The organism is Edaphobacter sp. HDX4 (assembly GCF_036877565.1).
GTDB lineage: Bacteria > Acidobacteriota > Terriglobia > Terriglobales > Acidobacteriaceae > Edaphobacter.
Window position 1 is genome coordinate 288,135 of record NZ_JAEDXW010000001.1, and the last position, 51,866, is coordinate 340,000.

General features: G+C 55.9%; 42 protein-coding genes, 3 tRNA genes, 3 rRNA genes and 1 pseudogene (2 of these 49 cut by a window edge). 17 read left to right on the forward strand and 32 right to left on the reverse strand.

Features of this window, described 5'->3' with window-relative positions; translation table 11 throughout:
• The 6 genes from polA to JAO29_RS01225 all read right to left on the reverse strand — a co-directional run.
• On the reverse strand, window positions 1-251 hold the start of the coding sequence (polA, locus tag JAO29_RS01200) for a DNA polymerase I (protein ID WP_334266345.1). Its footprint begins 2,758 nt before the window's first position; the window shows 251 of its 3,009 coding nt (coding positions 1-251); the start codon lies at window positions 249-251; its stop codon lies off the left edge, out of view.
• 75 nt (window positions 252-326) lie between these two features.
• On the reverse strand, window positions 327-1,433 hold the full coding sequence (gene queA / locus JAO29_RS01205; protein WP_334266346.1) for a tRNA preQ1(34) S-adenosylmethionine ribosyltransferase-isomerase QueA: 1,107 nt from the start codon (window positions 1,431-1,433) through the stop codon (window positions 327-329).
• Between the two features lie 26 nt (window positions 1,434-1,459).
• On the reverse strand, window positions 1,460-2,101 hold the full coding sequence (locus JAO29_RS01210) for a lysophospholipid acyltransferase family protein (protein ID WP_334266347.1): 642 nt from the start codon (window positions 2,099-2,101) through the stop codon (window positions 1,460-1,462).
• A 33-nt stretch (window positions 2,102-2,134) separates the two neighbouring features.
• Window positions 2,135-3,373 (reverse strand): ABC transporter permease, encoded by a 1,239-nt coding sequence (locus JAO29_RS01215; protein WP_334266348.1) that lies wholly within the window; start codon window positions 3,371-3,373, stop codon window positions 2,135-2,137.
• Window positions 3,366-4,268, reverse strand: coding sequence for an ABC transporter ATP-binding protein (locus JAO29_RS01220; RefSeq protein ID WP_334266349.1), 903 nt, complete (start codon window positions 4,266-4,268; stop codon window positions 3,366-3,368). The genes JAO29_RS01215 and JAO29_RS01220 overlap by 8 nt, the downstream gene beginning before the upstream one ends.
• A 102-nt stretch (window positions 4,269-4,370) precedes the next feature.
• The gene (locus tag JAO29_RS01225; protein ID WP_334266350.1) at window positions 4,371-4,766 is read right to left on the reverse strand and encodes an ester cyclase; all 396 of its coding nucleotides are present in this window, start codon (window positions 4,764-4,766) and stop codon (window positions 4,371-4,373) included.
• A gap of 87 nt (window positions 4,767-4,853) precedes the next feature.
• On the opposite strand from JAO29_RS01225, the gene recG reads away from it, so the two are divergent.
• A complete protein-coding gene (recG, locus tag JAO29_RS01230) occupies window positions 4,854-7,196 on the forward strand; it encodes an ATP-dependent DNA helicase RecG (RefSeq protein ID WP_334266351.1) in 2,343 nt (780 codons plus the stop codon).
• A 54-nt stretch (window positions 7,197-7,250) separates the two neighbouring features.
• On the opposite strand, the gene JAO29_RS01235 is transcribed toward recG, so the two are convergent.
• On the reverse strand, window positions 7,251-8,951 hold the full coding sequence (locus JAO29_RS01235; RefSeq protein ID WP_334266352.1) for an L-lactate permease: 1,701 nt from the start codon (window positions 8,949-8,951) through the stop codon (window positions 7,251-7,253).
• A 159-nt stretch (window positions 8,952-9,110) separates the two neighbouring features.
• On the opposite strand from JAO29_RS01235, the gene JAO29_RS01240 reads away from it, so the two are divergent.
• Window positions 9,111-10,121, forward strand: a complete 1,011-nt coding sequence (locus tag JAO29_RS01240; protein ID WP_334266353.1) for a glycosyltransferase family 2 protein — start codon at window positions 9,111-9,113, stop codon at window positions 10,119-10,121.
• A 27-nt stretch (window positions 10,122-10,148) separates the two neighbouring features.
• Here the strand turns inward: JAO29_RS01240 and JAO29_RS01245 are convergent, their stop codons facing one another.
• The 8 genes from JAO29_RS01245 to JAO29_RS01275 form a co-directional block, all read right to left on the reverse strand.
• Window positions 10,149-11,150: a polysaccharide deacetylase family protein gene (locus tag JAO29_RS01245; RefSeq protein ID WP_334266354.1), complete on the reverse strand. Its 1,002-nt coding sequence runs from the start codon at window positions 11,148-11,150 to the stop codon at window positions 10,149-10,151.
• A gap of 81 nt (window positions 11,151-11,231) precedes the next feature.
• Window positions 11,232-12,470 (reverse strand): carboxylate--amine ligase, encoded by a 1,239-nt coding sequence (locus JAO29_RS01250; protein ID WP_334266355.1) that lies wholly within the window; start codon window positions 12,468-12,470, stop codon window positions 11,232-11,234.
• Between the two features lie 106 nt (window positions 12,471-12,576).
• Entirely contained in the window at window positions 12,577-12,921 is a 345-nt protein-coding gene (locus JAO29_RS01255) for a hypothetical protein (protein ID WP_334266356.1), read from the reverse strand.
• Between the two features lie 519 nt (window positions 12,922-13,440).
• The gene (locus JAO29_RS01260; protein WP_334266357.1) at window positions 13,441-14,889 is read right to left on the reverse strand and encodes a sodium:solute symporter family protein; all 1,449 of its coding nucleotides are present in this window, start codon (window positions 14,887-14,889) and stop codon (window positions 13,441-13,443) included.
• Between the two features lie 17 nt (window positions 14,890-14,906).
• Window positions 14,907-15,125 (reverse strand): DUF3311 domain-containing protein, encoded by a 219-nt coding sequence (locus JAO29_RS23330; protein ID WP_442886289.1) that lies wholly within the window; start codon window positions 15,123-15,125, stop codon window positions 14,907-14,909.
• A 22-nt stretch (window positions 15,126-15,147) separates the two neighbouring features.
• Window positions 15,148-17,340 carry an alpha-amylase family protein gene (locus tag JAO29_RS01265; RefSeq protein ID WP_334266358.1) on the reverse strand — a complete coding sequence of 731 codons (2,193 nt, stop codon included), beginning with the start codon at window positions 17,338-17,340 and terminating at the stop codon, window positions 15,148-15,150.
• 86 nt (window positions 17,341-17,426) lie between these two features.
• Complete coding sequence (locus tag JAO29_RS01270) at window positions 17,427-20,627, reverse strand: TonB-dependent receptor (RefSeq protein WP_334266359.1); 3,201 nt, start codon at window positions 20,625-20,627, stop codon at window positions 17,427-17,429.
• A gap of 72 nt (window positions 20,628-20,699) precedes the next feature.
• Window positions 20,700-21,611 (reverse strand): NAD(P)-dependent oxidoreductase, encoded by a 912-nt coding sequence (locus JAO29_RS01275; protein ID WP_334266360.1) that lies wholly within the window; start codon window positions 21,609-21,611, stop codon window positions 20,700-20,702.
• 202 nt (window positions 21,612-21,813) lie between these two features.
• Here JAO29_RS01275 and JAO29_RS01280 point away from each other — a divergent pair, with 202 nt between their 5' ends.
• Window positions 21,814-22,539 carry a FadR/GntR family transcriptional regulator gene (locus JAO29_RS01280; protein ID WP_334266361.1) on the forward strand — a complete coding sequence of 242 codons (726 nt, stop codon included), beginning with the start codon at window positions 21,814-21,816 and terminating at the stop codon, window positions 22,537-22,539.
• A 13-nt stretch (window positions 22,540-22,552) separates the two neighbouring features.
• On the opposite strand, the gene JAO29_RS01285 is transcribed toward JAO29_RS01280, so the two are convergent.
• Window positions 22,553-23,218 (reverse strand): class II aldolase/adducin family protein, encoded by a 666-nt coding sequence (locus JAO29_RS01285; protein WP_334266362.1) that lies wholly within the window; start codon window positions 23,216-23,218, stop codon window positions 22,553-22,555.
• A 97-nt stretch (window positions 23,219-23,315) separates the two neighbouring features.
• On the opposite strand from JAO29_RS01285, the gene JAO29_RS01290 reads away from it, so the two are divergent.
• Window positions 23,316-24,344, forward strand: a complete 1,029-nt coding sequence (locus JAO29_RS01290; protein ID WP_334266363.1) for a radical SAM protein — start codon at window positions 23,316-23,318, stop codon at window positions 24,342-24,344.
• A gap of 136 nt (window positions 24,345-24,480) precedes the next feature.
• Here the strand turns inward: JAO29_RS01290 and JAO29_RS01295 are convergent.
• The 3 genes and pseudogenes from JAO29_RS01295 to JAO29_RS01305 all read right to left on the reverse strand — a co-directional run bounded on the left by JAO29_RS01295 (window position 24,481) and on the right by JAO29_RS01305 (window position 26,054).
• Window positions 24,481-24,556, reverse strand: a tRNA-Cys gene (locus JAO29_RS01295).
• A 51-nt stretch (window positions 24,557-24,607) separates the two neighbouring features.
• Window positions 24,608-25,263: pseudogene (locus tag JAO29_RS01300) on the reverse strand (peroxiredoxin).
• A gap of 296 nt (window positions 25,264-25,559) precedes the next feature.
• Window positions 25,560-26,054, reverse strand: a complete 495-nt coding sequence (locus JAO29_RS01305) for a hypothetical protein (protein WP_334266364.1) — start codon at window positions 26,052-26,054, stop codon at window positions 25,560-25,562.
• A gap of 211 nt (window positions 26,055-26,265) precedes the next feature.
• Here JAO29_RS01305 and JAO29_RS01310 point away from each other — a divergent pair, with 211 nt between their 5' ends.
• Complete coding sequence (locus tag JAO29_RS01310; protein ID WP_334266365.1) at window positions 26,266-27,246, forward strand: PhzF family phenazine biosynthesis protein; 981 nt, start codon at window positions 26,266-26,268, stop codon at window positions 27,244-27,246.
• Window positions 27,247-27,896: 650 nt separating this feature from the next.
• Window positions 27,897-28,328 carry a response regulator gene (locus tag JAO29_RS01315; protein ID WP_334266366.1) on the forward strand — a complete coding sequence of 144 codons (432 nt, stop codon included), beginning with the start codon at window positions 27,897-27,899 and terminating at the stop codon, window positions 28,326-28,328.
• A 106-nt stretch (window positions 28,329-28,434) separates the two neighbouring features.
• Here the strand turns inward: JAO29_RS01315 and JAO29_RS01320 are convergent, their stop codons facing one another.
• From JAO29_RS01320 to JAO29_RS01340, 5 genes are all read right to left on the reverse strand, one after another.
• The gene (locus tag JAO29_RS01320) at window positions 28,435-29,748 is read right to left on the reverse strand and encodes a glycerate kinase type-2 family protein (protein WP_334266367.1); all 1,314 of its coding nucleotides are present in this window, start codon (window positions 29,746-29,748) and stop codon (window positions 28,435-28,437) included.
• Window positions 29,749-29,750: 2 nt separating this feature from the next.
• Entirely contained in the window at window positions 29,751-30,407 is a 657-nt protein-coding gene (locus tag JAO29_RS01325; protein WP_334266368.1) for a 3-oxoacid CoA-transferase subunit B, read from the reverse strand.
• Window positions 30,404-31,117 carry a CoA transferase subunit A gene (locus tag JAO29_RS01330; RefSeq protein WP_334266369.1) on the reverse strand — a complete coding sequence of 238 codons (714 nt, stop codon included), beginning with the start codon at window positions 31,115-31,117 and terminating at the stop codon, window positions 30,404-30,406. Before JAO29_RS01330 ends, JAO29_RS01325 begins: the two co-directional genes overlap by 4 nt.
• 16 nt (window positions 31,118-31,133) lie before the next feature.
• A complete protein-coding gene (locus tag JAO29_RS01335) occupies window positions 31,134-32,243 on the reverse strand; it encodes an aldose epimerase family protein (RefSeq protein WP_334266370.1) in 1,110 nt (369 codons plus the stop codon).
• A gap of 255 nt (window positions 32,244-32,498) precedes the next feature.
• On the reverse strand, window positions 32,499-33,719 hold the full coding sequence (locus JAO29_RS01340; protein WP_334266371.1) for a patatin-like phospholipase family protein: 1,221 nt from the start codon (window positions 33,717-33,719) through the stop codon (window positions 32,499-32,501).
• Window positions 33,720-34,029: 310 nt separating this feature from the next.
• Here JAO29_RS01340 and JAO29_RS01345 point away from each other — a divergent pair, with 310 nt between their 5' ends.
• Window positions 34,030-35,238: an SGNH/GDSL hydrolase family protein gene (locus tag JAO29_RS01345; RefSeq protein WP_334266372.1), complete on the forward strand. Its 1,209-nt coding sequence runs from the start codon at window positions 34,030-34,032 to the stop codon at window positions 35,236-35,238.
• A 77-nt stretch (window positions 35,239-35,315) separates the two neighbouring features.
• Here JAO29_RS01345 and ndk read toward each other — a convergent pair whose 3' ends face one another.
• Complete coding sequence (gene ndk / locus JAO29_RS01350) at window positions 35,316-35,732, reverse strand: nucleoside-diphosphate kinase (protein ID WP_334266373.1); 417 nt, start codon at window positions 35,730-35,732, stop codon at window positions 35,316-35,318.
• 63 nt (window positions 35,733-35,795) lie between these two features.
• Here ndk and JAO29_RS01355 point away from each other — a divergent pair, with 63 nt between their 5' ends.
• Window positions 35,796-35,993, forward strand: a complete 198-nt coding sequence (locus tag JAO29_RS01355; protein WP_334266374.1) for a hypothetical protein — start codon at window positions 35,796-35,798, stop codon at window positions 35,991-35,993.
• A 185-nt stretch (window positions 35,994-36,178) separates the two neighbouring features.
• Here the strand turns inward: JAO29_RS01355 and sucD are convergent, their stop codons facing one another.
• Window positions 36,179-37,054 (reverse strand): succinate--CoA ligase subunit alpha, encoded by an 876-nt coding sequence (gene sucD / locus JAO29_RS01360; protein ID WP_334266375.1) that lies wholly within the window; start codon window positions 37,052-37,054, stop codon window positions 36,179-36,181.
• Window positions 37,054-38,232 (reverse strand): ADP-forming succinate--CoA ligase subunit beta, encoded by a 1,179-nt coding sequence (sucC, locus tag JAO29_RS01365; RefSeq protein WP_334266376.1) that lies wholly within the window; start codon window positions 38,230-38,232, stop codon window positions 37,054-37,056. The genes sucD and sucC overlap by 1 nt, the downstream gene beginning before the upstream one ends.
• A 197-nt stretch (window positions 38,233-38,429) precedes the next feature.
• Here sucC and JAO29_RS01370 point away from each other — a divergent pair, with 197 nt between their 5' ends.
• The 9 genes from JAO29_RS01370 (at window position 38,430) to JAO29_RS01410 (ending at window position 47,239) form a co-directional block, all read left to right on the forward strand.
• Window positions 38,430-39,344 (forward strand): NADP-dependent oxidoreductase, encoded by a 915-nt coding sequence (locus tag JAO29_RS01370; protein WP_334266377.1) that lies wholly within the window; start codon window positions 38,430-38,432, stop codon window positions 39,342-39,344.
• 99 nt (window positions 39,345-39,443) lie between these two features.
• The gene (gene trpD / locus JAO29_RS01375; protein ID WP_334266378.1) at window positions 39,444-40,487 is read left to right on the forward strand and encodes an anthranilate phosphoribosyltransferase; all 1,044 of its coding nucleotides are present in this window, start codon (window positions 39,444-39,446) and stop codon (window positions 40,485-40,487) included.
• A gap of 38 nt (window positions 40,488-40,525) precedes the next feature.
• Window positions 40,526-40,879 (forward strand): YbjQ family protein, encoded by a 354-nt coding sequence (locus tag JAO29_RS01380; RefSeq protein WP_334266379.1) that lies wholly within the window; start codon window positions 40,526-40,528, stop codon window positions 40,877-40,879.
• 69 nt (window positions 40,880-40,948) lie between these two features.
• Window positions 40,949-41,554: a thymidine kinase gene (locus JAO29_RS01385; protein WP_334266380.1), complete on the forward strand. Its 606-nt coding sequence runs from the start codon at window positions 40,949-40,951 to the stop codon at window positions 41,552-41,554.
• 87 nt (window positions 41,555-41,641) lie between these two features.
• Window positions 41,642-42,166 (forward strand): superoxide dismutase family protein, encoded by a 525-nt coding sequence (locus JAO29_RS01390; protein ID WP_334266381.1) that lies wholly within the window; start codon window positions 41,642-41,644, stop codon window positions 42,164-42,166.
• A 71-nt stretch (window positions 42,167-42,237) separates the two neighbouring features.
• On the forward strand, window positions 42,238-43,044 hold the full coding sequence (locus JAO29_RS01395; RefSeq protein ID WP_334266382.1) for an RNA polymerase sigma factor: 807 nt from the start codon (window positions 42,238-42,240) through the stop codon (window positions 43,042-43,044).
• 24 nt (window positions 43,045-43,068) lie between these two features.
• On the forward strand, window positions 43,069-44,061 hold the full coding sequence (locus tag JAO29_RS01400; protein ID WP_334266383.1) for an anti-sigma factor family protein: 993 nt from the start codon (window positions 43,069-43,071) through the stop codon (window positions 44,059-44,061).
• Complete coding sequence (locus tag JAO29_RS01405; protein WP_334266384.1) at window positions 44,033-45,256, forward strand: B-box zinc finger protein; 1,224 nt, start codon at window positions 44,033-44,035, stop codon at window positions 45,254-45,256. The genes JAO29_RS01400 and JAO29_RS01405 overlap by 29 nt, the downstream gene beginning before the upstream one ends.
• Window positions 45,257-45,262: 6 nt before the next feature.
• Window positions 45,263-47,239, forward strand: a complete 1,977-nt coding sequence (locus tag JAO29_RS01410; protein ID WP_334266385.1) for a DUF4097 family beta strand repeat-containing protein — start codon at window positions 45,263-45,265, stop codon at window positions 47,237-47,239.
• A gap of 554 nt (window positions 47,240-47,793) precedes the next feature.
• Here JAO29_RS01410 and rrf read toward each other — a convergent pair.
• The 5 genes from rrf to JAO29_RS01435 form a co-directional block, all read right to left on the reverse strand.
• Window positions 47,794-47,910: ribosomal RNA gene (rrf, locus tag JAO29_RS01415) — 5S ribosomal RNA — on the reverse strand.
• Window positions 47,911-48,059: 149 nt separating this feature from the next.
• Window positions 48,060-51,010: ribosomal RNA gene (locus JAO29_RS01420) — 23S ribosomal RNA — on the reverse strand.
• Window positions 51,011-51,334: 324 nt separating this feature from the next.
• Window positions 51,335-51,410, reverse strand: a tRNA-Ala gene (locus JAO29_RS01425).
• 34 nt (window positions 51,411-51,444) lie between these two features.
• Window positions 51,445-51,521: transfer RNA gene (locus JAO29_RS01430), tRNA-Ile, on the reverse strand.
• 273 nt (window positions 51,522-51,794) lie between these two features.
• Window positions 51,795-51,866 (reverse strand): 16S ribosomal RNA (locus JAO29_RS01435); it runs 1,428 nt beyond the window's last position.
• Together the 16S, 23S and 5S rRNA genes with 2 tRNA genes alongside form the textbook arrangement of a ribosomal RNA operon.

Below are 51,866 nucleotides of genomic sequence, written 5' to 3' on the forward strand. Positions count from 1 at the left end.
GGAGCGCCCACGTCATAGACAGCAGCGAGGTATTCGGGCTGGAAGTCCTTCCGCAGCTTGTTGATCATATTGACGAAGACGTAGGTGGCTGCTGTCGGAATTCCCGTGCGTGTAGACATGGGCCGCGAGCGCTGCATCGCATGGTAGGCCCGAAAGATGAATGCCATCGAGTCGAGAAGATAGATGGGCGGCTTCGAAGTCTTAGTTGCGGCGATCTTGGTCTCAGCGGGCTTGGAGGGCGTCTTTGCCATAGACTTTTGATGGTAGCGCGTCGACGCCTGAATTGTGTGCGGCCTAGATTTCTCGCAGAAACAGATTGCCGGGACTTACAGGATGAGCATGCAGTCTCCATACGAGAAGAACCGGTAACGCTCGCGGACAGCATGGTTGTAGGCGGCCAGAACCGGATCTCTCCCGGCAAAGGCACTGACCAGCATAAGCAGCGTGGATTCGGGAAGGTGGAAGTTGGTCAGGAGGCCACCGACCACTCGAAACTGATAGCCGGGGTGGATGAAGATGCTGGTCTCGCCGGAATGAGGATGGAGCTGGATTCCGGCGTGAGGCTCGAAGCCATCGGTTGAGGCAATCTGCCCGCAGTGCTCAAGGGTGCGCGTGGTGGTTGTGCCTGCGGCGATGACGCGACGCTTTTCACGAAGCGCGGAGTTGATCGCCTCGGCTGTCTTAGCCGGTAACGTGTAATGCTCCGCGTGAAGACGGATGTCTTCTATCTTGTCGGCTCTCACAGGCTGAAAGGTGCCGAGACCGACGTGCAGGGTTATGGTTTCCACCTGAATGCCACGCAAACGAAGCGCGTCGAGGATCTCCGGAGTGAAGTGGAGGCCAGCGGTGGGAGCGGCTGCGGAGCCTGATTCACGGGAAAAGACCGTCTGGTAGCGATCCCGGTCTTCTGGTGTGTCGTCCCGATGAATGTAGGGAGGCAGAGGCATGTGGCCGATGCGCTCGAGAATGGCACGAAACTCCTGGGTTGGAGCGAAGCGCAGTGTACGCTCACCGAATTCCTCGGCTGTGAGGACTTCTGCCTGAAGCAACGGCGTGGGATCACCAGGCGCGGCAAAAAGAAGCCGTTCGCCGGGCTGAACCTTTCGTCCGGGCCTGACGAGAGCCGTCCAGTCAAATTCGCCGGTCTGCTGCGTCAGCAGGACCTCGATGCGGCCGCTCGGATCGGGAGAACCAGCCTGCGTCTGAGCTCCGCGAGCGCGCGTCGCATAGAGGCGCGCGGGAATGACCCGGCTGTCATTCAGAATTAGCAGGTCGCCGGGATGAAGCAGGTCCGGGAGATTGCGGAAGAAGTTGTCGCGATATTCCCTTAGTCGGCGGTCGAGGACGAGCATTCGACTGGAGCCGCGGATCGCCGGCGGTGTCTGCGCAATAAGCTCCTCAGGAAGATCGAAATGAAAGTCGGATACGCGCACAGTCTTTGATTTTAGCGGTCTGGATTTCAGCGTGCTTTCAATGGGGAGGATTGTGCAATCAGGACGGCGCGGTCGAGGGCAGCCTGGACCTTGTCTTTGTCGGCCGGCGCGGGAGCCGCCCAGCCTACAGAGACTCGCGAGAACGGCTTGGGAATGAGGAAACGGTCCCAGGAACGGAGTGTCCAGGCCCTATGGGGATGAAGATAAATAGCCCCAACGGGAGCGTTCACATTTTGCGCCAGTTGAGTGACTCCAAGCTTCGCGATCTGCGAGGGACCGCGGGGGCCATCTGCGGTGATCGCACAGTAGTTCCCTGCCAGATATGCCCTTTGCAGGCTCCGAAGCCCTACCGCGCCATCCCGTGAGCTCGAACCGCGAACAGCCACGAAGCCGAGCCGCTGAACCGTACGGGCGATCAGCTCCCCATCGAAGCTCTGACTGACAAGGATGTAGATGGGACCATTACGAAAGCGCCACGCACAGGCGAGCAGGCAGCGATGCCAGAGGGCGTAAATCAGAGGTGGGGGGGTATGGTACGCGGGCTCCGCGCCGGGTTCGCTGAGATCCTCAAAACGAAGGGTCACACCCAGCAGGCAGATGATCATGTACGCCAGAGGCGGGATAATTGCCAACATCACGCGCTGTTTGAATGTGTACGCTGCAGCCACTGATTGAGTTTACTTCCTGCACAAAAGACGAGACTAACTGTACTTAAGCCAACGCAGAATCTCGGGAAGATTCGGCCGCTTACCGTACATCAGGATACCGACCCGGTAGATCCGGCTCGCCACCCACAAAACTCCGTAGATCGAGAGAACCATCAGCAGGATGGAGAGCGCGATCTCCCAGGCCGGAGGCGTAGCCAGAGATATGCGCAGATACATAATGAGTGGCGTGCAGAACGGAATCAGGGAGATCACCCGAGCAGTGACACCACTGGGATTGCTGACGACCGGGGCCAGCGCGAACATGCAGGCGGCTAGGGGTGTTACGAGGATCATGTTGAACTGCTGAAGTTCCTGCTCTGAGTTGACCATCGCCCCCAGAGCGGCAGCGATCGAGGAATAGAGCAGATAGCCCAGCAGAAAATAGACAACGAAGAAGATGATCTGCATGGGGCTGAGGGAGACATGAACCTTCTCGCCCGCAATGGCGCTAATCCACGAGCCACTCGTTAGCAGGACGGCGGTAAATAGCCAGACGATCACCTGGGTCAGACCTACCGAACCCACGCCGATCACTTTGCCCGCCATCATCTCTTCGGGCTTGATAGTTGCCAGCAGCACTTCGAAGACGCGCGAAGTCTTCTCTTCGATGATGGAGCGAGCGACGTTCATGCCGTAGAGCAGGATAACCATATACATCAGGAAGAAGAGGACATAGATAGCCACGAAGCTCGACGTGATATCAGCATTCTTGCCGGCCTGAGTGGTATCGATCTTGACGGGTTCCATCAGCGAGTCAACATCGCGCGGCACCATCCCCCGATGAGAAAGACGTTCCCGCATCAGCACGGTGCGCAGAGCGGAGGTGATGGCATCCCTGGTGGCGATATCTCCGGCCGAGCGCGGTGTGTACGAGATGCTGGGACGAGCATCGGGATTATCGGCCGGCGTAATCCAGAGGTAGCCGTCTATCTGTTTGTCGGCCAGCATGGAATCTAGAGTGGACTTGGTGGTGCTGTTGCCGGGAGAGATGACATCGACTGTCATTTGGCTGTTCTTGCCATGCTGGAGTTCGTCCTGAAGATCCGCGGCCAGACGCTGGTCCCGTGAGACGATCGTGATATGCGAGCCAGCCTTGGCCTTACCCGTGCTGACTACGGAGGCGATGATGCCACCGCCCATCAGCAGAGGAATGAGAAGGGTGGAGATAAGAAATGCCCGTGTGCGGACGCGCTCGAGGTATTCGCGCCTGGCAATCAACCAAACATTACGCATCGACGCGACCTCCGACAGTCTCGATAAAGATCTCTTCCAATGTAGGCTCCATAACCTCAAATCGCGTAATGCGCGCTTTGGCTATGGCCTCAGCCAGCATGTCCTGCGCGTCGGCACCATCGCGGAGCTTGATCTCAGCCATGCCGTTGTAGTTCTTCGCGCTCTCTACAGCAGGATGATTCAGAAAAGATGCGTCTCCTTCGAACACCATCGCCACCCGATTCTTAGGGTAGCGGGATTTGATCTCCTGCATCGGCCCGGAGAGTACGGAACGGCCATGATGGATGAGGCAGATGGTGTCACAGAGCTTCTCTACCTGATCCATGCGATGCGTAGAAAAGAGGACGGTGCGCCCCTGCCGGTTGAGATCAAGCAGGATATCCTGCAGCAGCGTTGCATTGACGGGATCGAGCCCGCTGAAGGGCTCATCCATAATGATGAGCTCGGGCTCATGTAACAGCGCAGCGATGAACTGGATCTTCTGCTGCATTCCTTTGGATAGCTCTTCCGTCTTCTTGGGAATCGCTTCCGTGATCTCCATGCGCTCGCACCATGCATGGGCACGCTTGGTGGCCTTGGTGGTTTCGAGTCCGTGCAGTTGTCCAAGGAAGATGAGCTGGTCGATGACCTTCATCTTCTTGTAGAGGCCTCGCTCTTCGGGTAGATAGCCCACGCGATGAAGATTTTTACGATCGAACGGCTGATCAAATAATGTGACCGATCCCGAATCGGGAACCGTCATCCCAATCATCATTCGAATGGAGGAGGTCTTGCCGGAACCGTTCGGTCCAAGTAAGCCGAACATGCTTCCCTGTTCGATTCGGAAGCTGAGATTATCGACAGCAACCTTAGTATCGTAGGTCTTGCAGACCTCTTGAAGAGAAACGATGGCCATGAAGTTCCGAGTGCTGAGGATTTTCGCCAGTGTAGCAGGAGCTTACGATATCTTTTGAAGACCCTCTCAGTGGGATTCTCATGCCATCGCTCTCTTTCCCTGCTATTGGAGCTGGCGATACAGTGCTTCAAGATCGAAGTTATTCCACGCTTCCGCGAGCTTCTCGTTCTCAATCCGAGCGAGACACATCCCGCTAAGCTCTACCTTTCTGCCGGTGGGGGGAATTCCCAGACCATCGCCGGAGTGCACGCCGCTGACGACACAGCGCGCCATGGTCAGATCTCCCTCCGAGAGGCTATGCGTCACTTCGACGTGAATATCCGTAAAGCTGGAGCAAAACTGCCTATGGAAATCTTTGAAGGCCTCTCTCCCACTCACCTGCGATCCATCCACGTGGGCAAGACCATAGGTTTTCGCTTCAGGGAGGGCCATTTCGTCAATCGCATCTTCTCGACGTTTGTTCCACACTTCTTCGAACCACTTTTCAAGGAATGTCATAGAAACCTCCACAAGCTGGCGATGAGTGAAAGGCCCGGAGCCCTGAAGAGGAAAGCGGAGCAATTATAGGCTTGGTAGCATCGAATTGTGCTGGAACTATCGACTCAGATCAAATATGTAAAGCGCGTGGGGGAAAGGGTCGCCCAGGCCCTATCAAAGCGTGGAGTCGATACGGTCGAAGACCTGTTGTACCATCTCCCGTTTCGCTATGAAGACCGCCTGAACCCCCTTCCCATCCGTGAACTCAAGGCTGGCGCGATGGCGTCGGTGATTGGCGAGGTGCGCGGATTTGCCCTGCTGCGAACCCGGTCGATGCCCATTTTCGAGATGACCGTGGGCCAGGGCCTGGATACGGTTAAGTGCATCTGGTTCCATGGCAGCTATTTGAAAGACAGGTTTCAAGCCGGACAGCTGGTCGCGCTGTACGGGAAGCTCGAGAGCTCTCGCTCCACGGCAGGCAAGTTCAAGATGATCCAGCCTCAGTTCGAGATTCTGCCTACGGCGAACTCACCCGAGGCGGACCTTGCTTCCCTGGAGGTGGGCAGGATCGTTCCGGTATACGAGTTCCTCGGCGGGACAACGGCATGGGGCGCAAAGCTTACCTCTCGCTGGCTACGTCGGGTCGTCTGGACCCTCCTGGAGGAGCTTCAGGCGTCAGCCGATTGCGTCCCGGAGACGTTGCCTTTGGCGCTGCTCAACCGCCTTAAACTGCCGGCGCGACTCGATGCTCTCCGGTCCGTACATTTTCCAGGCGCCGGTGTGCCAGCAACTGAGCTGATTGCAGCGGGCACACCAGGGCATCGACGGCTGATCTTCGAAGAGCTGTTTTACCTCGAGCTCGGATTAGAGTTGAAGCGCAAAAGGATGCGGGAGCAGGTCGGATTCGGGTTCGCGACCGGCGAAAATGTTCGCAAGGCAATCAAACAGGTCCTTCCCTTCCATCCGACAACAGCGCAGAAGCGGGTGCTGGCCGAGATTGCAGCAGACATGCGTAGACCTCAACCGATGCGCAGGCTGCTGCAGGGGGATGTAGGTTCAGGCAAAACTATCGTCGCAGTGCAGGCCGCACTGATCGCAATCGAAAACGGTTTCCAGACAGCCCTGATGGCACCCACCGAGATACTCGCAACCCAGCACTATCTTTCTGCTCGCAAGCTTCTTGGGAATGCCATCTCGCCACGCACGGGAAAGCCCTACCGCATCACCTTGCTGACTGGATCACTGGATGAAGCGGCAAAACGCGAGGCAAGAGGGAGAATCTATCGCGGAGAAACAGAGCTGGCGATCGGCACCCATGCCTTGATTGAAGAGAAGGTCGACTTCGATCGGCTGGGTCTTGTGATCGTCGATGAACAGCATCGCTTCGGCGTGCAACAGAGATTTCAGTTGATGAAGAAGCCCGGCGCGGATGGTAAATCAGCAGAACCGGACGTCCTGGTGATGACAGCGACTCCGATTCCACGGACCCTTGCCCTGACGCTCTATGGAGATCTCGAGACAAGTGTGATCGATGAACTCCCGCCAGGACGAACGCCCATCGTCACCCGCAGGACGAGCGAGGAACGGTCGCAGGAAGTCTGGGCTTTTGTCCGGAAGCAAATCGCAGCAGGCAGGCAGGCTTACATTGTTTATCCGGTGATTGAAGGTGCAAAAGATGACCAGCCTGAGTTGGATTTCGCGCATGATGAGCCAACCGATGCTGTAGGGGCAAATCATGGATCCGGTAGTCCAGCAGCGCCGAAGGTCGCGAAGCCTCGCCCGGGCAGAACGACGAAATCTGGCAAGTCCGATAAGAAGGAACAACTGTTTCCGAAGAAGCAATTGCGCGCCGCTACCGAGATGTATGAGGAACTTCGGCAGGGAGCGTTCTCAGGATTAAGGCTCGGGCTTCTGCATGGCCGGCTGAACTCGGACGAAAAAGAGATTGTGATGAGACGTTTCCAGCGTGGGGAGATTGACGTTCTGATTGCCACAACGGTTATCGAAGTCGGCGTGGATGTTCCCCATGCGACAGTTATGGTGATCGAGCATGCGGAGCGCTTCGGGCTGGCCCAGATGCATCAGCTTCGCGGTCGCGTTGGGCGCGGTTCTGCCAAGAGCTACTGCATCCTGATGACTGGCGACAGGGTGAGTGAACAGGCGGAGGCAAGGCTGGACGCCATGGTAAGCACGCAGAACGGATTCGAACTGGCGGAGTTGGATCTGGAACAACGGGGACCTGGGGAATTTTTTGGCACCCGTCAGGCTGGAATGCCTGAATTCCGCGTCGCCAATCTGATCCGGGACCGTAAGCTGCTTGAGCTGGCCAAGATTGAAGCAGCTCAATTTGCAGGAAGTGCCGACCCCTCGATTAGCAAGGAAGAACGTGAGGCAGTATGGGCGAGGCTAAAACAGCAGTGGCAGCGCCGCTACGGTCTGGTCGAGGCATAACAAGCTGGCGTCACTTCACTGCGGGTCGCTCCTGCTATCACGCTGATTCAGAGCTCAGCGCAGCACCAGGTTTGTGATGGCTGGCACTGAGGTATAGAGCAGAACCAGCAAACCTGCCAGGCAAGCAAGCGCCAGACTGTGAAGAATCACAAAACGCAGCAGCGTTCCCTCTTTTCCATAGTGATCGGTCGCAGTCGTCGCGACAACAATGCTCTGAGGAGCGATCATCTTACCCATTACTCCCCCGGCGGAGTTAGCGGCAGCCATCAGGTAGGCTGAGATGCCGAGTTGCTGGGCTGTCAGCTTCTGCAGGCTGCCGAATAGGACATTCGACGAGGTGTCCGATCCAGTTGACGCAGTGCCAATCCAGCCGATGAGGGTCCCAAAGAAGGGGTAGAGATGGCCTGTTCGCGCGAACGCCAGGCCCAGTGTGGCGTCCATTCCGGCATAGCGGGTCACGAAGCCGAGCGCCATGAGAGCAGCGATGGTGATGAAGGTGAAGCGCATGGAAACGAAGGTCTCACCACACGTACGCACAATCACCGACGGACGAATTCCCATGGCAAAGCCCGCGACGATGGCGGCGATGAAGATTCCGGTTCCGGTGGCCGAAAGCCAGTTGAAATTGAACACCGCAGATTCGGCCACCGGCGCGGGAACCGCAGGTGGCATGCGCCAGACTACCTGGTGCAACCCGGTGACTGGAATACGGATGCTGCTGACGGAATCCAGCCATTGGGACCATTTCGGAAGTCCCCACAGGACGATGAAGAGGGAGAGGATAGCCCACGGCATAATTGCCTGCCGCAGAAATCCATCCTGCCGTTTAATCGACGTTCGCGCAGTTGGGGAGATGACCTGCAGCGTTGGACTGAGAGAACGCCTCGGCTTCCAGACACGCAAAAGAACGAGAAGGGCAATGATGGTAAAGCTGGAGGAGAAGATGTCAACCAGCCACGGACCATGCAGGGTTGCAACCAGCAGAAGCGTCAGGCTGTAGACTCCGCCCGCAACCAGAATGGCGGGCCATATCTCAAGCATCGCTGCCCAGCCGGCATAGGCGCAGATAAGCCAGAACGGAACAAGAATGCAGAAGGGCGCGATCATGCGAGCGGCTACCCGCGACAGCAGCAGGGTGTCCAGACCGGTGATCCCGTGAAGAGCGACCATGGGGATCCCTAAGCCACCAAACGCAACTGGCGCAGTGTTTGCCAGCAGTGACAGTCCTGCGGCCTGCAGGGGTGGGAAGCCGAGACCGATCAGGATGGTCGCACATATCGCGACGGGAGTTCCGAAACCCGCCGACCCCTCAAAAAAAGCTCCAAAAGCGAATGCGATAAGCAACAGCTGCAGCCGACTATCCTGGGTGACACCAACGAGGCTCTGTTGCAGAAGGGTGAAACTTCCCGAACGGTGGGTAAGCTGGTAAAGGAACAGGACGGGAAAGACGATCCAGGCGATTGGAAAGAGTCCGTATGCCGCTCCATATCCCGTCGCGAGCAGGCTCATCTTGATCGGCAGGTGAAACATGCCGACCGCGATCAAAAATGCGGTGAATAAACCTGCCAGTGCCGCCAAGTGCCCTTTGATACGAAACACCCCCATGGTCAGCAGCAAAACACACAGGGGCACCGCCGCCCATACCGCGGATAGAAGCCAATGGTGAGCAGGATCATAGCTTTGCGTCCATCTAGCCAATGGTTCAGTAAGGATGCACACCAGTGCTGTGCCAGAAGTGAAGGCTTGAATGGACATAAGATTCGGGACGTGCTCCCCACTAAAAAGAGTGACGACCAGTATGGTCTAGCCATCAGACAGCTGTAAACAACTGAATGCGTGTCTAATAGTCATTAGAGTGCACCGGAGGCGATCCCTTCAGCATCTCACCGAGACAAGATGGAGAACTCAACATTGTTGCAGAACCGTTCTCACGAGAGCGCACCCCGAGTTGTGGTCGTACTGCTCAACTGGGAGAGTGCTGACGAAACAGCGGCGGCGGTTGCCTCCGTGCAGGCGATGGATTACTCGAATTTCAGCATCCTTGTTGTCGATAACGGCTCGCGTGACGACTCCGTGGCTCGCCTCCGTCCGCTGACGGAAAAGGGGGTCGAGCTCATCCTTTCTCCGATCAATACGGGCTACACCGGAGGATGCAATCTGGGAATGAGACGGGCACTGGAGCTAGGGGCCCAGTATGTGTGGCTTCTGAACAACGATGCCGTCGTCGATCCCGGCACACTCTCGTCCATTGTTGCGCTGGCTGAGACAGACTCTACTATCGGATTGGTGACGCCACAGATCGCCGCCCTGAACGAGGACAGGTTGACGTTTGCAGGCGGAGTGGTTTCTATGAAGGAGCGTCTCTATAACGAGACCCATGATCCGGCTGTGGCCGAAGAATGGAACGCTCGCTATCCGGACTGTGGGCTTGTGATTGGTACAGCAATGCTGGTTCGAGCCGAGCTCATTAGGCGCATCGGAGTACTGGACACACGGTTCTTCGCGTACTTCGAAGATATTGACTACTCAGTCCGCAGCACGCAAGCGGGTTTTCGTAACGTGGTTGATCGGAATTCTGTCGTACACCACCTGGAGAAGAACAGAAACACGAAACCGTTCGAGATCAAGCCGCACTACTGGTATTACACGGCTCGGAATGAGAGCCGTTTCTGGAGGAAACACCTGGGATTGAGCAGAAGCATGCGGCAGACCTGGTACAGCTTCAACGGTTTCCTGCGCCATCACAATCGTCTTCGAAGCAGACCTGAGAGTGCGCACGCGATCCTGGCCGGACTATGGGACGGCTGGATGAATCGCGGAGGCCCTTATCATCGCGGCGTCAAAATGCCGGCGATCCCCGCAGCTCTTGTGGCGTTCTATAGCCATCGCAAGGCATTGCAGCCGCGACCGGCCGAGTCTTTGTGAGGTTTCGCCGAGTTCTTCTGAGTAGTCTTAGTACGGAAGCTTACCGAAGCGGGACAGAAGAACAGTCTCTGCACGAAATAAAAGAGGATCGCGGTTGGTGGCCATTCTCAACAGGTTCATCGGCTGCATATGATCCGGATTGTTGATTCCTCCGTAGAAAGAAAAGCACATCTTGTATCCGAGGGACTGGGCAATCGTCTCCGTCTTGTCGTCGAAGGCGCCGCGAATGCCAACCGGATACGCGAGGGTCTGGACCGGTGCTCCGATCCCCGCCTCGATATTTTTCCTTGATTCGGTGAGCTCCCAGGTCTGTCTCTCCGGCGGCATCTGCCCAAGAATGCCGTGCGTCTGGGTGTGCGACCCGATCGCCATCCCCGCAGCTTTCATCTCTCGAGCTTCCTTCCAATCGATGAAGCGCCGTCCAGTGGCCGGAACGGTGCATCCTGCCTGCTCCCGCAACTCATTCATGAGGCGCTCGCTATCGTGATTATCTGGGCGCTTGTAGTGACGAAGCACTTTGCGAATCGCCTCTTCGCGGTCTCCGTCAAGCCGGATCGTTGTGGGAACCGGCGTCTCGAAGACCAGTTCAGCCTTCGACGAGTTGCGGACAAGATAAGCAATCTCGTCCCACCAGGGGACCGTAGAGGTTCCGACGTACTCCGGAACGAGAAAGAAGGTTCCGCTGCAGCCGTTCGCCTTCAGGATCGGAAAGGAGACCAGATAGTCGTTGATGTATCCATCGTCGAACGTGACTGATATATAGGTCCGTTTGAGGGGTGTTCTTCCGGAGACAAGGGATTCCAGCTCTTCTCCTGCGACGATAGGAAAGAAGCGTTTGAAGTACTTCAGCTGCATATCGAAGGCTTCGGCGGAGGCGCTAAAGACATCGCGATCAAATCGAGTCGTTGCTGCATCTCCGACACGATGGTGGTTGACGATCAGAATTCCTGGTTTCGATCGCAGCATCTCAAACAGGCCCAGCGCACCTGAGTTTTTCAGCACGCTTGCGGCGAATCCTTTTTTAGACATTCGGTCGCTGCTCTCCCATGAATTTTGGTAACTCCCTTTGAGATGTCTTTTCTCGGATGGAGGTCATGCTCTCGCCAATTTTCAGGAGAGTTTTCTCCTCAGCCCAAGTGACCGTAGCAGAGTGCCGCCCGCGACACGCATGCAGCCCTTCAACGTAGCTGCTGTAGGCTTCCAATCATGACGATCGAAGTCGAAGAAGGCGAGTTCGCCCCGGTAGGTATCTCGAACCTGACCCCAGGTAAGGATGCCCTGCTCTACATACCGGGGTATTGCAGGTATATCGCGCCGAAGGACGACATGCCGATAGTTGAAGCGTGTCGCTTCTACAGGCTCGACAGGCTGACCGATCAGATCCAGATAATGCAGCCATCCAATATCTACGCCTGCATAGACTGAAGCGTCAGCCGTCACGCTATACCGCGGATTAGCTTCAATAAGGCGAACAACGCCGTCACGGGTATCACGCTTCACTTCGATCTCGCAGATGCCTACATAACCGACGCCCCGCAGAAACTTATCGCAAAGCGCGGAGATCTCAGGATCGATAACAGGTTCAACCATGGAGCCGCTGCCAAAGAGCACGGGATGCGCCCGCAGCTCATGGACAACGGTATGGCCCAGACGCCGGCTCCCCGCTCCATATACAGACAGATAGCAGTACTTCGCGTCGTCGCCGCCGGCAATAATCTCCTGCGCCACAACCTCAGGACGAAGCGCCTCGGTGTGCGAGTAGTTCGCCAGCAATTCCTGCTGGGTGTCGGCAGTGAATAGCTTGAGCCCACGAAGAGGATTTCCTTCCGGAAGAACATCCCACTCCCGTTGATGCCTGGGTTTTACCAGGCATGGGAAACGCGCCTCGGAGACAAAGCGCTCCAAGTCGGCTCGCGATTGGATGTAGGCTGTCCGAGGAATTGGAAGCCCGTATTTCGCAGCGACGGCATATTGCTGCTCCTTCGTCGCCAGCGCCGCCTGAACGGCAATCGATTCCTGGGAGAAGGTGTAGAACTCCTTGAGCGCTTCGGCATGCTTTCCAAGTGCAGAGACGAAGATATCTGCGGCAGGGATAATGACCGGCTTCGCTCCGAGCTTATGCGCCAGATCAATCATGAATTCGACCCACTCTGCCGGGTGAGTGTCGGGATTCGGACAGAGATAGGACTTGCCGTACGACGAATGGAAGCCTTCGTGACTGCTATCGCAGTCCACACCGACAGTACGAACACCGCGACGGAGAAGATCGCGCATGAGATTTAGCCCAGTCTGAAAGACACTGGCAACGACCACTGGCGGCCAGCCGCCCTGAGCGGAAGAAGATGTCACGCCTTAAATGCCTCCTGGAGAGACGCCCCAGCTTCATTTGTAAACCTTGATACCGCATCAACAGCATACCCGACTATAGAAGCAGAGCAGTAAGGAAGCTCTGCCCTCAAGGATTCCGGGATCGCTCTTTGATACTCTTCGCCAGACGCTCAATCTCCTGTGCCTTCTTGACTACTCCTACTGAGAGGGTGTCCTTGTTGCTCTTCGCGACCTCAACCTTCAGTTCCTGCGTAAGCCGATAGAGCTTTTCTGTATCCGCGCGCAAGTCTGCCTTCTTCTTCTCTTCGGGTGTGAGAATCGGTTTTGAAGAAGTGGTTGCTGCCGTCGGGTCTGCTGCATTGCTGCTTCCCGGAGCGCTTTGTTGCGCTGCAGCCGCCAGTCCGAGAACAGAGGCCAGGCTCAGGAACGCTACAAAACTTCCACTGAGGTAACCAACGGCTGACGTTTTCATCAGGATCGACTTCTCCTCCACCGGGCTCAGGTAGCGAGCAGGGCTCCTTGCTGGCTTCGCTCATTCTAATCCTGTCGTAATAGCCGACCGTCTTCGAGGGCTGTATCGACTCGATAAATTGTTTTATTTCATTTGAGAAATAAACATTTTGCTTACGGAATAGTGACCAGTCTAGAATTTCCGGGATTGACCCGTCGTTCTTCCATCCTCAACGAGCGAATGAGCCGCTGCAGATGGGTGCCGCGGCGCAGAGGGATGCTGCTGCAGTCACCGCCACGCAGAACCGATGGTATGTTCGTTTTGTCGTGCACTATGGCTCTACGGTTCTATCTGTCCCTGTTAATGCCACATCAGGGGAGCGGCAGCTGGCAAGTCTTGTGCTCGGCAAAATAAAGCAGATCCGGGAGCGCTGCAGTCGCTTGAAGTCACGCTTGAGGACGCAACAACTCCAATCCACTTCTTCGAGGTGGATCTAACGCCCGTCAAGAACTGAATCCGGGAACTAAATGGCAAGGCTCATCAAATCGCTGTCGCCCCTTCTTCCTCCTCCATCAGGGCAAAGGGATTCTGGCGTGCAGGAGAGACAAAGCTCACCAGCACTGTTACTACGAAGTTCAATACGAGAGCGACAAAACCAGCGTTGATCCCGTGAAAGGGATCACGATGGGTCAGCATCAGTGCCGCGACAACGACGAGGCCAGTCAGGAGCCCACTTGTCACGGCGATACTTGTTACCCGTGGCCAGAAGAGGCCGAACACCACCCCCGGGAAGAACTGCGTAACACCTGCATACCCGAGCAACAAGAGGGCGACCAACGTGGTCGAACTACGCAGCGCAAGACCAAAGCTGACGAGTGCCAGCGCAAGGACTGTCACCTTTGCCAGTCGTGCAACCTTATCCTCAGACATCTGAGGCGCGACAAGCGGACGGAAGACGTTCTTGGCAAAGAGAGTGGAGGCTGTCAGAAGTATGATCGCAGCCGGCACCATTGCTGTAAGCGCACCTGCTCCGCCAATCACACCCAGAAACCAGGCGGGAAAGGTCTTACGCGCGAGCATCAGCAGAGACATATCGCCATTGGACAAACCGGGGACGATGAGCAACGCGGCGAATCCAGCGATCAGGATGAACACAAGGCTCAACGTGTAGAGCGGAGTGACGATGGCATTCCGGCGGAGAATGTCACCGCTCTTGGCAGTAAATGCTGCACCGAAGGTATGGGGCCACATGTAGAAGCCACATGCGCTAAGAAGTACTGTCGAGACAAACCATGTGTGGCCCATGGTTTTTGTAGCGCCCGGCATCAGCAGGTGCGTGGGATGGCTTACGACCAGTTGGCGGAACAGTGGACTAAAACCACCGAAGTAATGAATAGGAACGTAGATTCCGATGGAGAGAGCTGCGAGGATCATCAGGAGATCCTTGATTACGCTCACCCATGCCACCGACCGCATGCCTCCAAAGGAAACGAACATGGCGACGATGGAGACAGCGATCAGCATGGAGGCGTTCCGCGGGATCTGGTCGAAGCTTGCGACCTGCACAATGATGCCGAGACCGGTCAGCTGGATCTGCAGGTAGGGAATGACAAACAGGACGCCAACAAGAGAAACAAGGAGCGCCAGACCTTTGCTCTGGTAACGCTTCTCGAAGAAGTCGGACTGTGTTTGCAAGCCATGGCGACGGCCAAGCTCCCAGATGTAAGGCAGGATGTAAAACGAGACCACATAGCCCAGGGTGATATACGCCATAATGTACAGCGCGGGGCCGCCGCGAGAATAGGCCCACCCGCTGGCTCCGAGGAAAGCAAAGGTGGTGTAGATCTCTCCGGCCATCAGCAGCCACATGAACAGCAGCCCAAAGCTTCGGCTCGCAATAGACCACTCTTCGAGATTCATCTTACGTCCGGCTCCCGCGCGGAAGCCGACGGCGCTGCCAATGAAAACGATGGCAAAGATGATGCTCATGGCAATTCCAGCAGGCGTCATAGGGTCGTTCCCCCATCCTTGCGCCTGGATTTTTCAATCAGATTAGCCAGAGCCATGCATCCACTGCTCAGGACAATCCACAGAACAAGCCAGAACAGATTGAACGGCAGGCCAAACACTGTGGGTGTGATTCGATCCCACAACGACACGGACAGGCACATACCAGCAAATGGCACAATGCCTATCGCCACGGAAAAGATGGAGGGTCGTCTCATAGTCGGTCTGATAAACCTAATGTTATGCGAAGTCGATGGCGATCACTTCGTAGTCCAACACAGATGAGATATGGAACTGAAGCGTGCTACCGGACACAGTGTGCGGCACTGCCCCTACCTTCACCAAGGCATGGACGCCAGCAACTCGTTTGCCTTTAGGAATCTGTACTTCTACAGACTGTGGAGGAGAAGCAATGAGCTCGTGCATCTGCGGACGCATCGCCATTGGATTAGTGAGATTTACCAGGTGTACCGTCATAGAGTTCTTCTGCAGCCACGCGGTCGAATCGAACAGGCCCTGACCTTTCACGCGGAGGGGAGAAGGCTCGTCGGTAGCCCACTCGATAGCATTCAAAAGCAGCCGCTGATGATCGTGAGCCATAATATCCCAGTAGACACGATCGATATCCCAAGGGAAGTAGACGACGCGACCGGCTCCCACCTGATTCATTAAAACATCGGGCATATCGGTCTTCTCGACCGTCCAATAGGTTTTTTCCATCGGCAGATTTGCGATGGCTGGAATGCGGAGAAGCGGTTGAGCCGCAGGATCGGAGTGCGGCTTGATGTTGAGCTGCCATGTTCCGCCAATCAGCGTATCCGCGTCTTCCATACCTCGCAGCAGCGTACCGTACAGAGCACTTTGTTTCTGAGGATAGAGGTAGGCGTTTTGCACTGGAGCCTTGGTGTTCACCCTTGACAGAAAGGAAGCCCCAAACAGATCGGCAAGGCCGAAATCTTTGCGGAGATTACCCTGCTCGTCGCAGAGAGAGGTCTCATAAGTGGCAACGATACCTCCCCCGCGCTTTACGAAATCGCGCAACTGCTGACACTGTTCATCCGACAGAGCAGCGATGTTGGGAAGGATTAGCGTTTTAAACCGGCTGAGATTGTCCGGCGTCAGCGTGTGGTCATGGACCATCTCGAATGGAGTACGGGATTCGATGAGAGCCTGATAGAAACCGAGTTGAGGATCCTCAACGAGACGATGCGCATCAACCGTACCGGCATAGAACTGTGCCGTCTGCTGGGAGTACACCATCCCGATCCGAGCGATGGGTGCGACATTCCGCAGGTAGCGCTCGTTCTTGTAGTGCCAGAGATAGAGATCCTCAATTACCTTGAGCCCTCGCCTGTCATGGAGCTGGCCGGAGACCATGTTGAACCAGGGACGAAGGCCGTTCGCCACCCCGTCCTGAACCCAGATCCTTGTCTCAGCCGGACTTTTGGTGGAGTTGAGCCATCGATATGGTGAGACGATGCCGACATTAAAGATGCCACCAATCGCTTTATTGCCGAGCGTTGAACGATATTCTTTGCCGTTCTTTCCGTTGGCCCACGGGACCATCACACGCTCGCGGCACTGGCGATCGGCGAAGAGAGTCGGAGACAACTCTCCAACCTTCTTCATATCGAGACCACTCAAAGCACCACCGCCGGAGTTCGCAATGTAACGAGCGTCAGGACGAACCTTACGAATCTCGGTATCCCATAGCTTCCACAGTTCGAAGCGCCGGGCCTGTTCCCACATCAGATAATGCCGATAGACAGGATTTCGGGGATCGTGATCGCGCGGCAGATCTTCGTGATACGCCTCGCGAAAGTTGCGAACGCAATGTTCGCAGTAGCACATGCCATTACCGGTCCAGCGATTAGAGAAGATTCCGCCGACGTTATACATCTCGACGATCTCTCGAGTGACGTCGGTCATGAAGTCAAAGTTGTAGGGCCCCAGAGTGCAGGTGAGCCACATGCCCGGATAATCCGGATGCGGACGTTTTTTGCCATTGGCATCGACAGAAATCCAATCCGGATGCGCTTCGTAAACATCCTGATACGTCGCATGAGGATCAGTACGTGCGAGGACGGCCATGTTCTGCTTGCGACAGCCATCCACCATCTCGGCATAAAAGCCTTCGTTTCCATCCAGCCATTTGCTGCGATGGTGGTATTTGATCTTCGTCGGGTAGAAGGCGACCACACCTCCTGCCGAAAGACAGGCGCCGTCTGCATGGATTCGCTTGAAGTAGTCCAGCCAGAACGCGCGATCCATCTTCGCGGGATCGTCTTCGGTTAGGTTTAGCTGCGCCCATCGCATCGGACGATCAAACCACTCTGAATCCGAAGAGATGAGGGGAGCAGCACCTCCTGGAGCTGTCATCGCGAATGCGGCAGCAGCAGTTGTCGTCTGTAGAAAATCTCTGCGTGTCATCATGACTTCACTCCAACCAGTTTTAGAAACATCAGGAAATCAAAGCTTGTGTAGCGGGAAATACGAGGCACCTGCTGAGTTGCATGGCGTCAAAATTGATATCGCAGAGCGAACTGCATAATCCGGGGATCACTCGCCGTGGTGATCTTGCCGAATGATGTGGATGCATTGTTGAGATTTCCATCCGGCTGACCGAAGTTGGCATGATTGAGAGCATTGAAGAACTCCGCCCGGAACTGCAATGCTCCAAGATGTTCAGTGATCGGAAATGTCCTCACGAGGGAGAGGTTCACATTGGCGAGACCGGGGCCACTAATAATATTTCTGCCGGCATTGCCGTAGGTTCCAGGTAGATTCGCCGTGAAGGCGGCAGTATTGAAGTAACGGGTGATCTTATCCGTCTTGTTGAGGTAAGACGCACGATATGGGATGCCGATCACGTTGGGACGATCGAAGTTGACACCAGTAAGCGATGCATCTCTTCCAGTCACGACCGTGAATGGGTTTCCACTGGATAGCTGAACCAGGCTGTTGACACCCCAATTGGAGAAGACAGAGCGCAAAATGGGATTAGCCTCTTGGGGAAAAGGAATCTGATACACGATCGAGCCCGCGAAGACATGTCTCCGATCGAAATCGGATCGGCCTCGATCTCCACCCGGATTAGCTGGATCCTGCGGAGTTTGACCAAGATTGGTCGCTGAATAAACGTCGAGCAGCTTGCCCCAGGTATACGCCAACATGAACGTCAATCCATTGTTGTAACGCCTCGAAAGAGAGGCCTGCATTGAGTGATAGGTCGCGTTCGAGCAGGTGCATACCTGGCGAACACTGCCATAGACGCCGGGTAGAAGTGCACGTCGAGAGTCCGTGTTTGACAGTGTGGAAGATGGACCCGTGTAGACAGCAGGGTTGGCCTGCAGCATCCGGACCAGGCCATGTTCCAACTTTCCGACATAGCCGATGTTCAACTGCATGCCGCCGGCAAGCTGCTGTTGGATCGAAACACTGAAGTTATGTACGTAGGGAGCGTTCAAGGTCGGTGTAGGAACCGTAAACAGACTCATCGGGAAGGTGAATTTCGAGTTCGTCGGAGAGTAAACATAGGGGAAGGGATTGACGGTTCCCGCGTACGGGTCTTGCAGGCTTCGTGGAGTGTTAACAGTGTTCGAGATTACAAATGGTTGATTGACCGCGGCGTACGTAAAGATATCGGAGCGGAGGTCTTCGAAGAAGAGACCATAGGCAGCGCGAATACTCATGCGGCCATCTCCGCGAGGATCGAACGCAAGCCCCAAGCGAGGAGCCACATTGTTGTAGTCGGTAGGTACCAGGCCATTTTGAACGCCGGGGTCGCCGGGAAAAACCATACCCAAGGGAGCACTTGGATTGACGACGCTCTTCTGACCGGCACGAAACGTATTCGTTCTATTTCCCGTAATTCCGAAGGGCTGAAAGACGGAGTAGCGGATACCCAGATTGAGGGTTAGTCGATTTGAGACGTGGAAGTCGTCCTGACCAAAGATGTATCCGTCCCAGGTCTTCGCATTACGGTGATACGGACTTGCCTGGAGCAGACGAACAGGACGTCCAATCAGGAAGTCAGCGAATGCGTTGCCAGTTTGAGTCCCATCGAAGGTGAACGTTCCATTATTCCCTGAAGAGCCAAAGTTATATAGCTCCAGCCGTTCTATCTCGCCACCAATGCTGACGGAATGACGGCCACGCGTCCAGCGGATCGTATCGCCAAGTTGATAGATATTGTCGTGCTCATTGAATAGATCGGTCGTGTTCAGATTTACGAAGCCGCTGATGTTGATATTGGGAAGCTGAGGCGTCACGACGCCAGGAAAATTGGCGCCGAAGTCAGAGAGCTGACGTGTGTCCTTTTGCGAGACATTGGAATCGATACGACTTACTCCAAGTCGAAATTCATTCAAGAGAGAAGCGCTGAACGTGTGAGTTGCCTGAGAGGCCCAGTTCTGCAGGTTCAGACTTGTATCGCTGGGGGCATACGGCGATATCGTTCCAGCCTGACTGGTCAGCGTTCCGTTGTCTCGAAAATATCGGATGAAGAAGAAATCTTTCGCGCTCAGGTTGTAGTCACCGCGTACTACATACTGGTTGTCATTGGTCGGGCTCGAAACCAGTTGCACGACTCCAGCACCGCTCGATGTACTCGGAATAAACTCATTCATCATGTTGATGGCAACCGGATCGAAGTCGGCCGGATTTACCTGGCCACCGGGATAGAAGCCACCGTGAATCGGATTTTTCAGAACCGTCGAAGCACCGAAGAATCCGCTGCGTTGGGCCGCTGTGGGGATAAAGGCCGGGGAAAGGATCTGTGACTGACGAATTCGCGTGCCTTGGTAGGAGCCGAAGACGAACAGCTTATCGTGAATAACTGGTCCGCCAAAGGTGCCGCCGAACTGGTTTTGAATCAGCGAGGGTTTCCGCGTCGGATAACGCGTGAAGTAATTCCGCGCATTCAGAGCCGTATTACGGAAGTAGTCATACGCCGTTCCGTGAAACTGATTTGTTCCTGATCGCGTGACAGCAATGAAGATGCCGCCGGAGTTGCGTCCGTACTCTGCGCTGGGACTGCTGGTGAAGATCTGGAACTCCTGCAATGCATCAGGATTGGGCAGGTTCAAGGACGTATTCTGCGTGATGTTCTTCCAGGAACTTCCATCGAAACGAAACTCGTTCTGTGTATCTCTTCCGCCAGCAACTGTAATTCCAGCTCCTCCTCGACTCTGTGTCTGAACCGTAGGTGGATTGATGATGTTCGTGACCCCCGGGACAACGGCCGCCAGAGTGAGCGCATTTCTCCCATTGAGCGGAAGCTCCTGGATACGCTCACGACTTACCAACTCGCCCATAGCGGCCGAATGCGTATCCACACCCGATGCCTGCGCATCGACCTGGACGGTTTGAGATGTGGATCCTACCACCAGCACCACATCGACCCTGGCATTCTGATTCACTACCAGCGTGATCCCTCGTTGAGAGAAGGTTTCAAAACCTTGCATCGTGACTGTCAACTGATATGGCCCGATTGGAAGGTTGGTGAACAAATAATTCCCTTCTCCTTCCGTCTTCATCGCTCGGGAGAAGGAGGTTTGCGTGTTTGTTGCGGTCACTTCAGCGCCCGGGACTACGGAACCGCTGGGGTCGCGAACGATACCCAGCAGCGACGCGGTCGTGCTTTGAGCGTACATGTTGGAAGAGGGCATCTCGAGCACCAGCACCGGAACAGCAAAGATCAGAAACAGTTTCCGCCACATCGCAACCTCCTTCGTTCTACAACGCTGTGAAACAGAGATGGGAGAGAGAAGACTTGCTGCTGCGCTACTTGTTCAGGCGGAAGTCTTATCCGTTGCGCTTCTCACCTGGCAGGATGCAATCTCTTCAAGAACTCGGATTGAACCACTGATATCCTCTTCGCCGTAGCCCATGGCGATCGCGGTCCGCAGCTGCTGCTGTGAAGCGGACGTGGTGAAGAGAGGCACTCCCAGCTCAGACCCCACTTCCACCGCCAGCCCCAGGTCTTTCTCCATCCATCGAACAGAAAACGTGGTTGAGAAATCCCCTTTCAGCACAAATTCCGCTTTGGAAGCTACGTATCCGGAGCGTGCGCCGGTGTTGTTGAGGATCTCAATCATCACTCTGGGATCGACGCCCCCCTTAGTGCTCAGGACCAGCCCTTCGTTGAAGGCTTGCAGAATGTTGCCGAGGACCAGATTCTGAGTGACCTTTGCGTGCAGTCCCATTCCCTGCTCACCGCAGTAGTAGAGCGCCTTGCCCATGAGTTCGAAGAGCGGTCGAGTTTCCTCGAATGCGTCCCGGTCGCCTCCAATCATGAATGACAACGTGCCCGCTTCCGCCCCGGGTTTCGATCCGGTACACGGTGCATCTAGGAAGCGAATTCCCTTTTCAGCCAGCTGCGCACCTATCTGCTTGCTGGCAGACGGCGAGATGGTGCTGCAGTCAACGATCAGGCTTCCCGCGGCAGCCCCGGAAGCCAGTCCCTGGTCGCCGAGGATCACTTCCTGCGACATAGCGGTATCACCGACGCAAAGGAAGCTGGTGCTGCTCCGGGCAGCGACATCAGAAGGAGTCTTCGCCAGTGCGCAGCCATGTTCCTGAGCAAAGCGTGCAGCCTTATCTGAGTTGTGAGACCAGACCGTCACATTGTGACCGCCCTCCGCGAGATGAGCCGCCATTGGAGCGCCCATAATTCCGAGACCCAAGAAACCAACGTTTGCCACAAGAAACTCCTTGTCGCTGTGGCGAGCAATTCGCGTTTGTGCCACAGAAACTCAGTGAAGAATGGAGAGATTTAGCCGTGAGATTGTCATATTGTCATACCAATGTCAAGCTATAATTCGCGTGATCGGGAGGGATCTGCCAATGTTGTATCGTGGAGAAGGCTTGCTTCGACCAAATCAGCCAAGAGGGCAACAAGATAAAGTGACGCGTCTGAAAGTTCGGCCAATCCGTAAGAGTTCCATCAGCGATGACATTGTGCAGCAGATCATTACCCTGATCTCCAACGGAGACCTGAAAGCCGGTCAGCGTCTCCCATCGGAGCGCGATCTCTGCGTAAAGTTTGCGGCCAGCCGTTCTTCTTTGCGGGAGGCACTCCGGTGCCTTTCCATCATGGGCGTGCTATCCGCACGTCCCGGCGAAGGCACATCGGTTGCGATGGATGGCTCAAAATTCATGGAGACCGTGCTGCACTGGCGTATGAGCACGGAACAGCACGATATCGAAGACCTCATGGAGGTGCGCATGGCCCTGGAGGGCGTCACCGCCGCCAGCGCAGCACGCAATGCGCAACCCGCCGATCTGAAGAAGTTGCAGGATCTTGTAGCGAAGATGGATGAATCGATAGACGACGCGAAGCGTTTTGCCGCACTCGATCTTGAGTTTCACCTCGGCCTCGCCCGCGCCTCCAATAACAAGCTCATCCTCGATCTCGTCTCGGTCATTCGAGGTCAGCTGGAGCGCGGCGTTGCGAAGGTGCTGCAACTGCCCCACGCGATGCCTTTGTCAGTTCGGGAGCATAAAGATATTCTTCAGGCTATCGTGGACCATGACTCCGAAAAGGCACGGGCTGCGATGCAGACCCATCTCAATGCAGCAGTTCTTCGCCATAGGTCCGCGGTTGAAGAATCTCTTCGACAGGATGCATAGCTTCTCAGAGACGTCAGCGTACATTTTTCAGATATTTCGCTCTCGCTTCATGCAATTGCCCAATGGCTAAGCCCTCAAGCGGACGAGGGGAACCTAACTGGTGCGCCACGAGACATATCTGAGCGAAATGCTCGACTGTCTCCATCTTCAGAAAAGCATCGAGAATGCTGTGTCCGTATGCCACCGCGCCGTGATTCGCCATAAGAATTGCAGTATGATCGGGAATCAAAGAAAGAAGACTCGCTGCTAGCTCTTCAGTTCCGGTCGTAGCATATGGGGCTAGCGGAACTGGACCAAGCATCATCACGGCCTCTGCACAGAGCGGTACATCGAGCGCTTTCCCTGCGCAGGCAAAGGCGGTAGCCAGAGGAGGGTGCGCATGCACGACGGCTTTCACATCGGACCTGCACTGATATACAGCGAGGTGAATTCCAATCTCACTGGTAGGTCTTCTTGATCCCGCAATCTGCCGCCCGTCCAGATCGACGAGGACGATATCTTCAGGCCGCAACAGGTATTTGCTGCAACCTGTCGGCGTCGTAAGAATCAAATCAGAACTAATCCGGACAGAAAGATTTCCGGAGAATCCAGGCATGAAACCCAGCCGATACAGCCATTTGCTGAACTTAACAAGGTCGCGCCGAAGCTCGTGTTCTGTGCTGTTTCCATTCGCGATCAAAAGGCAGCTCCTGTTTGCACTCTATTCCAACACATTTGAGCCGCTCAAATCGAACAGCATCATGGAAAGATGCATCTTATTACCATATTGAGGTCTGATGAAAACAAGTGAAGTTCTGAATGCGTGGGCAGGAATTCTCAGTGGTCATAAACCTTCTCTTTCGATCGAGATAACAAAGGAGTGTCCTCTTCGTTGCCCCGGCTGCTACGCTTTTGATGCAGCACACCTGGGCGGGGAAACCGGTCTGCGTCAACTCTCCGACTTTCGAGGAACTGAGCTTGTCGAGAAGATCCTGGCGATCATTGATCGAGAGCGGCCACTCCATGTCTCTCTCGTAGGTGGCGACCCTCTGGTGCGTTACCGGGAACTCGAGATACTGATTCCTCAGATAGAGGCTCGTGGCGTTCATACTCAGGTCGTGACCAGCGCCTTCCGTGTCATTCCCCCGGAATGGAAGCGGTTCGAACATGTAAATGTGGTTGTGTCGATCGATGGTCTACAGCCCGAACATGATGAGCGGCGAAAACCTGCGACCTATGAACGCATACTCAAGAACATCGCCGATGCAAATATCACCATCCATTCCACCATCACGGGCAATATCGCCTCCCGGCCAGGGTATCTCGAGGAATTTCTCTCCTTCTGGAGTCAGCGGCCACAGATTAGAAAAGTGTGGTTCAGCCTCTTCACTCCTCAGATCGGAGCGACCGGCCCGGAGATTCTGAGTGCGGAGCAGCGTATTACTGTGACTCACGAGCTCCTGCGATTACGCGAGCTCTATCCCATCCTGGATATGCACGAGAGCCTGATTCGTGAGATTCTCTCGCCACCCAAGAGTCCTCGAGACTGCATCTTCGCCCGGACCACCCACACCATCTCTGCTGATCTGGAAACGAAGATCACACCATGCCAATTTGGTGGAGAGCCCGACTGTTCGCAATGCGGATGTATCGCATCCATGGGGCTCGCCGCAGTTGGACACCATCGCGTCGTGGGGCCACTCACGGCCGGACACATCTTCTACGCCTCTGACGAAATCGGGAGATCTTTCCGCAACATCAAACGTGCTTTTACAAAAAGACCTGCTGGACCACAGGCTAAAGCCTTCAAAATTCTGCAGAACTAGCCGAACGGAATCACCTATTGTCACTCTGCGACGTGCATGAAGGCTGGACCCAGGCATGAATGCTGGATCAGGCTCGACAGCTCTCAGCCAGATGAAAAGCCAGCCCATAGCTTGGCTGGCTGATGGTCTTTTCTTGTGGAGCACCGAATGGGATTTGAACCCATGAATACTGGTTTTGCAGACCAGCGCGTTAGCCACTTCGCCATCGGTGCTCGTCACTCCGCCGCAAACCCGCGGCGGAGTGTGACTTCCAACAGATTACCTTATTTCGGTTGAGCTGCTGTGCGGAGATAAGGCTTGACTGTCTTGTATCCTGGAAACAGTGTATTCGCCTCCTCGTTGGACACAGCTCCCGTAATGATGACGTCTTCTCCCTGCTTCCAGTTCGCAGGGGTAGCTACCTTGTGCTTCGAGGTCAGTTGCATGGAATCCAACACCCGGATGATTTCGTCGAAGTTGCGGCCGGTGGTCATCGGGTAGGCCAGCGTCAGCTTGATCCGCTTGTCAGGTCCGATCACGAAGACGTGCGCACCGGAGCGTTATCGGCAGGCGTACGGCCCTCGCAGCTGTCGCCGGCATCTGCCGCAAGCATGTCATAAAGCTTGGCGACCTTCAGCTCAGGATCGCCGATGATCGGGAAGTCCACGTCTGCGCCACTGACATCCTTGATGTCCTGCGCCCATTTGCTGTGGTTGTCGACCGGATCGACGCTAAGGCCAATCACCTTGGCTCCTCGAGCCGCGAACTGCTTTTCGAGATTAGCGACTGCTCCAAGCTCTGTCGTGCACACGGGCGTGAAGTCTTTGGGGTGCGAGAAAAGGACGACCCAGTTATCGCCAATCCAGTCATGGAAGTTAATCGTGCCGTGGGTCGTTTCTGCAGTGAAGTCAGGAGCTACGTCGTTAATGCGCAGTGACATGTTCTTTCTACCTTCCGGGGCAGCCGCCCCACTTTCTATTTTTTCAATGGGCCGAGAAAAACCCACCCGGCGCAACGGCTTGGGTGGGTTTATGTGCTACTCGAAGATGTCTACTCCGGTTCGCTCATGCACACACCCTCACTCGGTCACAGCAACAGCACATCCGAGTCTGGTTTGGCATCATCTTCATGGAGAAACAGATATTTCGTCCGCATCAGGAAGAACGCCTGGCTGCGGTCTAACCCAACATAGTCTGGGGAGAAGGGCGATGTCAACTCTCCTCCCCGCGACGGGATCTATTTGATGATCGGCAGCAGTGCTGCCAATTGCACATTGGCCAGAAGCGTCAGGCGGTTATCGACCTGCAAAAACTTCGCTGTCTGTTTGGCTCCTATAGCCTTCTTGAATCTGGGAACATACTTCTTGCGCAGCGACGCCATCGAATCCTCATACTTCAGATAGCGCTGGATGTAGCTGTCCGCCTGGGTGTCATCGATCTTGTCGTAGTTCGCTGCATAATCTTTGATTAGTGCGACCCGATCATCGCCGACCTTCTGCTGTTCATGCGCGTAGTCGCGATAAACCGGCCAGAACGCCGTGGACTGCTCCGGCGTAAATTCCATACTGCGTGTGATGATGTCCGTCTTATCGGCTTGGATATCCTGCCGCAGGACTGCAATATCATCGTCAGTCAGAGGCCTTCCGGTATTTGCGTCCGCAGGAGCCTGAGCAAAGACTTGCATGGTTGCTGCCGTGAAGACAAGCAGGCAGAGATAACGTGTGATCGACATGGTTCACTCCCTGAATCCGCTGGATTTTTGTGGAAGTTGGAGCCCTTAGATCTGACGTGCTAGCCCGATACCATCTTCTTTGTAGCCAAATATCACCTTTGGCCCGGAAAGCTGCATCACAACGATAGAAATGGAAGCATAGCACCTGTGCGCTTCGATTGCGCCAATAAGTACACGGAAATCCGCAGGAGAAAACATAGATTCACGTATCATGGCGCTGCGTTCCGCACTTCACTTCGAAAGCTCTCTCTTTTCTAAATTGACGCCGCCCCCTCCATTTACCGCTCACATGGCTTTCGACTACGCTCTGGTCGACGTATTCGCAGAGCGCCCGCTCGAAGGCAATCAACTGGCCATCTTCACAGACGCACGTGGGCTTACTTCGCAGGAGATGCAGGCCATCGCACGCGAGACCAATCTCTCTGAGACAACCTTCATCTTCCCGCGCGAGCCTGAGATCGAACACGAGCGTGGCGTACGTGTGCGCATCTTCACGACAGAGGAAGAACTCCGTTTCGCGGGGCATCCGACGTTGGGGACAGCAAGCTGGCTCTACTGGAACCACCCTCGATTGCAAGGTGCAGAGAACATCTCGCTCGACCTGCAGGTCGGCACTATTCCAGTACGCTTCTCACCTCCTGAGCCAAACGGATACGGAATCTTTGGCACGATGCGCCAGAACGATCCGATCTTCGGTCCCATACAGAATCCGACAGACCTGGCAGATGTGCTGGGGATGCGGCTCGAGGATATCGATCCCGCACTTCCCATTCAGACCGTGACTACCGGGAATCCATTCTGCATGGTTCCGTTGCGCTCCCCGGAAGCTGCCGAAAGAATCATGGTGCCGCAGACCGAGAGCGTTGAGCGATACCTGCAGGAGCACCGGGCAAAGTTCTTCTACTTCGTGACCCGCGCAAAAGCTGACAGCGGAGCCCAGTGGCACGCCCGCATGAAGTTCTACAACGGAGAAGATCCTGCGACAGGATCGGCAGCTGGCCCTGCAATTGCATGGCTTGTACGCAACGGTGCAGCAGCAAGTGGTGAGACAGTCATCTTCGAACAGGGTGTCGAGATGCGACGTCCCAGTCGCCTGTATCTCTCAGCGAAGAATATCGGTGACAACATCGGCGAAGTGTTCGTCGGAGGACGCACCATTCCTGTTGCAATGGGACGCCTTTTCCTGCCGTGATGCACTTAATTTCAACAGGGATGCTTTGTGAATCGTCAATAAATTCGCGCCGATTTACAAAACGGTGGATGTGCAAGTTCTAATCTCTCCTCTTTTCGCTCTAGCTTCGCCATTGCGTTGCGGCTCATCTCTTCATACTCTTGGCAAGCGTTAACGATTGTTCTCGCATGCAACATGCGGGACATCGCTGATGAGTCTTTCGCCTGTACTACTGAAAACCTGAGTTGAGAGACGCTCGACTGTCACACAGTCGCGAGTCTTCGAACCGAAGCATCGAAATCTGCACCCTTCCGCATGTCATCCATCACAGATGGCAGCGCGGCTATTCGCAGACCGATCCATTCGCCTTCGAACTTCTCGCGAGGCAACCTGTGTTGTCCCGAGCATCTCTCTCACCCTGCGGTCCGGCCGTTACACGTCGGACGTTGGCACTGTTCCTGTGTGGGAGCAGACAGGAGAGCTTTGCCTCTCCTGTCTGCGGACCTCCGGGGACAGACGGACCAACTCGCGCCCGAAAACGTCTCGGACCGGGCCGGCAGGGAGCGCCTGAACCATCCCGGGCCTGCGGATCGCTAACCAGCCGATCCGCAGACCTGGCCCATCAGCCGGAGTGACCATTACGGTCTTCTTCCGGCAGAAGCGAGACTGCCTTGCGGCCTAAGAAGACGATCCTCTGCGTTGACGACAACGAACAAGCACTGTCTGTCCGTACATTTCTGCTTGAGACTCGCGGTTACCGCGTGATCCCGGCACTTTCTCCCCAGCACGCTCTCGAGGTCGTGGAGCAGTCCATACCCGGATCTCTCGATCTTCTGCTCAGCGACCTCAACATGCCTCAGATGGATGGGAACGAGCTCGTCCGTCGCGTCAAGCAACTGCAGCCTTCCCTGCCGGCGATGATCGTCTCCGGCACCCTCGGAACCTCCGACCGAGCCTGCTGCGCCGACGTCTTCCTTCCCAAGGGCGCAAGCTCGCCCGCTGAATTGATCGAACGCGTTCGCGTTCTGGTGGCGCGTAAGCGTGGTCCCAAGCGGGCACACATTCCGCAACGCGTTGCATTTGGCCCGGCGCTGGCCTCTTGAGCATTCGCATGCACCGCAGGCTGGGAGAGCCTGGATAGCAGGCTCTCCTTTCGCACCCAGGTCAGGTTTCTGATTGCCGCCTTCTGAGGTACCGAGCGCAATGAGATTAGGGCGCGAGCAGGATTCGCAGATCTCTCAGGTTGTTTCCTGTTGCACCTGTAGTAATCGCGTCGCCAAGCTTCTGCAGGAGTGGATAGCTCGCAAATTCTGCAATCGCCTGATCGACGGAAGAACCTAAGCCCATCGCTCTCTCGACCGTGTTCTTGTCCGCTATGCCGCCTGCAGCAGGACTATTTCCATCCACTCCATCACTGCCGACACTCAACACCGTGATCTCTTCGCCGGCAATCATGCGCGCAGCTTGCAGCACGAAGTGCTGGTTCCTGCCACCTTGACCTGCAATTCCGTGCGGCACGGTTACAGTAACCTCTCCAGCTGAGAGCAGACACACACGAGGCTGCACGCGCCGCAACTCGCGCAACCGGTTCACCAGATAGACAGCAGCCTCATCCGCTGGCCAGTCATCGCAGGTATCGTCAACAGTCACATGCCAGCCCAGTTCAGTTGCGCGAGCTTCTGCGGCACGTTCGAGCGATGAGCTGTCAAGCAACACCGACCATCGCGAACGCCCAAAGATTGGTTCACCCCGCTTCGGCGTCTCCGCCAGGGAATGCGTTCGCAGCAGATCTGAGATCTGAGAAGGCAGCCGTGACATCACGCCATACTTTGAAACGGCAGCATATACATCCTCAAGCGTGCTCTCATCCGGCGTCGTGGGCCCTGAAGAAAGAGCATCCAGTTTGCCTGACGGCACGTCTGAGATCGCAATCGTCAACTGCTCAGCGGGAGCAGCCGCCGTCGCAAGTCTTCCACCCTTCACTGAAGAGAGGTGCTTACGGACGGTATTGATGGCGGTGATCGGAGCTCCACTCTCCACGAGAGCTTTATGGGTTGCCGCGATGACCTCTAACGGCGTCCCCGCATCGAGAAACTGCTCGACCATCGAGGAGCCGCCGCCGCTGATAAGAAAGATCACGAAGTCCTTCTCCGACAGAGAAGACAAGACCTGCACAATCGTCTCAGCCGCCGCGATGGAATCTCTGTTCGGGCTTGGATGGCCGGACTGAAACACAAGGAATCTGTCGGATGGAACGATCACAGGATCGGGAGCTGCGATCACTCCTTCGAATCGCGAAGAGGCATCTCCGCTCCGAGCAAGAAAGGAGGAGAGCATGGGCTCGGCGGCCTTTCCCATAGCGATCAATACGCATCGATCGAATGTTGAAAGATCGTAACGGAACCCGTCAACTTGCATCACCTCTTTATCGAAGTGAATCCGTTCCTCAATCACTCGCTCGACTCGTGCGACACGGAACGTGTGCTGAAAGATATCGAGAATGTCCTGTCGTGCAGTCTGCATCTTTATGTCACAGCCATCGTTACAATATTTTTGGCAACCACCAGTTGCGCTCCGGTGCGCGCCTGTACTTCTTCCGCGCTGACACCTTCAGCGATCTCCGTCAACAAAAGACCTCCGGAAGTTACTCTGATCCAGGCAAGCTCCGTGACGATATCATCCACAACGTGCGTTCCCGTGAGAGGCAACGTGCATCGTCCCAGAATCCTCGGCTCACCCTCTTTTGTTTGGTGCTCCATCGCGACGATCACGCGGCGAGCTCCGGCGACGAGGTCCATCGCTCCTCCCATTCCCTTCACCATCTTTCCGGGAATGGTCCAGTTCGCCAAGTTTCCTTCTTCGTCCACCTGCATGGCGCCGAGAACGCTCATGTCCATATGCCCTCCGCGAATCATCGCAAATGACTCGTCACTGGCGAAATAGCAGCATCCAGGAAGCTCCGTGACCGGCTGCTTTCCTGCATTGATGAGGTCGGGATCAGCTTCTGCTTCATCTGGAGGCGGACCAACGCCAAGCATGCCGTTCTCCGACTGAAAGATGACGTCCAGCCCTGGAGGAAGATAAGAGGCAATCATGGTCGGCAAACCAATACCAAGATTTACGTAGAAGCCATCTCTTACCTCCCGCGCGATGCGGCGCGCAATCCTCTCCTTTCCTGTCACGCTGCGCCTCCGGTCATATGTTCTTTAATGAAGCGTGACTCAATGGGCTTGCTATAACGCTCTCCAACAACGACCTGCTTTACATAAATTCCCGGAGTAACAATGTGATCCGGATCGAGTTCTCCCGGTTCGACCAGCTCCTCTACCTCCGCAATCACTACCGCAGCCGCAGTGGCCATCACAGGGTTGAAATTGCGCGCTGTCTTGCGGTAGACAAGGTTCCCAAGCCTGTCACCTTTCCATGCCTTGATCAGAGCTACATCCGCGTGCAAGGCCGTCTCGAGCACATACTTCCGTCCGTTTAGCTCTCGAATCTCCTTGCCTTCAGCAACGACCGTGCCCAGCCCGGTAGGAACGTAGAAAGCCGGAATTCCGGCTCCACCAGCACGTATCCTCTCCGCGAGGGTTCCCTGCGGAATGAGTGTGAGATTTAGTTCACCTCGAAGCACCATCTGTTCCAGTCTGCGGTTCTCGCCGACATAGCTACCGATATGCGAAACGATCATCCCGGCCTCGAGCATCAGCCCCATGCCAAAGCCGTCGACGCCCATATTATTGCTGATTGTGTGAAGCCCCGTGATGCGCCGCCTCACCAGGGCGGCGATCAGGTTCTCAGGAATTCCGCACAAGCCAAAACCTCCGAGCATGACCGTGGATCCAGCCGCAATGTCCGCGACCGCCGCATCCGCTGAGGTTACAACCTTGTTCATGCCGGATAACCTGCAGCTATTTCTGCGTCGTAAAGGTGAAGGTTGTCGTGCTGTGCCGCGTCTGTCCCGGCTTCAATTCGGTTGAAGGAAACGAGGGGTGATTGGGCGAATCAGGAAAGTGCTGTGTCTCGAGGCACAGTGCCGTGTTCTTCGCATACGGCCATCCGCTCGCGCTCTTGAAGGTCCCATCGAGGAAGTTGCCGGTGTAGAACTGCACGCCCGGCTCCGTCGTCTGTACCGTCATCACACGGCCCGACTTCAGATCATGCACCTTCGCCGCCAGCTTCAACTGGCCATCCGCTCCGTTCAATACCCAGTTATGGTCGTAGCCCCCGGCCAGCTTCAGCGGCTCATAGTCGGCGTGGATGCGTTTGCCAATAACCGTCGCGTTGCGGAAGTCCATCGGGGTGCCAGCCACCGGGGCAAGCTCGCCCGTAGGAATCAGCCCCTTGTCCGTCGGCGTAAAGCGGTCGGCGTTGATGGTGATCTCTTCGTCCAGAATCGTACCGCTGCCTACGCCGCCCAGGTTGAAGTACGTATGATTCGTGAGGTTCACCACCGTGTCCTTGTCTGTCGACTCGCTGTAGTCGATACGCAGTGTCCTGCCGTGCACGGTATACCTCACGTGCGCGGTCAGCGTGCCCGGAAAACCCTGGTCGCCATCCTTCGACACCAGCGTCATCTCCACGCCGCCCGGAACCTCTTTGCCAGTCCACACATGCTGGTCGAAGCCCACCGTGCCGCCATGCAGCGAGTTGATCCCGCCATCATTCTTCGGCACGTCGTAGGTCTTGCCGTCCAGCTTGAACTCGCCGTGAGCGATGCGGTTTCCGTACCGCCCCACGATTGAACCGAAGTACGTCTTCTTATCCGCCAGATAGTCCGAAAGCTTGTCATACCCCAGGACAACGTCGGCTACCTTGCCGTTCTTATCCGCCGTGTTGATCGCTACGATACGGGCGCCATAGGTCATCACCTTGACCTCCAGCGCATCGCTCTTCAACGTGTATATATCCACTGCGGTTCCGTCCGGCATCTTTCCGAACGCCGCCTTCGTCACTGCCGCCCCTGCATCTGCTGCCATAGCCATGCTAAGCAGCATAACCGCTAACCCACGTATCGTCACGCTCAGCTCCCTGCCCTTCGCTGCCACTGCGGCGAAGACCGTTTCTGCAACCCTGCCACTATAACGTAGGCCCCGCCAAACATGTCACTCCGGCCGTCCCATCATGGTTGTCGGTCGCGAATGGAGGACGGAAGTTCTCGGGAAGCCATTTTTTGAATTGAGAGCGGCGGATAAACGCAAGCGCCTTTGTTGCCTGCAAGCTGAATAAGTGCATTGGCCTGTTATCAACAATGGATATGACACTGAACGAAGCTGTTATTCAGAGGTTGGAATTAGAACCGGAGGCTCTTTAGTCCAGGAATAACCTTTCTCGGCCAATTCGTAACCCACACCATAGAGCGCACGCATGTAAACCGGATCGAACTCTTCCTTGTGAGGGGTCACAAAATTCGGTGGAATGAAAGCGAGGTTGAAATCGATCCCATCCCTCCGGGTAACCGTATAAATACGGTAGAGATCGCCGACGCCTTGAGACTGGATCAATGTGCCGATGGCCTGGGCCGCAATCGGTAATGTCCTGCGTTCCACCTGCGCCCATTCCGGATCGAGCCGGGCATTCCGGAGAATGTAGAGCTTTCTTTCTCGATTTACTCCAGCGATCTCCGACAAATCCTTAAGCCGTACGGCCGTCGGATAGATGAAGACCTGAGCAGCGGTATTTCCGTCAACATGCATCTCCTGGTACTTCTTGCCGCCCACTTCCACATCGATCATCACTGGAGGAAACGTGGCCGGAATGGCAGAAGAGGCGATCAGAAGCGACCGGACTAACTCCAAAGATCCAGGACGGCCACTCGCTGCAATTTTAGTGATGTTCCAGATGACCGGCTGTCGCGCATCCAGATCTACAGTCCCTATCAGAAGCATGCGTCCCTTCCCATGCTCAACAGCAATCGCATCCAGCATGCCCTGGTCGATATTCTTCTTCACCAGCTTTTTCAAGGGGGTATTGTCGGCCATGGCATCATTCGTCACGACTGCGAGAATGGAACGTTTCTTGGCGATGTCTTTTAGTGAGATGCTCGTGTAAAACTCTTTCAGTTTCTTGTCATACGCCGGTCCCAGAAAAGCGAATGGCGCAACGAGAGCTCCCGTGCTTACGCCAGTTACGAGCTTGAACTCCGGTCGCGTCCCCGCCTTGGTCCACCCATTCAGAAAGCCCGCAGCAAAAGCGCCGTTGTCGCCCCCTCCGGAGATTGCGAGCATCGCTATCGACGGAAGAGAACCGGAATGGCCTTGCTTGGCGTAGTAGGCGTCTTCAAGCTCCATGGTCTTTCCGTAATCGTCGATAAATACCTGGACGCGGTCAGGATTCTCGGGGAAGTACCGTATTCCGTAATCCATTCCAGACACAATTGCTTTTGCGGCCAGACCACTCGGCACGGCCGCATGACGCGAATGTGCCGCGCATCCCTGCACAATAATCAGAGAAAGAGATAATCCGAGTATGGCAACCGACTTGGGAAGCGATCTCATTTGCACCTGAGTTTAGGTGATGAGTTAGCTGAACATAAAAGAGAGCCCGTCAACTGTCATCCGCACCGACAGAGCCTCCGTCCGCGACAGAGGAGATGCAGGCGACTTAGTGTACCGGAAGATGGCGAGAAGCTCCAGGAACGGGCATCTCTTAGCAAAGGGGTCATTTGGGCCTGCAATTCTCAACAAGCGCTATATCACCAAACCACTCATTGAACCGGGATAGTCTCGGGAAGATCGGCTCCCGTAAGTCCTGACACCTCCCCTGCATTACCATGATTCCGTCCCACTTCTCTGCGAAAGGAAGTTCATGAACCTGCGTCACCTCGCCGTCACCGCCTGCCTCGCTTCGCTTCTCTCACTCCCCGCCCTTGCAGCCGACCACTGGGTTGGAACCTGGGCCACCTCCCCGGTTGCTCTTCCCAATCCTGAAGCGAAGTACGGTGCCGCAGAGACCACCTATCGTGAGATCGTCCACATCTCCATTGGAGGCGATGCCGCACGGATCATCCTTACCAACGAGTTCGGGCTTACCTCCCTCACCATCAGCTCCGCCTACCTCGCCCCGCGCTCGCAGGGCAGCGAGATTGACGCCGCCAACACCCGCCCGGTCACCTTCAACGGCCGCACCTCGGTCACGATCCCAGCCGGGGCCCTCGCCGTCAGCGATCCTGTCGCCCTCAAGCTGCCTGCCCTCTCCGACGTCGCCGTCAGCTTCGTCGTTCCCGCGCAAAGCATCACCCAGGTCACCCATCACAGCTTCGCCAACCAGACCAGCTACACCGCCCCGGGAAGCGTCTCCGGAGCCCCCAGCCTCGAAAACCCCTCAGAGATCACCGACTGGCCCTTCCTTAAGGGCATCGACGTCAGGTCCAGCGACGACAAGGCCGCCTCAATCGTTGCCTTTGGCGATTCCATCACCGACGGCGCGCACAGCACCCGCAACACGAATCAACGCTGGCCCGACCTTCTGGCTCAAAGACTCCAGGCAGACAAGAAGACAAAGGATCTCGGCGTCCTCAACGAGGGAATCGGCGGAAATCGCGTCCTTCACGACAACACGGGGCCAAGCGCCCTGGAGCGCTTCGACCGCGACGTGCTGGCACAGGCAGGCGTGAAGTACCTCATCATCCTCGAGAGCATCAACGACATCGGCCATGCCCAGGACCCAGTGAAGCCCTACGACGTCGTTTCGGCTGAAGACCTGATCGCCGGACTCAGCCAGTTGGCAACTCGCGCCCACACCCACGGAATCAAGGTGTATGGCGCGACCCTAACCCCTTATGTTGGAGCTAAATACGCCTCCCCGGCAGGCGAAACCATGCGTCAGACCCTCAACCAATGGATCCGCACCACCAACCAGCTCGACGGCTTTATCGACTTCGACAAGGCCACCCAGGACAAGGGGAATCCTGCGGTTTTTTCGAGCAGCGCCGACAGTGGAGACCATCTGCACCCAGCAGATGCAGGGTACAAATCGATGTCGGACAGCATCGACCTCAAGCTCTTTACCAGGTAAACCGCGTAACCACCAAACGAGAACGGCGGTTAGGGCTTCTGCCCCGACCGCCGTTCTCATTTCAACTGAAACCGGAGTTACTTAAGCTCAAAACCGGCAAAGAAGTAGCCGATCTCAAACGCCGCCGTCTCCTCGGCGTCCGAGCCGTGGATGGCGTTCTCTCCGATGGAGGCCGCAAACTTCTTACGGATGGTTCCCTCTTCGGCCTGGGCCGGGTTGGTGGCGCCCATCAGCTTGCGGAGGTCGGCGATTGCATTTTCCTTCTCCAGAACCATCGGGAAGATGGGTCCGCTGGACATGAACTCGGTCAGTTCGCCAAAAAACGGGCGCTCCTTATGGACGTAGTAGAAGCCCTCGGCCTGTGTCTTGGAGATGGAGACCTTCTTGATGGAAACAATCTTGAATCCGGCCTTTTCGATCTCGGCCAGGATTGCGCCGGCATGGCCCTTCTTCACGGCGTCCGGCTTAATGATGCTGAATGTGCGTTGTGACAACGTATTTCTCCTCGCGATTTCCTATCCCACCAGTGTAAAGCACACGCATGAAAGTTCCCTTGCATGGCTTTCGCAGCCCATCGGGTGCATCATAGGCCTATGCGGAACTTCGCATGGATCTGGTTTGTCGGCTTCGCTGCATGGCTCGTGGATGGCTTTATTAGCCTTCACTACCGTTCCATGCAGCACGCTCAGCTCGCGTTTCTTGTGGCGATGGTCTTCCTGGCGGCCGGTTTTTTCTATCGGCGCCAGCAACGATAAGGTTCTTGCATGGGTGGCGGGAAACCGCAGATCCTTCGACTCCGGACCGCAAAGCACGGTCCTTGCTCGGGATGACACTTCCATCTAAAAGCAGCGGTTTCGCTCGAAACGACGCATTCTTGTTGTCTCCAAGACGAAAGGCACGGCCTGGAAGCCGTGCCTTTCGCTACTCAAGATAGTGTCGGTCAGGCCTTGCCGAGCACCTTTGCCATCGCGTCGCCGATCTCAGCCGGAGATTTGACGACGGTAATGCCAGCCTCGGACATCGCCTTCATCTTCTCGGCAGCCGTACCTTCACCACCGGAAATGATGGCGCCTGCATGGCCCATACGCCGTCCTGGAGGCGCTGTCTGGCCGGCGATGAAGCCGACGACGGGCTTCTTCACATTCTCTTTGATGTACTTTGCAGCAGCCTCTTCCGCGGATCCGCCGATCTCGCCGATCATGATGATCGCCTCAGTCTCCGGGTCCTCATTGAGCAGCTTGAGTGCGTCAATGTGAGTCGTCCCAATGATGGGGTCGCCACCGATACCGATCGCCGTCGACTGTCCAATTCCACGCTGCGTGAGCTGGTAGACGGCCTCGTAGGTCAGCGTGCCCGACTTGGACACGATACCAACGTTGCCTTCCTTGTGGATGCGGCCCGGCATGATGCCGACTTTGGCCTTGCCCGGAGAGATGACACCCGGGCAGTTCGGCCCGATCAGGCGGGATTTGGACTGCTTCACCACCTCCCACGTCTTGATCATGTCCAGCACCGGAATTCCCTCGGTGATGCAGATCACCAGCGGGACCTCTGCCGCCGCGGCCTCGAGGATTCCATCGGCAGCGAACGGTGGGGGAACGAAGATCACCGTGACGTTTGCTCCGGTCTCCTTCACCGCCTCTTCGACGGTGTTGAAGACCGGCCAGCCCTCATGCGTCGTGCCACCCTTACCCGGCGTTACTCCACCCACAACCTTGGTTCCGTACTCGGCGCAGCCCTTCGCGTGGAAGGTTCCTTCGCGCCCGGTGATTCCCTGAACGATCAGCCGCGTATTTTTGTCCACCAATACTGCCATTACTTACCACCTTTCGCAGCCGCGACAGCCAGGTCTGCCGCCTCTTTCATCGTTGCACCCACTTCGAACTTGAGCCCGGACTCAGCAAGAATCTTGCGGCCTTCTTCCACGTTGGTTCCTTCCAGACGAAGGATGATGGGAAGCTGCACGTTGAGTTTCTTTGCGGCTGCCACGACCGCGGTCGCCAGAACATCGACGCGCAGGATGCCGCCGAAGATGTTGATGAAGATCGCCTTCACGTTGGGGTCACTCAGCAGGATTCCGAACGCGTTTTCGATCTGCTCCTGGTTGGCACCGCCGCCTACATCGAGGAAGTTGGCTGCCTTACCGCCGGCGTACTCGATAATGTCCATCGTCGCCATCGCAAGTCCTGCGCCGTTGACCATGCAGGCGATCGAGCCGTCGAGCTTGATGTAGTTGAGTGCAAACTTCGAAGCCTCGACCTCGAGCGGATCCTCTTCAGAGAGGTCGCGGAGTTCCTTCAGGTCCTTGTGGCGGAACATCGCGTTGTCATCGAAGTTGATCTTGCAGTCCAGGGCAAGCAGCTTGTCGTCCTTCGTTGTAATGAAGGGATTGATCTCCATCAGGGTCGAGTCGGTCTCGATGAAGGCCTTGTACAGGCCGAGCATGAACGAGGTCGCCTGATTGATCTGGGTAGGCTTGAGTCCCAGCTTGAACGCCAGACGGCGCGCCTGGTAGGGCTGCAGACCGATGGCCGGGTTGATGTACTCCTTGTAGATCTTCTCAGGGGTAGCATGAGCGACCTCTTCGATCTCCATGCCTCCGGCCTGCGAGGCCATAAAGACCAGGCGAGCCGCCGCACGATCCAGCACGATGCCGAGATAGAGCTCGCGATCAATCGCCGAGCCCTCTTCGATCAGCAGCCGCTGGACCTTCTGTCCCTGCGGACCGGTCTGATGCGTGACCAGTTGCATCCCAAGAATTGTCTTGGCAGCCGTGGATGCGTCCTCGAGCGACTTGACGACCTTCACGCCGCCGCCCTTACCGCGGCCTCCGGCATGAATCTGCGCCTTGACGACCACCACCGCGTTGCCCTTACCGAAAAGGTCTTTGGCGGCTCTGTCTGCCTCTTCCAGGGTCTGAACCATCTCGCCGCCCGGAACCGGCACACCATACTTCCGCAGAATCTCTTTTGCCTGATACTCGTGAATTTTCATAGATAATCTTCGCCCGCGCGAGAAGTGTAGCGGACCCAAACAACGGGTCGCAATGCGAAACGCGAACAACGGTGCGGTTATCGTAATCTACTAGGTCAATTTTCCTACAATCACCTCGAAATTGCTCCCCCTTACCAGAAGCGTAAGACAAAACGTCCTTTGCTCTCCGGTCATCTGACCTACGAGGAGGGATGAATATGAGAGCAGTTGTATTGGAGGAATTTGGAGATGTGGATAAGCTGCAGATCGAAGAGGTGGAGGATCCCCAGGTCGGTGCGGGTGAGGTCCTGGTTCGCGTCCGCGCGACCAGCATCAATCCCGTCGACTGGAAGATCCGGCGCGGCGATTCCAAGAGCAGAAACCCTGTCGAGCTGCCTGCCATTCTGGGGCGGGATCTGGCTGGGGAGGTAGAGCAGACAGGGGCCGGAGTGACAGGGTTCAATAAAGGGCAGCGTGTGATGGCGCTAGCTGCGGGGACCTATGCGGAATTTACGACCGTAAAAGCTGATGTACTTGCCCCGATCCCGGAGAAGCTCACGTTCGAACAGGCAGCCGCACTGCCGCTTGTGCTTACCACGGGTGCGCAGCTGATTGAGCGGACAATCAAGGTCACCCCGGGGCAGCGAATCCTCATACTGGGAGCACTGGGAGGCGTAGGCCGCACTGCTGTCCATGTCGCGTTGCAGCATGGAGCGCAGATCATCGCCGGAGTTCGAAAGAGCCAGCTGGAAGAGGCAAAGCTATTGCCGGCGCAGGAAGTCGTCGCTATCGATGACGAAGACGAACTCGCCAAACTGCACGATCTGGATGCCATCGCCGACGCCGTGGGAGGAACAGTGGCTGCAAGGGCGATAAAGACATTGAAATCCGGCGGCGTCTTCGGAACCGTGCTCGCGCCACCAACGGATACAGACAAGCTCGATGTTCAGGTCAGAACCATGCGTGCCGAACCGGACGCCTCACGTTTGTACCAGCTGGCTGATGATGTCTCCCGGGGCAGCCTGATCATTCCAATCGTCAAGGTTCTGCCGCTGGAAAAAGTTCGCGAAGCGCAGAAAGAGGCGGAAGATGGTCATCCGCACGGCAAGATCATCCTTCTACCGTCCGCATAGCCAACCGGTAAAAGAAGCATGGAAGGGACAGGCAAGCATCTGGCTGAAGGGATTGTGCAATCGCAGATCCCCGGTCAGCTTCCCTGCTACGCTTAAGCAATGTCCTTTCAGCAACATCTTCGGCACCTCGTCGAGGGTCGTGCAACCCTGTCGCGTGACCAGGCCCGCGGTCTTATGCAGCAGATACTCGCAGGCGAGCTTAGCGATATCGAGATCGCCGCACTGGTGGGGGCGCTTGCTGCTCGGGGCGAGACCCCTGAGGAGGTCGCGGGCTTTGTGGATGTGATGAGGGCCGCGGTAACCCGCGTGCCGTTGTCTGCCGACGAACAAGCTCTGCTGGTGGATACCTGTGGGACGGGCGGAGATGCCAGCAAAACCTTCAATATCTCCACAGCATCGGCTCTGGTCGCTGCCGCTGCGGGAGCCTTCATCGCCAAGCATGGCAATCGCGCGATTACTTCGCAGTGTGGATCTGCGGATGTTCTGGAGGCGTTGGGAATTCCGGTCGATCTCGCTCCGGAGGATGCCTCGACAGCTCTACGCCGCCATCGGTTCGCCTTCCTCCATGCTCCGTCGCTGCATCCAGCGATGAAAGCGGTAATGCCGGTACGCAAGGCATTGAAGGTTCGTACGGTGTTCAACCTTCTGGGGCCGCTTACGAATCCGGCAGGAGCCTCGGCGCAGGTCATGGGAGTCTATGCGCAAAGCGCCGTAGCTGTTGTGGCAGAGACGATGGCACTGCTAGGCACGCGTCACGCATTTGTCGTGCATGGGACAGCCGAGGAGGCGGATGGGACCGTTCGGGGGCTGGATGAGCTCTCCATATCGGGACCGACGCATTTGGCGGAAGTGCGCAACGGGGTTGTGGTCCTCTCGACCATCACTCCTGAAGAGGTCGGGCTTGCCCGTGCTCCGCTGAGTGCCCTGGCGGGAGGGGGAGCGAAGGAGAACGCCGGCATCCTTACAGCCATCTTCTCCGGCGAACAAGGACCGCGTCGCGACATCGTTCTCTTGAATGCTGCCGCCGTGCTGGTAGCTGCCGATCTCTCGCCGGATCTCATTACAGGAATTGCACTTGCCGCGCGCACGATCGACTCCGGGGCTGTGACGAAACTGCTCGACCAGCTTCGCAGCGGGACATAGAATCACTGGCGAACGATTTCTACAGGAGCCTCGACTCTATGTCTTCACAACCACCTCCAATCTTCGACGCAAGCATGGTTACGACTGCCTTTGAGCTACCTGGCTACAGGGTTGTGAGGAATATCGGCGTGGTCAGGGGAATTGTGGTCCGCTCCAGGTCGATCTTTGGAACGATTGGCGCTGGCCTGCAGACTATCGTTGGCGGCAATATCACCCTGCTTTCAGAGCTCTGCGAAAAGACACGGCAGGACGCGTTCGTGATGATGATGCAACACGCAACGGAGAGAGGCGCCAATGCCATCCTGTGTGCGCGGTATGACGCCAATGAGCTGATGCAGGGCGTCACTGAGGTACTCGCCTATGGAACAGCTGTGGTGGTGGAACGAATTTAGTTCCGCGGTCATATGAGAGGCCTCGAAATCCACAACGGCGCCTCTCTGCGCTTGGATAGGATGAGGTCAATGACCAAAGTTGCTCCGGGCCGCATCGAGATGATCACCGGCCCCATGTTTTCCGGAAAATCTGAAGAGCTGATTCGGCGCCTCAAGCGCGCGCGTATCGCGCGTCAGCGAGTCGCCTGCTATAAGCCGAACATCGATCTCCGGTATCACCGCACCGCAATTTCCAGCCACAGCTCGCAGACTCACGACGCCTCGACCGTCACCACGGTGGAGGACCTGAGATCCGCTCTCTTTCCCCAGTTGGAGGAGATAGAAGTGGTTGGAATCGACGAGGTGCAGTTCTTTTCCGAGACGATCATTCCGTTGACGGTCGAACTTGTGCACCTAGGCAAACGGGTCGTGATGGCGGGGCTGGATACGACGTTCGCCGCAGAACCGTTTGGTCCTGTTCCAGACCTGATGGCCATCGCCGATGATGTCACCAAGCTGTCTGCGGTATGCATGGTCTGTGGAGCGCCAGCTATCCATACGCAGCGGCTTGGCCAGAGCCGAGAGCTTGTTGTGGTAGGAGCCGCAGGACTCTATGAGGCCCGCTGCCGCACCCACTTCCAACCCTGGATTGACGACTCGAAGTCAGAGCAGCTCGAACTGCCTTCCGTTCCCTAGGATGATTCCTCCGCGGCGTGGTCGCAGGACTGCGGTATCCTTATTTGCTACGCGTCTTCAGCATCTTAGAACCGCAGGAGAAAAGATATGCGTCTTGCAGCTGCAGCTCTCGCCGTCAGCTTCCTCACCATCCCCGCACTGGCGAAATCCAAAGGTGTGACCGTTTCCTTGAAGACCAGCAGCGGACAGGATGCCGGAACGGCCAGCTTTGTCCCCGCGAAGGGCAACGAGCTCACCATCCGCATCAAGCTAAAGAATCTCCCTCCGGGCGAACACGCGGTTCATATTCATGAGCATGCGATCTGCGATGCTCCTGACTTCAAAACTGCCGGGGGACACTTCAACCCAGCTACGAAGAAGCATGGGATGGAGAATCCTTTGGGCCACCACAACGGTGACCTGCCCCAGAATGTGAAGGTAGATGCGAATGGCACCGGATCTGCCACATTCCACGTAGATTATCTATCTCTCGACCCCGCAGCCTCGGATTCGCTCTTCGCCAATGGTGGAACTTCGATCATGGTCCACGAGAAAGCCGACGATATGAAGACCGATCCCACGGGTAATGCCGGGGGCCGGATCGCGTGTGGTGTCATTACCGCGCCCAAATAACCCTCAGGCGCGGAAAACCGCCATCCTCCTCTGACTGAACAATCCGGAGCGCCTGTGCGTATATCAATCGCATGGGCGTTCTCTCCATTGCGCTTCCGATCGCGGGCCGATCATCAGCAGATCGAGCCCGTCGTATCTCGCCCCAGAAAGGCAAGAATCCGGGTATGCCGCCGGATACTCCGGGCGTGGTTTGCGCGACTCGGCGAGATTTGCGCGATACACTCATTCCACCGAATCGACCCACTAAGTTCATGCTAGAGCGCACACCGGAACAGGAAGCCGCACAGGAAGCTGTAGCCCGACTGGTCCGGCAGTGTATCGCCGGCGACGGCCAGGCCTGGCAGCAGCTTGTGTTGTCGCAGCACCGGCGCATCTATGCCATATGCTATCGGTTTACGGGTTCCTCTTCGGACGCAGAAGATCTGACGCAGGACGTCTTCCTGAAGCTCTACAAGAACCTCTCAAGCTTCGATCTGCAGAAGGGCAGCTTCCAGACATGGATCACTACGCTGGCGCGCAATCTTCTGGTCGATCACTTCCGGCGGACCCGTCTGGACCGTGCGTCGGACTCCCTGGATGCAACTTACGATGGCGAAGAAGACGGTCCCACCATGGCCGATCGTCTGGCGGACACGCGGGAGTCTCAGGAGCAGCACTTTGCCGGCCTCGAGCTGAAAGTTCGGATTCAGGAGGCTCTCAAACAGCTCTCGCCCGAACTACGCGAAGCTGTTATTCTGCGTGACCTTGAAGACATGGATTACAAGGAGATCGCGCAGGTGCTTCGCATCCCCGAGGGGACAGTGAAAAGTCGCATCAGTCGCGGTCGCGGGGAACTTGCAAGGCTGTTACAACGTATAGAAAAACAACAGATGATGTAAGGATAGAAGGCGGGGTGGTTTCAGGTGGCAGAGATCAATCAATTCGGTAACGCGCAGCCCTCACGGTCTCCGGAACCGGCTCACTGCGCACAGTGTGAGGCGATGTTAACCGACGCACTGGACAGAAGTCTTGCGGCCGAGGATCAGGCCACCTTCGACCGGCATCTGGCGATCTGCCCTGAGTGCTCCCGCATGTTTATCGACGCTCGCCTGGGAGCCGATCTGCTTCGGAAGTTGCACAAGGCACGGCCGGATCCCCCGGCAGATCTTCTGGCACGAATTCTTGCCTCTACGGGGCCGGTGGCCGGGGAGCAAACAGCCCCGCTCGAACCACACCTGCTGCAGCCCCAACTTTCTCAAGCCGCTTCCCTGCCGATCGAGGGAGTCCCGGTTTACGGTGGCGTTCCTTACCCGGGCAAGGTTCTCCCTTTCCGCAAGAGGGTTGTGGCGTCGCTCCGATTCTCTGCTGTACGCCACACGCTGATGCAGCCCCGGCTGGCGATGACCGCAGCAATGGCCTTCTTTTCCATCGCTCTTACCCTCAATCTGACTGGAATTCGTATCACCGAGCTTCGGGCGAATGACTTCACCCCGTCGAGCATCAAGCGGACGTTCTACGATACCAACGCGAGAGTTGTGCGCTCTATCGACAATCTCCGTGTCGTTTATGAGCTGGAATCACGAGTGAGAGATCTGCAGCGCGACAACGATACAAACGGCCCATCAGCTCCCGAATCAACGGCCCCTGTTTCAAAACCAGCTCCTGACGACTCCCACAGAGACCACCAGGAGCCGAAGGATCAGCAAGATCATCCGAGACAATCTAATCCTCGGCAACACTCCGGCAGCAGTCGAAGCCTGGGTCTTGATGCTTCACGGATATTGAGCGCTTCTTTGAGTGAGCCAGGTTCCCCCCAACCTGGCCGAGAGAGCCACGAATTCTTTGTCTTGATCTCCAAGTTTCCAACAATGAGCAAGGGGGACCCGCATGAACTGCGCCAATCATCCAGAGCGTGAACGAACTGCCTTTTGCCAGAACTGCGGCAAGGCACTCTGCCAGGAGTGTGCTCGCGTCGTAGGAACGGCTGTCTTCTGTGAACCCTGTCTTGAAGCCAGGCTTGCAGGAAATCCCTACGTGACACCGCCTCCCCCCGGGCCCCCGATCCCACCGATTCCGCCTTCGGTCGGCAGTGGTGAACCTAATCCGGCGCTGGCGGCTCTCCTGGGCTTCATCCCCGGCGTCGGCGCCATGTATAACGGCCAATACGCCAAAGGTATTGTGCACCTGATCGTTTTTGCGGTTCTCGTTAGCCTGGCAGATGAGCATGGAATCTTCGGACTGTTTATCGCCGGTTGGGTCTTCTACCAAGTCTTTGAGGCTTACCAGACCGCCAAGGCGCGTCGCGACGAAACCACGCTTCCCAATCCCTTCGGCTTGAACGATCTGGGGGAACGAATGGGGTTCGGCAAGGCATGGGTCCAGCCACCACCTCATGCCACGACGTCGACAGTACCTCCTGCGGTTGCATCGCCGACTGCGGGCGCAGCCACCTCTCGCGGTTACGAAGCACCTATGACCGGCTATCCTCCCGTAGGGAGCAGCTGGGGTGCACCTGCGGATAACTTCGCCGGGGCACCATACGATCCTTCCTATTCCCGTCCGCCTTATGGGCCGCCTATGCCGCCTTTCGATCCGAGTGCCCAGTATCCTCATAACCGCTTCCCTGCAGGAGCAATCTGGCTGATCGGTCTGGGGATCATCTTCCTGATCGGCAACACAGGACTATTTCATGGTTTTCCCGTGCACAGGTTGTTTCCCTTCTTCCTGATCGGGCTGGGTGTCTGGCTCTTCGTCCACAAGATGACGGCCACCGGAGCAACGCTTGCCGATGATGGAACCGCTCTCTACCGGTTACGTCTGTTCAGCGCTCTTCGGGGTTCCATATGGGTTGTCCTCGTCGGGGTGATGTTTCTGCTGTCGTCCTTCAATATTCTTTCGTGGGGCAGCAGCTGGCCTCTCTTCATCATCGTGGCAGGTGTCATGATCCTTGCCGAAAAAACTTTTGCTGGTCCGGCCACCATACCACCGGCGTATCCCATGCCCCCGGCTCCTTCGCCCGTCGCTCCCTATGCTCCTCCGACCGGCACCCCTGTCGCTCCTTCGGCACCACAGGATTACCCGCCGAATCAATCCAGCCAGGAAGGGCGTTGAGCGACCATGGCAAACCAAGTTCCGCCCTATCCGCCGCCGCCCCCTGGGCAATACCCTCCTCCCCCACAGGGAGACTGGCGCTACCAGCGTCGCGTCATGAAGGAACAGGCACGCCTTCAACGTGAGTACCTGCGTGCTCAGCAGGCCGCCTATCGCGCTCAGCTACGAAGCAGTCGTCGAACTTCGATCGTTGGGCCACTGCTGATCATCGCTACTGGCATCGTCTTCTTTTTCATCCAGACCGGCCGCATGTCGTCCCGCTTCTTCTGGGACTGGTACGGACATTGGTGGCCCGCGCTGCTGATAGGAGCGGGCATCATCATGCTTCTGGAGTGGGGCTGGGACTCCTACTTCCATGATGGAGAACCCCACTACAGGCGGCGCTATCTCGGCGGCGGAGTCTTTACGTTGCTACTCCTCATTGGAGTGCTCGGGATTGTCTTCAGCGGGTTTCGCGGAGGGGCTTTCAGCCGTACCTTCAATCTGAGCCCAGACAACATGGATGAGTTTCTGGGCGATAAACATGAGAGCGATCAGACGCTTTCGCAGGCATTCCCCAACGGAACGAACCTGGTGATCAGTAATCCACGTGGAGACGTCACCGTGGCCGGCAACAGCGACGATCAACAGGTTCACATTCAAATTCATAAAGCGGTTTATACGCGCTCGGATTCAGAAGCTGAGATGCGCGCACAAAGACTCTCTCCGAAACTCAATATGGACGGTTCCGTCCTGCGGGTTACTCTGCCTCCGTTGGAGGGAGCGAGGGCGGACCTGAGTATTACGGTACCCTCTTCCGCGCCGGTGACTGTTATGGCCAATCGAGGCGACATCCACGTGGCCTCGATCAAAGCTCCGGTATCGGTCACGGCGAATCACGGGGACGTGTCTCTCACTGCGATCTCCGGCCCTATCAAGACACACGTTAACAACGGAGACTCTTCCGTCTCGGTCCATAGTGCTACTGGTCCCGTTGACGTGGAGGGAAGAGCTCGGGACCTGACCTTCTCCGAGGTCTCCGGACCAACGACAATTAGCGGTGAGTTTTTCGGCACGACCCATCTTGAACACATCGCAGGAGAGGTTCGTTTCCATACCAGCCGCACCGACATGCGCTTCAATCGACTGGATGGGGAGAGTGAGATCAGTTCCTCCGACATTTCCGCTGATCGTGCCGCAGGTCCCTTTACGCTGGCGACCGGCAATAAGGATGTAAATCTGGACCGAATCTCAGGCGACATATCGGTGACGAACAGGAATGGAGCGATCGATCTGACTGGAGCTCCGCCAATGGGCAACATCACCATTGAGAATCGGAACGGGTCCGTTGATCTTACCCTTCCGGACAAAGCGACTTTTTCGGTGCAGGCGGATACCACGGATGGCAATCTTGAGAACGACTTCGGCCTTCCTGAGCAAGGCAAAGACGACAGCCACAAAAGCTATAACGGCTCTGTCGGAAAAAGCGGACCGCTGGTGCGGATCACGACCCGTCAGGGAGATATCTCTATCAAGAAAGCATCGATTGCACCAATGCCCCCCGCCCCGCCAGCACCTCCCGCCGCTATCTCCATTCGGGATGAGGATGGATCTTCGGTGGATATAGGGAAGAACGGAATCAACATCCGTAGCAGTGACGGGTCCAGCGTCATTACTGACAAGAATGGGCTTCACATCAGCGAGAAACCTGACGGTTCGAGCGTCTATGCGAGTGGAGGAACTCGGCTTGTAACAGGTTCTGACGGTTCCAAGGCATATCAAGGAGCGAATGGCACTCGTTATACAGTCGGAGCAGACGGCACAAAATCCTACTCTGCAAAAGATGGGACAAGCATTACCGTGACATCCGACGGATCCCGCAGAGGCACCGACCGCGCAGGACGTGCGTTATCGGATTCGGAGATTGACCGAAGGCTGAACCAGGCCCAGCGCGACGCCGACCGGGCCGCCAAGGATCGCGATGCCGCAAGTCATCGCAAATAGACGCCATGCAACTGCGCTGATTCAGTCATTCGAAAAAGGTTTATAAAAACTCGATCGGACATTTCTTGGCTCTCAGTGTTGCTGCCTCTTTTAAATGGAGTTCCATCTAGCTCGCGTACTGGAGCGGGTGCGGCGGGTCGCATGGGCCGCCCCATATTGGGATGACGCACGAGCTCAACAACCCGTAGCTCTGGCTTTTGGTCCGAGAAGTCCTGGATCAAGCAGATCAGTTCCCACTTCGACTATGCGTTATAGCAAGCCAACCTGTAAAACAGCTGAACGTAAGAGCAGGAAAGCTGGTATTCAAGGAGTCACATCGCTCCTTCGGACTTTGCGACAACGAAATTGCTTACCTACCGTGCTGAATCATGCAGCCGCCAGGAGGCATGCGATCAGGAGCCTTGTAGATAAGACGGTTTCGAATCTCTGCAGCAACGGTGTGAGCCACGCCTTCTGCACGGACCGAGCATAGTTCTACTGTCCAGCGGCCATGCCGATGCACTCTGTAGACTTAAATGAAAAATCCCCATCCGAAGATGGGGATTTCTAAATTATGCCGGCGATCACCTAATCTCCCACACACTTACGCGTGCAGTACCATCGGCCCAACGAGGCTTAACTTCCGTGTTCGGGATGGGAACGGGTGTGACCCTCGCGGTAAACTCACCGGCAAACTTGAGAACATCGCTCACGCGATCTTCCACAACTGAATAGATTGAGCAGACATTTACCAAAACGTATTAGTTATATCTCGTATAACTACAAAGCTTGTGTTGAGAATCTCTAGCGCGAATGATACTCACTGCGCAGAGTAAATTCTATGGACAAGCCGAACGGGCGATTAGTACTGGTAAGCTACACACATTACTGCGCTTCAACCTCCAGCCTATCAACCAGGTGGTCTTCCTGGGCCCTTCATTTCCCTTACGGGTTGGGAGATCTCATCTTAGAGCGTGCTTCCCGCTTATATGCATTCAGCGGTTATCACAACCGAACTTCGCTACCCAGCCGTGCCTTTGGCAAGACAACTGGAACACAAGAGGTTCGTCCATCCCGGTCCTCTCGTACTAAGGACAGCCCTCTTCAAATCTCCTACGCCCACAGCAGATAGAGACCGAACTGTCTCGCGACGTTCTGAACCCAGCTCACGTACCACTTTAATAGGCGAACAGCCTAACCCTTGGAACCTTCTACAGCTCCAGGATGTGATGAGCCGACATCGAGGTGCCAAACCATTGCGTCGATATGAACTCTTGGCAATGATCAGCCTGTTATCCCCGGCGTACCTTTTATCCGTTGAGCGATGGCCCTTCCATACAGAACCACCGGATCACTAAGGCCTGCTTTCGCATCTGCTCGACTTGTAGGTCTCGCAGTTAACCACACTTATGCCTTTGCACTCGACGGTCGATTTCCAAACGACCTGAGTGTAGCTTCGCGCGCCTCCGTTACAATTTAGGAGGCGACCGCCCCAGTCAAACTACCCGTCTTACAATGTCCCTCTCCCGGATCACGGGAGGAGGTTAGGATCACAACAATCGCAGGGTGGTATCTCACCGTTGGCTCCTCCGAACCCGAGAGTCCGGGATCAAAGCCTCCCACCTATCCTGCGCAGCAATTGCCGTAACCCACTGTAAAAGTATAGTAAAGGTGCACGGGGTCTTTTCGTCTAGCTGCGGGTAACCGGCATCTTCACCGGTACTACAAGTTCGCCGAGCAACTCGTTAAGACAGTCGAACGATCGTTACTCCATTCGTGCAGGTCGGAACTTACCCGACAAGGAATTTCGCTACCTTAGGACCGTTATAGTTACGGCCGCCGTTCACCGGGGCTTCAGTTCGAAGCTTCGAGCTTGCGCCCTAACCTCTCCCTTTAACCTTCCGGCACCGGGCAGGAGTCAGCCCCTATACGTCGTTTTAGACTTTGCAGAGACCTGTGTTTTTGTTAAACAGTCGCCGTTCGCATTTCGCTGCGGCCATCAGAGGCTATGAACCTCGATGGCGACCCTTCTCCCGAAGTTACGGGTCTAATTTGCCGAGTTCCTTAACAAGCTTTCACTCGAGCGCCTTTGGATATTCTCCTCGTCTACCTGTGTCGGTTTGTGGTACGGTTCCCAATCTCTCTCCTTAGAGGTTTTTCTTGGCAGCGTGGAATCAGCAGCTTTCAGCCATTCGGCTTACTGCTTTGCGCCTCACTGTTAAGCTTCTCCGGATTTGCCTAGAGAAACCAGCTTACGCGCATCGAACCCCATAGCCATAGGAGGTCCTGCTTATCCTTCTGCGTCACCCCATCGTAATAACGAAAAACTGGGAGGTCCGGAATATTAACCGGATGTCCATCGCCTACGCCTTTCGGCCTCGGCTTAGGGACCGCCTAACCCTGAGCGGATTAACCTTCCTCAGGAAACCTTAGACTTTCGGCGGGGAGGGTTCTCACCTCCCTTATCGCTACTTATGCCGGCAGGGTCTCTTCTCAACGCTCCATCAGTCTTCTCAGTCTGACTTCATCGCTGTGAGAATGCTCTCCTACCACGCACACTCAAAAGTGTGCATCCGCTGCTTCGGTATACAGTTTTAGCCCCGTTGTATTGTCGGCACCGGACCGCTTGACCAGTGAGCTATTACGCTTTCTTTAAAGGATGGCTGCTTCTAAGCCAACCTCCTGGCTGTCTGAGCGTTCCGACTTCCTTTCCCACTTAACTGTAATTTGGGGACCTTAGCAGGCGGTCTGGACTGTTTTCCTCTCGACTGTGAAGCTTAGCCCCCACAGTCTGACTCCCGGGCTGGTTGTAATTGGCATTCGAAGTTTGGCTGGATTCAGTAAGCCGGAAAGCCCCCTAGTCCAATCATGTCTCTACCACCAATCCAAATCACCCGAGGCTAGCCCTAAAGCTATTTCGGAGAGAACGAGCTATCACGGAATTTGATTAGCCTTTCACCCCTACCCTCAGCTCATCCGAGCTTTTTTCAACAAACACCGGTTCGGTCCTCCAGTAGGTGTTACCCCACCTTCAACCTGGCCAAGGGTAGATCATCCCGCTTCGCGTCTATTCCTGCCAACTTATCGCCCTATTCAGACTCGCTTTCGCTGCGGCTCGCTCACGCTTAACCTTGCTGACAAGAATAACTAGCCGGCTCATTATGCAATAGGCACGCGGTCAGACATTCCCTTACGGGCATAGTCCTCCCACTGCTTGTAGGCACACGGTTTCAGGTACTTTTCACTCCCCTCAAAGGGGTGCTTTTCGCCTTTCCCTCACGGTACTGGTTCACTATCGGTCAGAAACGAGTATTTAGCCTTACGGGATGGTCCCCGTGGATTCAAGCAGGGTTTCTCGTGCCCCGCCTTACTCAGGTACCTGCTTCGAGTCTGGATCAATTTCGTCTACGGGTCTGTCACCCTCTATGGAGCCTCTTTCCAGAAGCTTCGACTATCGACCAGATTGGTAACTCTACTGTTGCAGGCCCTACAACCCCCGAACTACCGAAATAGTACGGGTTTGGGCTGTTCCGATTTCGCTCGCCACTACTCTCGGAATCGAGGTTTCTTTCTCCTCCTGGAGGTACTGAGATGGTTCACTTCCCTCCGTTCGCCTGTTCTCACCTATGAATTCAGTGAGACATACATACGGTTTACGTATGTGGGTTTCCCCATTCGGAAATCTCCGGATCAACGCCTGTGTGCGGCTTCCCGAAGCTTATCGCAGCTTGCCACGTCCTTCATCGCCTGTTTCTGCCAAGGCATCCACCGTGCGCCCTTAGTAGCTTGACCATAGAATTTACTCGCACGCAGTAGAGTGACAACCCCTACTAACTTACTAGCTTCTATATTGTCCATTCGCCTGTATCAATGTTGATACGAATTATCTAAAGACACTCAACAACTGTTCCACTCGCTTTCTGCTTGCGCAGTAGGCGGTGGGCTCAGCCTTGTAGTTATATTTACCCAATCTATTCAGTTGTCAAAAATCGTCGAGCGACTAACGTGTCGCTGTCGCGCCTCTAAGGCGGCTCGAGCATTTCTGCTCAAGGCTCAAATCCCGCATTTACAGGATCTCAGCCTCAAGCAGCAGTTGCTTTCTTGTTCAAGAGAGAATGGTGGAGCTGACCGGGATCGAACCGATGACATCCTGCTTGCAAAGCAGGCGCTCTCCCAACTGAGCTACAGCCCCATTACAAACAGTGTAGCAGACAGATTCGATAAAGTGGTGGGCCTGGGTAGATTCGAACTACCGACCTCACCCTTATCAGGGGTGCGCTCTAACCAACTGAGCTACAGGCCCGGCATCGCGCCATAAGCGCATGCTGCTCTGCTGACTCGTATGAGCCAAAGTCGAGCTCTCTCGAAAAAGGTTTCGAGGACATAGTTGAACGTGCGAAGCAGCTACGCTGCTTCTGACCATCGGTGTTGAAAGATATCGATAAAGAGAGGTTTAGTTCAGGCTCATCGAAAGCAATCTTGATAGCTCACGATGGTGCATGACCCTTCGGATGATCAGCTTTACGCTGCCCGCAATCGCGGGGCACATCCAAATGTCATGACGTTTTCTCTTTAGAAAGGAGGTGATCCAGCCGCAGGTTCTCCTACGGCTACCTTGTTACGACTTCACCCCAATCATGAATTACAC

Excerpts from the sequence above, each read along its gene's own strand:
- JAO29_RS01245 (WP_334266354.1), bottom strand. The coding sequence starts at position 11,150 with ATGTCTAAAAAAGGATTCGCCGCAAGCGTGCTGAAAAACTCAGGTGCG.
- JAO29_RS23330 (WP_442886289.1), bottom strand. The coding sequence starts at position 15,125 with ATGAGACGACCCTCCATCTTTTCCGTGGCGATAGGCATTGTGCCATTT.
- JAO29_RS01270 (WP_334266359.1), bottom strand. The coding sequence starts at position 20,627 with ATGTGGCGGAAACTGTTTCTGATCTTTGCTGTTCCGGTGCTGGTGCTC.
- JAO29_RS01385 (WP_334266380.1), top strand. The coding sequence starts at position 40,949 with ATGACCAAAGTTGCTCCGGGCCGCATCGAGATGATCACCGGCCCCATG.
- JAO29_RS01355 (WP_334266374.1), top strand. The coding sequence starts at position 35,796 with ATGGCTTTCGCAGCCCATCGGGTGCATCATAGGCCTATGCGGAACTTC.
- JAO29_RS01395 (WP_334266382.1), top strand. The coding sequence starts at position 42,238 with ATGGGCGTTCTCTCCATTGCGCTTCCGATCGCGGGCCGATCATCAGCA.
- JAO29_RS01220 (WP_334266349.1), bottom strand. The coding sequence starts at position 4,268 with ATGGCCATCGTTTCTCTTCAAGAGGTCTGCAAGACCTACGATACTAAG.
- sucD (WP_334266375.1), bottom strand. The coding sequence starts at position 37,054 with ATGGCAGTATTGGTGGACAAAAATACGCGGCTGATCGTTCAGGGAATC.
- JAO29_RS01345 (WP_334266372.1), top strand. The coding sequence starts at position 34,030 with ATGAACCTGCGTCACCTCGCCGTCACCGCCTGCCTCGCTTCGCTTCTC.
- JAO29_RS01310 (WP_334266365.1), top strand. The coding sequence starts at position 26,266 with ATGGCGCTGCGTTCCGCACTTCACTTCGAAAGCTCTCTCTTTTCTAAA.
- JAO29_RS01330 (WP_334266369.1), bottom strand. The coding sequence starts at position 31,117 with ATGAACAAGGTTGTAACCTCAGCGGATGCGGCGGTCGCGGACATTGCG.
- JAO29_RS01390 (WP_334266381.1), top strand. The coding sequence starts at position 41,642 with ATGCGTCTTGCAGCTGCAGCTCTCGCCGTCAGCTTCCTCACCATCCCC.
- JAO29_RS01235 (WP_334266352.1), bottom strand. The coding sequence starts at position 8,951 with ATGTCCATTCAAGCCTTCACTTCTGGCACAGCACTGGTGTGCATCCTT.
- JAO29_RS01305 (WP_334266364.1), bottom strand. The coding sequence starts at position 26,054 with ATGTCGATCACACGTTATCTCTGCCTGCTTGTCTTCACGGCAGCAACC.
- trpD (WP_334266378.1), top strand. The coding sequence starts at position 39,444 with ATGTCCTTTCAGCAACATCTTCGGCACCTCGTCGAGGGTCGTGCAACC.
- JAO29_RS01290 (WP_334266363.1), top strand. The coding sequence starts at position 23,316 with ATGAAAACAAGTGAAGTTCTGAATGCGTGGGCAGGAATTCTCAGTGGT.
- JAO29_RS01320 (WP_334266367.1), bottom strand. The coding sequence starts at position 29,748 with ATGCAGACTGCACGACAGGACATTCTCGATATCTTTCAGCACACGTTC.
- JAO29_RS01265 (WP_334266358.1), bottom strand. The coding sequence starts at position 17,340 with ATGATGACACGCAGAGATTTTCTACAGACGACAACTGCTGCTGCCGCA.
- JAO29_RS01260 (WP_334266357.1), bottom strand. The coding sequence starts at position 14,889 with ATGAGCATCATCTTTGCCATCGTTTTCATTGGCAGCGCCGTCGGCTTC.
- JAO29_RS01340 (WP_334266371.1), bottom strand. The coding sequence starts at position 33,719 with ATGAGATCGCTTCCCAAGTCGGTTGCCATACTCGGATTATCTCTTTCT.
- JAO29_RS01410 (WP_334266385.1), top strand. The coding sequence starts at position 45,263 with ATGGCAAACCAAGTTCCGCCCTATCCGCCGCCGCCCCCTGGGCAATAC.
- JAO29_RS01215 (WP_334266348.1), bottom strand. The coding sequence starts at position 3,373 with ATGCGTAATGTTTGGTTGATTGCCAGGCGCGAATACCTCGAGCGCGTC.
- sucC (WP_334266376.1), bottom strand. The coding sequence starts at position 38,232 with ATGAAAATTCACGAGTATCAGGCAAAAGAGATTCTGCGGAAGTATGGT.
- JAO29_RS01405 (WP_334266384.1), top strand. The coding sequence starts at position 44,033 with ATGAACTGCGCCAATCATCCAGAGCGTGAACGAACTGCCTTTTGCCAG.
- JAO29_RS01380 (WP_334266379.1), top strand. The coding sequence starts at position 40,526 with ATGTCTTCACAACCACCTCCAATCTTCGACGCAAGCATGGTTACGACT.
- JAO29_RS01255 (WP_334266356.1), bottom strand. The coding sequence starts at position 12,921 with ATGAAAACGTCAGCCGTTGGTTACCTCAGTGGAAGTTTTGTAGCGTTC.
- JAO29_RS01225 (WP_334266350.1), bottom strand. The coding sequence starts at position 4,766 with ATGACATTCCTTGAAAAGTGGTTCGAAGAAGTGTGGAACAAACGTCGA.
- JAO29_RS01370 (WP_334266377.1), top strand. The coding sequence starts at position 38,430 with ATGAGAGCAGTTGTATTGGAGGAATTTGGAGATGTGGATAAGCTGCAG.